General features: G+C 64.4%; 48 protein-coding genes and 2 pseudogenes (1 of these 50 running past the window's edge). 38 read left to right on the top strand and 12 right to left on the bottom strand.

Annotation, left to right across the window (positions count from 1 at the left end; translation table 11 throughout):
* From D2T30_RS17160 to D2T30_RS17140, 5 genes are all read left to right on the top strand, one after another.
* Positions 1-1656 carry the 3' portion of an ABC transporter ATP-binding protein gene (locus tag D2T30_RS17160; protein ID WP_128209881.1) on the top strand. 45 nt of this gene lie to the left of the window's left edge, so only the last 1656 of its 1701 coding nucleotides appear in the window; the start codon falls outside the window, past its left edge; its stop codon occupies positions 1654-1656.
* Between the two features lie 23 nt (positions 1657-1679).
* Positions 1680-2678, top strand: coding sequence for a siderophore-interacting protein (locus D2T30_RS17155; RefSeq protein WP_128209880.1), 999 nt, complete (start codon positions 1680-1682; stop codon positions 2676-2678).
* A gap of 302 nt (positions 2679-2980) precedes the next feature.
* A complete protein-coding gene (locus tag D2T30_RS17150) occupies positions 2981-3415 on the top strand; it encodes an ABC transporter substrate-binding protein (RefSeq protein WP_128209879.1) in 435 nt (144 codons plus the stop codon).
* A 79-nt stretch (positions 3416-3494) separates the two neighbouring features.
* Positions 3495-4163 (top strand): DUF1007 family protein, encoded by a 669-nt coding sequence (locus tag D2T30_RS17145; RefSeq protein WP_128209878.1) that lies wholly within the window; start codon positions 3495-3497, stop codon positions 4161-4163.
* Positions 4145-5023: a nickel/cobalt transporter gene (locus D2T30_RS17140; RefSeq protein ID WP_164884332.1), complete on the top strand. Its 879-nt coding sequence runs from the start codon at positions 4145-4147 to the stop codon at positions 5021-5023. Before D2T30_RS17145 ends, D2T30_RS17140 begins: the two co-directional genes overlap by 19 nt.
* A gap of 274 nt (positions 5024-5297) precedes the next feature.
* Here D2T30_RS17140 and D2T30_RS17135 read toward each other — a convergent pair whose 3' ends face one another.
* Entirely contained in the window at positions 5298-5723 is a 426-nt protein-coding gene (locus D2T30_RS17135) for a Fur family transcriptional regulator (RefSeq protein ID WP_128186378.1), read from the bottom strand.
* 170 nt (positions 5724-5893) lie between these two features.
* Here D2T30_RS17135 and D2T30_RS17130 point away from each other — a divergent pair, with 170 nt between their 5' ends.
* The 4 genes from D2T30_RS17130 to D2T30_RS17115 are packed head-to-tail and all read left to right on the top strand — an operon-like array spanning position 5894 to position 9381.
* Positions 5894-6772 (top strand): metal ABC transporter substrate-binding protein, encoded by an 879-nt coding sequence (locus tag D2T30_RS17130; protein ID WP_277749563.1) that lies wholly within the window; start codon positions 5894-5896, stop codon positions 6770-6772.
* A 40-nt stretch (positions 6773-6812) separates the two neighbouring features.
* Complete coding sequence (locus tag D2T30_RS17125) at positions 6813-7691, top strand: manganese/iron ABC transporter ATP-binding protein (protein ID WP_164884331.1); 879 nt, start codon at positions 6813-6815, stop codon at positions 7689-7691.
* A complete protein-coding gene (locus D2T30_RS17120) occupies positions 7688-8551 on the top strand; it encodes a metal ABC transporter permease (protein WP_128209875.1) in 864 nt (287 codons plus the stop codon). The genes D2T30_RS17125 and D2T30_RS17120 overlap by 4 nt, the downstream gene beginning before the upstream one ends.
* Positions 8548-9381 (top strand): metal ABC transporter permease, encoded by an 834-nt coding sequence (locus tag D2T30_RS17115; RefSeq protein ID WP_128209874.1) that lies wholly within the window; start codon positions 8548-8550, stop codon positions 9379-9381. Before D2T30_RS17120 ends, D2T30_RS17115 begins: the two co-directional genes overlap by 4 nt.
* A 397-nt stretch (positions 9382-9778) precedes the next feature.
* On the opposite strand, the gene D2T30_RS17105 is transcribed toward D2T30_RS17115, so the two are convergent.
* From D2T30_RS17105 to D2T30_RS17090, 4 genes are all read right to left on the bottom strand, one after another.
* Positions 9779-10897: an NAD(P)/FAD-dependent oxidoreductase gene (locus tag D2T30_RS17105; protein ID WP_128209872.1), complete on the bottom strand. Its 1119-nt coding sequence runs from the start codon at positions 10895-10897 to the stop codon at positions 9779-9781.
* Positions 10898-10924: 27 nt separating this feature from the next.
* Positions 10925-11923: a Gfo/Idh/MocA family protein gene (locus D2T30_RS17100; RefSeq protein WP_241651319.1), complete on the bottom strand. Its 999-nt coding sequence runs from the start codon at positions 11921-11923 to the stop codon at positions 10925-10927.
* A gap of 29 nt (positions 11924-11952) precedes the next feature.
* Complete coding sequence (locus D2T30_RS24330; protein ID WP_128209871.1) at positions 11953-13458, bottom strand: amino acid ABC transporter permease/ATP-binding protein; 1506 nt, start codon at positions 13456-13458, stop codon at positions 11953-11955.
* A 122-nt stretch (positions 13459-13580) separates the two neighbouring features.
* Positions 13581-14369 carry an ABC transporter substrate-binding protein gene (locus tag D2T30_RS17090; protein ID WP_164884333.1) on the bottom strand — a complete coding sequence of 263 codons (789 nt, stop codon included), beginning with the start codon at positions 14367-14369 and terminating at the stop codon, positions 13581-13583.
* Between the two features lie 298 nt (positions 14370-14667).
* Between D2T30_RS17090 and D2T30_RS17085 the strand changes: the two genes are divergently transcribed.
* Complete coding sequence (locus tag D2T30_RS17085) at positions 14668-15693, top strand: LacI family DNA-binding transcriptional regulator (protein WP_206612991.1); 1026 nt, start codon at positions 14668-14670, stop codon at positions 15691-15693.
* Between the two features lie 189 nt (positions 15694-15882).
* Here the strand turns inward: D2T30_RS17085 and hydA are convergent.
* Positions 15883-17274 (bottom strand): annotated as a pseudogene (gene hydA / locus D2T30_RS17080) (dihydropyrimidinase); the annotation flags it as partial.
* A gap of 783 nt (positions 17275-18057) precedes the next feature.
* On the opposite strand from hydA, the gene D2T30_RS17075 reads away from it, so the two are divergent.
* On the top strand, positions 18058-18993 hold the full coding sequence (locus D2T30_RS17075; protein WP_128209867.1) for an N-carbamoyl-D-amino-acid hydrolase: 936 nt from the start codon (positions 18058-18060) through the stop codon (positions 18991-18993).
* 13 nt (positions 18994-19006) lie between these two features.
* Complete coding sequence (locus D2T30_RS17070) at positions 19007-19741, top strand: aspartate/glutamate racemase family protein (protein WP_128209866.1); 735 nt, start codon at positions 19007-19009, stop codon at positions 19739-19741.
* A 105-nt stretch (positions 19742-19846) separates the two neighbouring features.
* Here D2T30_RS17070 and D2T30_RS17065 read toward each other — a convergent pair whose 3' ends face one another.
* From D2T30_RS17065 to D2T30_RS23155, 3 genes are all read right to left on the bottom strand, one after another.
* Positions 19847-20998, bottom strand: coding sequence for an ABC transporter substrate-binding protein (locus D2T30_RS17065; protein ID WP_128209865.1), 1152 nt, complete (start codon positions 20996-20998; stop codon positions 19847-19849).
* Positions 20999-21007: 9 nt separating this feature from the next.
* Entirely contained in the window at positions 21008-21994 is a 987-nt protein-coding gene (locus D2T30_RS17060; protein WP_128209864.1) for a GntR family transcriptional regulator, read from the bottom strand.
* A 329-nt stretch (positions 21995-22323) separates the two neighbouring features.
* On the bottom strand, positions 22324-22464 hold the full coding sequence (locus tag D2T30_RS23155) for a hypothetical protein (protein WP_164884330.1): 141 nt from the start codon (positions 22462-22464) through the stop codon (positions 22324-22326).
* Between the two features lie 536 nt (positions 22465-23000).
* Between D2T30_RS23155 and D2T30_RS17055 the strand changes: the two genes are divergently transcribed.
* The 11 genes from D2T30_RS17055 to D2T30_RS17005 all read left to right on the top strand — a co-directional run bounded on the left by D2T30_RS17055 (position 23001) and on the right by D2T30_RS17005 (position 35767).
* Positions 23001-24110, top strand: a complete 1110-nt coding sequence (locus tag D2T30_RS17055) for an ABC transporter ATP-binding protein (RefSeq protein ID WP_241651318.1) — start codon at positions 23001-23003, stop codon at positions 24108-24110.
* Entirely contained in the window at positions 24107-24937 is an 831-nt protein-coding gene (locus D2T30_RS17050) for an ABC transporter permease (RefSeq protein WP_128209863.1), read from the top strand. Before D2T30_RS17055 ends, D2T30_RS17050 begins: the two co-directional genes overlap by 4 nt.
* Entirely contained in the window at positions 24934-25770 is an 837-nt protein-coding gene (locus D2T30_RS17045; RefSeq protein ID WP_128186346.1) for an ABC transporter permease, read from the top strand. The genes D2T30_RS17050 and D2T30_RS17045 overlap by 4 nt, the downstream gene beginning before the upstream one ends.
* Positions 25767-27209: an amidohydrolase family protein gene (locus D2T30_RS17040; protein ID WP_128209862.1), complete on the top strand. Its 1443-nt coding sequence runs from the start codon at positions 25767-25769 to the stop codon at positions 27207-27209. Before D2T30_RS17045 ends, D2T30_RS17040 begins: the two co-directional genes overlap by 4 nt.
* Complete coding sequence (locus tag D2T30_RS17035; protein WP_128209861.1) at positions 27209-27910, top strand: GntR family transcriptional regulator; 702 nt, start codon at positions 27209-27211, stop codon at positions 27908-27910. The genes D2T30_RS17040 and D2T30_RS17035 overlap by 1 nt, the downstream gene beginning before the upstream one ends.
* A 2-nt stretch (positions 27911-27912) precedes the next feature.
* Entirely contained in the window at positions 27913-29379 is a 1467-nt protein-coding gene (locus tag D2T30_RS17030) for an amidohydrolase family protein (protein ID WP_206612990.1), read from the top strand.
* 3 nt (positions 29380-29382) lie between these two features.
* Complete coding sequence (locus D2T30_RS17025; protein ID WP_128209859.1) at positions 29383-30930, top strand: acetolactate synthase large subunit; 1548 nt, start codon at positions 29383-29385, stop codon at positions 30928-30930.
* A 299-nt stretch (positions 30931-31229) separates the two neighbouring features.
* On the top strand, positions 31230-32393 hold the full coding sequence (locus tag D2T30_RS17020; RefSeq protein ID WP_164882416.1) for an ABC transporter substrate-binding protein: 1164 nt from the start codon (positions 31230-31232) through the stop codon (positions 32391-32393).
* 76 nt (positions 32394-32469) lie between these two features.
* Entirely contained in the window at positions 32470-34125 is a 1656-nt protein-coding gene (locus D2T30_RS17015) for an amidohydrolase (RefSeq protein ID WP_128209857.1), read from the top strand.
* A 39-nt stretch (positions 34126-34164) separates the two neighbouring features.
* Complete coding sequence (locus tag D2T30_RS17010) at positions 34165-34398, top strand: hypothetical protein (protein ID WP_128209856.1); 234 nt, start codon at positions 34165-34167, stop codon at positions 34396-34398.
* Positions 34399-34432: 34 nt separating this feature from the next.
* Positions 34433-35767: an FAD-binding oxidoreductase gene (locus D2T30_RS17005; RefSeq protein ID WP_128209855.1), complete on the top strand. Its 1335-nt coding sequence runs from the start codon at positions 34433-34435 to the stop codon at positions 35765-35767.
* A gap of 101 nt (positions 35768-35868) precedes the next feature.
* Here D2T30_RS17005 and D2T30_RS17000 read toward each other — a convergent pair whose 3' ends face one another.
* Both D2T30_RS17000 and D2T30_RS16995 read right to left on the bottom strand, forming a co-directional pair.
* A complete protein-coding gene (locus D2T30_RS17000) occupies positions 35869-37623 on the bottom strand; it encodes a hydantoinase B/oxoprolinase family protein (RefSeq protein WP_128209854.1) in 1755 nt (584 codons plus the stop codon).
* Positions 37620-39698 carry a hydantoinase/oxoprolinase family protein gene (locus tag D2T30_RS16995; protein WP_128209853.1) on the bottom strand — a complete coding sequence of 693 codons (2079 nt, stop codon included), beginning with the start codon at positions 39696-39698 and terminating at the stop codon, positions 37620-37622. Before D2T30_RS16995 ends, D2T30_RS17000 begins: the two co-directional genes overlap by 4 nt.
* Before the next feature lie 797 nt (positions 39699-40495).
* On the opposite strand from D2T30_RS16995, the gene D2T30_RS16990 reads away from it, so the two are divergent.
* The 9 genes from D2T30_RS16990 to D2T30_RS16950 all read left to right on the top strand — a co-directional run bounded on the left by D2T30_RS16990 (position 40496) and on the right by D2T30_RS16950 (position 51270).
* The gene (locus D2T30_RS16990; RefSeq protein ID WP_128209852.1) at positions 40496-41929 is read left to right on the top strand and encodes an amidohydrolase family protein; all 1434 of its coding nucleotides are present in this window, start codon (positions 40496-40498) and stop codon (positions 41927-41929) included.
* A gap of 60 nt (positions 41930-41989) precedes the next feature.
* Positions 41990-43570, top strand: coding sequence for an ABC transporter substrate-binding protein (locus D2T30_RS16985; RefSeq protein WP_128209851.1), 1581 nt, complete (start codon positions 41990-41992; stop codon positions 43568-43570).
* 4 nt (positions 43571-43574) lie between these two features.
* A complete protein-coding gene (locus D2T30_RS16980) occupies positions 43575-44516 on the top strand; it encodes an ABC transporter permease (RefSeq protein WP_128209850.1) in 942 nt (313 codons plus the stop codon).
* Positions 44517-44574: 58 nt separating this feature from the next.
* Positions 44575-45444 (top strand): ABC transporter permease, encoded by an 870-nt coding sequence (locus D2T30_RS16975; protein ID WP_128186320.1) that lies wholly within the window; start codon positions 44575-44577, stop codon positions 45442-45444.
* Positions 45445-45446: 2 nt separating this feature from the next.
* Complete coding sequence (locus tag D2T30_RS16970) at positions 45447-47078, top strand: dipeptide ABC transporter ATP-binding protein (RefSeq protein ID WP_128186318.1); 1632 nt, start codon at positions 45447-45449, stop codon at positions 47076-47078.
* A gap of 467 nt (positions 47079-47545) precedes the next feature.
* Positions 47546-48343: a transporter substrate-binding domain-containing protein gene (locus tag D2T30_RS16965; protein WP_128209849.1), complete on the top strand. Its 798-nt coding sequence runs from the start codon at positions 47546-47548 to the stop codon at positions 48341-48343.
* 63 nt (positions 48344-48406) lie between these two features.
* A complete protein-coding gene (locus D2T30_RS16960) occupies positions 48407-49330 on the top strand; it encodes a dihydrodipicolinate synthase family protein (RefSeq protein WP_128209848.1) in 924 nt (307 codons plus the stop codon).
* Positions 49330-50139 carry a shikimate dehydrogenase family protein gene (locus tag D2T30_RS16955; protein WP_128209847.1) on the top strand — a complete coding sequence of 270 codons (810 nt, stop codon included), beginning with the start codon at positions 49330-49332 and terminating at the stop codon, positions 50137-50139. Before D2T30_RS16960 ends, D2T30_RS16955 begins: the two co-directional genes overlap by 1 nt.
* A 99-nt stretch (positions 50140-50238) precedes the next feature.
* On the top strand, positions 50239-51270 hold the full coding sequence (locus D2T30_RS16950) for a GntR family transcriptional regulator (RefSeq protein WP_128186310.1): 1032 nt from the start codon (positions 50239-50241) through the stop codon (positions 51268-51270).
* 98 nt (positions 51271-51368) lie between these two features.
* Here the strand turns inward: D2T30_RS16950 and D2T30_RS16945 are convergent, their stop codons facing one another.
* Positions 51369-52901: a UxaA family hydrolase gene (locus D2T30_RS16945; RefSeq protein ID WP_128209846.1), complete on the bottom strand. Its 1533-nt coding sequence runs from the start codon at positions 52899-52901 to the stop codon at positions 51369-51371.
* A 130-nt stretch (positions 52902-53031) separates the two neighbouring features.
* Here D2T30_RS16945 and D2T30_RS16940 point away from each other — a divergent pair, with 130 nt between their 5' ends.
* From D2T30_RS16940 to D2T30_RS16915, 6 genes and pseudogenes are all read left to right on the top strand, one after another.
* On the top strand, positions 53032-53712 hold the full coding sequence (locus D2T30_RS16940; protein WP_128209845.1) for an amino acid ABC transporter permease: 681 nt from the start codon (positions 53032-53034) through the stop codon (positions 53710-53712).
* Positions 53713-53722: 10 nt separating this feature from the next.
* Complete coding sequence (locus D2T30_RS16935; protein ID WP_128186304.1) at positions 53723-54373, top strand: amino acid ABC transporter permease; 651 nt, start codon at positions 53723-53725, stop codon at positions 54371-54373.
* A gap of 19 nt (positions 54374-54392) precedes the next feature.
* On the top strand, positions 54393-55121 hold the full coding sequence (locus D2T30_RS16930) for an amino acid ABC transporter ATP-binding protein (protein WP_128209844.1): 729 nt from the start codon (positions 54393-54395) through the stop codon (positions 55119-55121).
* A complete protein-coding gene (locus D2T30_RS16925) occupies positions 55118-56308 on the top strand; it encodes a fumarylacetoacetate hydrolase family protein (RefSeq protein ID WP_338325448.1) in 1191 nt (396 codons plus the stop codon). Before D2T30_RS16930 ends, D2T30_RS16925 begins: the two co-directional genes overlap by 4 nt.
* Before the next feature lie 54 nt (positions 56309-56362).
* Entirely contained in the window at positions 56363-57208 is an 846-nt protein-coding gene (locus D2T30_RS16920; protein WP_128209843.1) for an ureidoglycolate lyase, read from the top strand.
* Positions 57209-57454: 246 nt separating this feature from the next.
* A pseudogene (locus tag D2T30_RS16915) lies at positions 57455-57671 on the top strand (aldehyde dehydrogenase (NADP(+))); the annotation flags it as partial.

Here is a 57671-nt window from a genome sequence, read left to right as displayed (position 1 = left end):
TTCTGGCTGGATTTCGGCTGCGCCATCCTGTCCGGCCTGCTGGAGCTGTCGTTCCCGATCGCGATCACCGTCTTCATCGACCGGCTGCTGCCTCTGGGCGACTGGACGCTGACCATCGCGGCGGCCGGCGGCCTGCTGCTGGTCTATGCGCTGAACACCGCGCTGATGGGGATCGTGATCTACTGGGGCCACAAGCTGGGCATCGAGATCGAGACCGAGATGCGCGCCCGCGCCTTTGCCCATCTGACGCGGCTTGGCTGGGGCTGGTATGACCGCGCCCGCACCGGCAAGCTGGTGGCGCGCGTGACCCGCGACCTCGAGGAGATCGGCGAGGTCGCCCACCACGGCCCCGAGGATCTGGTGATCGCGATCATGACCTTTGCCGGGGCCTTCGTACTGATGCTGAACCTGCATGTGACGCTGGCGCTGATCACCGCGCTGATCGTGCCGGTGACGGTCTGGCTGGTGGTGGTCTACGGCGGCCGCATGACCCGCACCTGGCAGGAGATCTACGCCCGCGTCGGCCAGTTCAACGTGCGTCTGGAAGAGGCGATCGGCGGCATCCGCGTCGTGCAGGCCTTTGCCAACGAGACGCATGAACGCCGCCTGTTCGCGCGCGACAACGCCGCCTATCGCGGCACCAAGCTGGAAGCCTACCGCGTCATGGCGGTCTCGACCGCCATCCATTACATGGGGCTGCGCTTCGTTCAGGTGGTGGTGATGGTGGTGGGTGCGGGCTTCGTGCTGGCGGGCAGCATGAGCACCGGGGCCTTCGTCGGCTTCCTGCTGCTGGTCGGCGTGTTCTTCCGCCCGCTGGAAAAGATCGCCGCGGTGATCGAGACCTATCCGCGCGGCATCGCCGGTTTCCGCCGCTTTCAGGAATTGCTGGAGACCGAGCCCGACGTGCGCGACCGCCCCGATGCGATCCCTGCGCCGCCTCTGGCGGGCGATATCCGGTTCGAGGATGTCTCCTTCAGCTATGACGGGCACCGCGCCATCCTGAACCACGTCTCGCTGTCCGTGACGGCGGGGGAGACGGTGGCCTTTGTCGGCGCCTCGGGCGCGGGGAAGACCACGCTGCTGGCGCTGCTGCCGCGGTTCTACGAACCGACCTCGGGCCGGATCCGCATCGACGGGCTGGACCTTGCGCAGATGACGCTCGAAAGCCTGCGGCGGCAGATCGGCATCGTCTCGCAGGACGTGTTCCTGTTCGGCGCCAGCCTGCGCGAGAACATCGCCTATGGCCGCCTTGGCGCCAGCGAGGAAGAGATCATCGCCGCCGCCGAAAAGGCGCAGCTTTCCGGGCTGATCGCCGGCCTGTCCGAGGGGCTGGACACCGAGGTCGGCGAACGCGGGGTGATGCTGTCCGGCGGGCAAAAACAGCGCGTGGCGATCGCCCGCGCCTTCCTGAAGAACCCGCCGATCCTCGTGCTGGACGAGGCGACATCGGCGCTGGATACCGAAACCGAGCGCGAGATTCAGGCGGCGCTGGAGGCGCTGGCCGTCGGGCGCACGACGCTGGTGATCGCGCACCGGCTGGGCACGATCCGCAACGCCGACCGGATCGTGGTGATGGAACATGGACAGATCCGCGAGATCGGCAGCCATGCCGAATTGCTGGCCCGCGACGGGCTTTATGCCCGGCTCGCCGCCTGAGCCGGGAGCCGAAAGGACATGGGATGACCCACAAGATCCTGTCGCATGGGGCGATCGCCTTGCCCTTCACGGTGGTCCGGGACTGGGCGAAGACCTCACCCCAATACGAGGATCATGGCCGGGTCGAGCCGGACGGATCGCTGGTGCTGGCCTTCGGCGCGGGCGAGGTCGGCATTACCCCGGACGGCGCGGAAACCCGCCTGTGGATCGGCGCGCAGGACGCCGCCGGGGCGCAGGTGTTGCGCGATTTCATCAACCAGACGGCCGCCGAGGCCGGCGTTGCGATCCGCTGGCGGGAACGGTTCACCCCGGGCCGGCCTGTGAACCTGAGCCTTGGCCGCGTCACCGCGATCCGGCGGATCAGCCCGGCCTTCCGACGGGTCGAGGTCGAGGGGCCGGACATCGCGCGGCTTCTGGGTGGCGGGCTGCATTTCCGCCTGCTGATGGGCCCACAGGGGGCAGGCTGGCCGACGATAGATACCGCCGGCCTGACGCAATGGGAGGGTGGCATCGCTGCCTGGCATCGCCCGGTTTACACGATCCGCACCATCTCGGAGACAGGCGGGATCGGTTTCGACATCTTCCTGCACGAAGGTGGCCGCGTCAGCCAGTGGTCCGAGGCCCTGCATATCGGCGATGAGGTCGCGCTGATGGGGCCTTCGGGTGGCGATATTCCCGCCGATCCCGGCTGGATCGGCCTGTTTGGCGATGAAACCGCGCTGCCGGCACTGGCGCGTATTCTCGCGGCGCTGCCAGCCGGAGCACGGGGGCAGGCGGATATTCTGGTGCCCGAGGCCGCCGATATCCAGCCCTTGCCGCATCCGGCGGGGGTGCGTCTGAACTGGCTCTTGCGCAGCGATGGCGGCGATCTGCTGGCGGCGCTTGCCGAGATGACCCCACCCGGGGCCGGCCGATTCGTCTTTTTCGCTGCAGGCAAGACGGAAACCACCGCGGCCCGCCGTATTCTGGAAGGGCGGGGTTTCGGCAAGAAGGAATTCTGGGCGATGGCCTACTGGCAATAGGCCGAGGCCTATTACCTTGCAATGGTTATCGATTTCCATTCCCGGCGTGTGATCGGCCGGTTTCGAGGTCATGGCCCGGCTTGGCGGCGGCGGGGGGCCCGGCGTCGAACGGTGCTGCAGAGGAAGGGCTTTCATCCCACTTCGGCCGTGGGACGGGTGGGTGCGGCAACGGTGGCCGTGGTCCCGCGCGGACTGGATGCGGCGCAGGCGCGCAACGCGCTGTCCAACGCGGCGACGGGGGCGGGCGGGCTGATGGGCCCCTTTGGCGCTCATGGCAAGCCGTTCATTCCGGTAAGGCTGCGATGGCCGGAATCCTCGCCGCCGACCTCGCGCAGGAGGTGCCGCTTCATGCCGCCAGGGGATTGCTCGGAGTGCCGCGCACGCTGCTGCTCAAGGTCAATGCGGGGCATCCGGCCCTGTCGGATCCGCGCGCCCGTCAGGCGCTGAGCATGGTGATCGACCGTGAGGGGCTGGCCGAGGCGATCCTGCGCTTTCCGGCAGGCGGCACGCAGCTTTTCCCGCCCTCGCTCGGCGAATGGCATGCCGAAGGGGTCGCGCCGCTGGCCTGTGACCCTGAAAAGGCCCGGGCGCTGCTGGCGGAGCTAGGCTGGCAGCCGGGGCCGGATGGCATCCTGACCCGGAACGGCGAGCGTTTCAGCCTGACGCTGACGACCTTCCCCGACCGGCCGGAATTGCCGCTCTCGGCGGCGGTGCTGCAACAGATGGCATCGGCATGATCTTGCCGGAACGGATGGCGCGGTCCGCCTTTGCGCCGGCGCTCTGGCTACCCGGCGGAAGGTTGGTTATCGTCGCGTCATGCGCCGCGGCATTTGTCTTATCGCTTTGATCGTGCCCCTGAGCTTCGGGGCAGCGCGGGGATATGCCCATCCACATGAGTTCATCGATACCGGCATAACCTTCCGGTTCGACGCGCAGGCGCGGCTGGACTCGATCGGCGTCGTCTGGGTCTGGGACGAGCTGACATCGATGCTGATCGTCGCGGACATGGGCATGGATGCGGATGGCGATGGCAGGCTGACGGACGGGGAACTGGACCGGCTGCGCGATCATTTCAGCGACTGGCCCGAGGGGTTCGACGGGGATCTTCATGTCCGTCAGGATGGCGGCGCGGTCGCATTGAGCGGCCCCGTCGACACGCGCGCCGAATATCGGGACGGCCGGCTGGTCGTCAGCCATGTTCGGGTGCTGCCGGACCGCATTTCCCCCGAAACCGGCCCGGTCATCCTGCAGGCCTACGATCCCGGCTATTATGCCTTCTACGATCTGGCGGGCGCCCCCGCGATCCTCGGGCGCGAGGATTGCCGCGTCGACATCCGCAAGGCCGACATTACGGCCGCGCAGAAGCTTTACGATCAGTTGCTGGGACAATTGACCGAAGAGGAAATCATGGAAGAAGGCAGGTATCCCGAGGTTGGGGGTGCCTTTGCCGATGAGGTCAGGCTGGAATGCGACAGGCGGCGGTGATCGCAATCCTCATGGCGATCGTCGGATTGTCCTTCGCCCTTGGGCCGCAGGACTGGTTCGCCCGTCATGTGATCTCTTTGCAGCGGGAGGCGCAGAACGCGCTTGCGGGGGCGCTGCGCGCGCTCCGGGCGGGTCAGCCGGGGGCGGTTTCCGCCTTTCTCCTGCTTTGCTTCTCGCACGGGTTCCTGCATGCGCTCGGCCCCGGTCACGGGAAGGCCGTGCTCGCCGCATATGGCGCCGCGTCGCCGACCTCGTTGCGCCGGCTGATGGTGGTGGCGGCACTGTCAAGTCTGGCGCAGGCGGCAATGGCGGTGGCTCTGGTCTATGCCGCGGTCTGGCTGCTTGACGGCGCGCGTGGCCGGATCGAGGGGCTTGCCGCGATGATCGAGCCGCTTTCGTTCACGCTGGTCGGAGTCCTTGGCCTGTTGCTCGTCAAGCGGGGCGCAGGGCGTCTGGCCGAAGTCCGGAGGGGAGGGGCGGATCCTCACGATCACCCGCCCGGCTGCGGCTGCGGCCACGCGCATGCTCCGCTCACGCTTTCCGCGACGCGCGACCGGTGGGAAGCCACGGCACTGATCCTCGGCATCGCGCTGCGCCCCTGCAGCAGCGCGCTTTTCCTGCTGATCCTGACATGGCGGTTCGATCTGGATCTTCTGGGCATCCTCGGTGTTCTGGTCATGGGGCTGGGGACGGTGATGGTCACGGCGTCGGCAGGACTGATCGCCCAGTTGATGCGGCGGGGGATGTTTCTGGCCCTGCCCGCGGGGCGGTCCCTGGTGCCCGCAATGGCGGTATCGGAAATCACGCTTGGCGCGGCAATCGCGGTTCTGGCCGGTGTGACGGTTTTCCGCCTGATCTGACATGCCCGGTGTGTCCGGGCTCCGGAGACAACGGACTGTGCCGCCACTTCGGCGCTGGCAGCCGATATCCATCCGGGAAAACCGGTCGTGACGGTGTCCCCCGCAAAGGGCAGCATCGGGCCGGGGTTGGGTCAAATGCCGGTTCTGGCAATGCCCCGGAGAATGTCGTTCTCCACAATGGCGCCTGCGCCCACATGAATGCGCGGAGATGGCATGACAGTGGATGAGAGCATTTCACTTTACGCCCTTGTCGCAAAGGCCATAGCTGGCCCGCTCAGGAAACGGCGGGCTTCTTCCTTGCGCGGATGAAGGAATGCAGGCTGACGATTTCATATCCCAGCCGGTCTGCCAGATCCTGCCGTATCCGGTTCAGCTCTTCGCTTGGCAGTTCGATCACCTCGCCGCTGTCGACATCGACAAGGTGGTCATGCTGCGACGCGGGGGTGATTTCAAAGCGGGCGGGTTCGTTCTCGAAGGTCAGCCGCTGTACGAGGCCCGCCTCCTCCAGCGTCGAGAGCGTGCGGTAGACCGTGGCGAGCGAGACGGAATCGTCTAACGCCCGCACCCGCACGAAGATTTCCTCGGCATTCGGATGGTCGGTCGATTCCATCAGGGTCGCCAGCAGCGCGACGCGCTGCTGCGTCACCTTCAGCCCCGCTTCCCGCAGGGCCTGAACGAATTCGCTGCTGTCGTTCGGCATGACGGCTCCTGTTTCGGGGTTCCTACTCTTTGGGCCACGGCTTCGCAATCTTTATGCGTAAATGCGATTGCTTCTCATTATCTGTTGACTTGTGCGAATGGTTCGCATTTACATGTAGGGGCTGACCAAACCGAAGGGGACATGGCATGACTTCCGCACTGACACGGCTCATGGGCGCAACGGCGATCATGATGCTTTGCGCGACCGGCGCGTCTGCGGAGGGCAAGATGAAGGTGGTGACGACCTTCACGGTGATCGCCGACATGGCGCGGAACGTGGCGGGCGACGCGGCCGAGGTGGTTTCGATCACCAAGCCGGGGGCCGAGATCCACGGCTATGAACCGACGCCGCAGGATATCGTCCGGGCGCAGGATGCCGATCTGATCCTGTGGAATGGGCTGAACCTCGAACTGTGGTTCGGGCAGTTCCTGTCGAACCTGAAGGACGTGCCCGCCGTGACCGTGACCGAGGGAATCGAACCGATCGCCATCGACGGCGGCGACTACGACGGCAAACCGAACCCGCACGCATGGATGGGGTTGTCGAGCGCGGACATCTACATCGACAATATCGAAAAGGCGCTTGCCGAATACGATCCGGCGAATGCGGACATCTACAGGACCAATGCCGAAGCCTACAGGATCAGGCTGGCCGAGACGATTGCGCCCCTGAAGGCCGATATCGCCGCGCTCCCCGAGGATCGGCGCTGGCTGGTCAGTTGCGAGGGCGCGTTCAGCTATCTTGCCCGCGATTTCGGCCTGCGGGAGCTTTACCTCTGGCCGATCAACGCCGACCAGATGGGCACGCCGCAACAGGTGCGCCGCGTCATCGACGGGGTGCGGAAGAACCGCATCCCCGCCGTCTTCTGCGAAAGCACGGTGAATACCGCCCCCGCCCGGCAGGTGGCGCGGGAAACCGGGGCGCATTATGGCGGCGTCCTCTATGTCGACAGCCTGTCGGAACCCGATGGCCCGGTGCCGACCTATCTCGATCTGCTGCGGGTCACGTCGGAAACCTTGGCCAGGGGGCTGGCCGACGGGATGGATTAAGGGCGGCCGCCCCTTTCGACAGACAAAGGACATGCAGGACATGGAACAGAAGATCGCTGCAGGCGACCCGGCGGGCGGCATCATGGCAAGCGATGTCACCGTAACCTATCGCAACGGCCACACCGCGCTCCGTGATGCGCGTTTCGAGACCCCGCGCGGCACGATAACCGCGCTGGTCGGCGTGAATGGCGCGGGCAAATCCACGTTGTTCAAGGCGATCATGGGGTTCGTTCCGCTGGCGAAGGGGCAGATCCGTCTGCTCGGCCTGCCGGTGAAGGAGGCGCTGAAAAGGAACCTTGTCGCCTATGTGCCGCAGTCCGAGGAGGTGGACTGGTCCTTCCCGGTGCTGGTCGAGGATGTGGTGATGATGGGGCGCTTCGGCCACATGGGGTTCCTGCGCCGCCCGGCAAAGGCCGACTACGAGGCCGTCGCGGCGGCGCTGGCCCGGGTCGGCATGTCCGATTTCCGCAAGCGCCAGATCGGTGAGCTTTCGGGCGGCCAGAAGAAGCGCGTCTTCCTTGCCCGCGCGCTGGCGCAGGACGGACAGCTGATCCTGCTGGACGAGCCCTTCACCGGCGTCGACGTCAAGACCGAGGAGCAGATCATCGCGCTTTTGCGCGAATTGCGCGACGAGGGCCGGGTGATGCTGGTCTCGACGCACAACCTCGGCTCGGTGCCGGAATTCTGCGATCGCTGCGTCTTGGTGAAGGGCACAGTGCTGAGCTACGGCCCGACGGGGGCCACTTTCACCCGCGAAAACCTCGAGGCCGCCTTCGGGGGCGTGCTGCGGCAGTTCACGCTTGGCGGAGCGGCATTGCATGACGATGACGACGCGCGCCATGTCTCGATCCTGACGGATGATGAACGCCCGCTGGTGCAATACGGCGATCGGACCCGCCGCGCGGGGGAGGTGAAATGACCACCCTCCTCGAACCCTTCAGCTACGGCTTCATGGTGAATGCGATGTGGGTTTCCGCGCTTGTGGGCGGGGTCTGCGCCTTCCTGTCGGCCTATCTGACGCTCAAGGGCTGGTCGCTGATCGGCGACGCGCTTTCGCATTCGGTCGTGCCGGGGGTGGCCGGCGCCTATATGCTGGGCCTGCCCTTCGCGCTTGGCGCCTTCATCGCCGGAGGTCTGGCGGCGGCGGCGATGCTGTTCCTGTCGGATCGGTCGGGGTTGAAGATCGACGTGGTGATCGGGCTGATCTTCACCGCGTTCTTCGGGCTCGGGCTGTTCATGGTGTCGGTCAACCCGATGGCGATTTCGGTCCAGACGATCACCATGGGCAATATTCTGGCGATCACGCCCGGCGATACGCTGCAACTGGCGATCATCGGTTTCGTGTCGCTGGCGGTGCTGCTGGCGAAATGGAAGGACCTGATGGTGGTGTTCTTCGACGAAAGCCATGCGCGCACCGTGGGGTTGAACCCGGGGCTCCTGAAGGCGGTCTTCTTCATCCTCCTGTCGGCCTGCGTGGTGGCGGCGATGCAGACGGTGGGGGCGTTTCTGGTGATCGCCATGGTGGTGACGCCGGGGGCCACGGCCTATCTGCTGTGCGATCGCTTCCCGCGGCTGATCGCGACCTCGGTGCTGATCGGCACGGTGACGAGCTTCCTTGGCGCCTATGCCAGCTATTTCCTCGACGGGGCGACAGGGGGCATCATCGTTTGCCTGCAAACGCTGATCTTCCTGACGGCCTTTGTCTTCGCGCCGAAACACGGCCTTCTGGCCGCGCGCCGCAAGGCGGCCCGAAGCCCCGGCATGGAGACCGCGCGATGATCGAGACGCTGTTGTCCCCCTTTCAGTTCGGCTTCATGCAAAACGCCTTCTGGATCGCCGCGATGGTGGCGGTGCCCACGGCGCTGCTGTCCTGTTTCCTCGTGCTGAAGGGCTGGGCGCTGATGGGCGATGCGGTCAGCCACGCCGTCCTGCCGGGTATCGTGCTGGCCTATATCACCGGCATTCCCCTGATCGTCGGGGCCTTCGGTGCGGGCATGGTGACGGCGCTGGCGACCGGCTATCTGGCCGACAACAGCCGGGTCAAGCGCGACACGGTGATGGGTGTCGTCTATTCCGGCATGTTCGGCGCGGGCGTGGTGCTTTACACCTCGGTCACCTCGGAGGCGCATCTGGACCATATCCTGTTCGGCAACATGCTTGGGGTGGGGTCGGAGGATCTGTGGACGGCGGGGATCATCGCGCTGTTCGTGACGGTGGCGTTGGCGCTGAAATGGAAGGACCTGATGCTGCATGCCTTCGATCCTGCGCAGGCGCGGGTCTCTGGCCTGCCGGTCGGGTTGTTGCATTACGGGCTTCTGGCGATCCTGTCGCTGACGGTGGTGGCGACGCTTTCCGCGACGGGGCTGATCCTTGCCGTGGGGCTCTTGATCGCGCCGGGGGCGATCGCCTTTCTGATCACGCGCAGCTTCGGCCGGATGCTGGTCGTGGCCTCGGTGGTCTGCCTGATCGCGATGCTGTCCGGGGTCTATGCCAGCTTCTTCCTCGACAGCGCGCCCGCCCCCACGATCATTCTGATCCTGACCGGCATCTTTGTCGCGGTCTTTATCCGGAAATCGTATCCCTTGCGCCAGACCGAGGCGACGAACTGAAGCTCCGGCTTCATTGCACAAGCCGGGGGTCGTGCGCCAGGGTCAGGAAGCCCGCGATATCGTCGATCGCTTCCTCGCCCCGGCGCGCCGACATGAAGGCCCTTGTCGATCCCTTAGCCCAGCCGGACGGCCCGGATCGGCAGGCCGGTGCCCTCTTCGCGCAGGATCCAGTCGGGCATCGCACTGACTTCGGTCATGTGAACGACCTGCTGGCGGTGCTGCGCTTCGCGCAGAACCCGCGAGACCGCTTGGCCGGGTTCCGCGTGCTACACTTGGTGCCCGGCGTCGGCCCCGGCACGGCGGGCATCGAGATCCAAGTGCCCGTTTCAGCCGGCCGGTTCGGGGAGGGATGGGCGCGGCCTCCGAAGGGAAAGTGCGGAAGCCACGCCTTTTCCTTTCAGGCGAAGCGTTCGGGGCGGAAGGTCGCCAGCATCGGATGGCGTACGCCTGTCACGATCTCGTAGGCGGCCATTTCCCCGACGATCAGGCCGAGCGTCGCGCCCGAATGGCTGAACGCCACATAAAGCCCCGGCAGCGTCGTGACGGCGCCGATCACCGGTTCGCCATCGCCCGGAATGGGCTTGCGCCCGGCACCCCAACGATCCGCCTTCAGACGTGGATGGCCTTCGAGCACCTGCGACGCCTCGGCCAAGAGGTCTTCGACCACGGCGGGATCCACCAGATAGGCACCATCCTTCGCCGCGACGCCTTCGACTGCGGCCCAGTCGGCGTCGAGCGAGAACCGATTGCCTGGCGCCGGGCGGATTGCGACGCGGGGCGTGTTCAGGACGGCCCTGAGCGGATGCTCTACGGGTTCTGTGACGATCAGCAGCGCCAGAGGCGTGCCATCATCGATCCGCACGCCGACCTTTGCCGCCATCGCCGGCACCGAGGGGCCCGTCGCCAGCATCACCACATCTGCCAGATGGAGGGCGTTGCCCGTCCGTGCGCCGATGGCCCGGCCATCTTCGGCTATCACTTCGGCCGCCCCTTCATCGGTGATCAGCGTCCCGCCCAGTGCCGCGAACTCCGTCAGCAGGTGCGCGATCAGCGACGGCAGGTCCACCCAGCCTTCGCCGGGGTTGAAGATCGCGCCCTCGGGCGTAACGGCGGCGGTATCGGTTCCGGGCGTCCAGTCGGCGATCTCGTCGGCGTTCAGATGCACGGCGTCATAACCCAGGGAGACTTCGTGGGCGAAGGCGGCGGCGATGCCGTTGCTCTCATCGTCGGCGTCCCATGTCAGCCCGCCGTCGAAACGCAGCCAGTCCACCCGCCCGAGCCGGGCGGAGAGTGTGCGGTAACGGTCCATCCCGGCCATGCGCAGATCATGGTATTCGCGCGATCGCCTCCGCGAAGAATTGAGCCAGGAAAGCGAGCGCCCCGAGGCTCCGTTCGCCACCGGCCCATCATTGATGAGTGTGACCGCGACGCCGCGGCGGGCCAGCTGCACCGCCGTGGATACGCCGAAAATGCCGGCGCCGATGATCACCGTGCTTGTGGGAGTTGCGAAAGTCATGTTCCCGTCGTCCTTCGTCTGCATGTTTCAGAGGGTTTCCCATCGGCCCGTCGCGGCCGAGCGTAAAAGCGCGTCGAGCACGCGCATGTTCGAGATGGAGGACGCGATATCCTCGAGCGCCGCCGCCTGTCCCATCACCGTGTCGGCGAAGGCCTCGGCCAACAGCCGATACTGGTCGGCCGGCGGAAGAGTGATGACCTCGCGTCCCGTGCCGATCAGATCGCGGCAATCATCGAAAACGATGGTCGCGGCCATGTCGGGTGGCGGATTGAAGGCAACGGGAATGTGCAGCCGTCCCTTCGTGCCGATGATCAGCGCCTCCTGCGTCAGGGCCGCCTGGGTCGCGCAGGTGAAGGCGAGGCGAGCGCCCCCGGGGAATGAGACGAGGCCGCTCGTCAGCCGGTCGGTGCCGAATGCGGGGTCGCGCTCGAACAGGCCGATGGCCGCCTCGGGTTCTGCCTCCAGTAGAAAGCGCGCTGTGTTGATGGCATAGCAGCCCACGTCGTAGAGCCCGCCGCCGCCCAGTTCCGGCCGGTTGCGGACGTTGTCCGGATCAGCGTTGAAATAGGTGAAGACGGTGTGGATCGCGCGCAATTCGCCCAGCCGGCCCGAACGCACCAGATCGCGTGCGGCCTGCCACTGCGGATGGAAGCGCACCATGAAGGCTTCGGCCACCGGCAGGCCGAATCGTCGCTGCGCCGCTTGAAGCAATTGCACCTCTGCCGCGCTCAGACCCAGCGGCTTTTCGCATAGAACGGGTTTGCCCGCCGCAAGCGCAGCAATGGTCATCGGCACGTGCAAATGGTTCGGCAGCGGGTTGTAGATCACGTCGACGGAGGGATCGCGCAGCAGTTCGTCGTAGCTGCCGCAGGCCTGTGCGATCCTCAACTCGTCGGCGAAGGCGCGCGCCTTCACGGCATCGCGCGAGGCGACAGCCGCCACGCGGCCGTTGCGGCTGCCGGTTATGGCCGGGATCATCGCCTTGCGCGCGATCCCCGCGCAGCCGAGTATGCCCCAGTTGAGCAATCGTCCCGTCATCGCATCCTCTTCCTTCATCACAGCACCTCGGCCAGGAAATTCCGCAGGCGCTGGCTGCGCGGGTTGCCGAAGATCTCCTCCGGCGAGCCCGACTCGACCACCTTGCCCTCATCCATGAACACCACCTGATCGGCGACGCTGCGCGCGAAATTCATCTCATGCGTGACGATGACCATCGTCATCCCGCGCCGGCCCAGATCTTCCATGAGGTTCAGCACCCCTTTGACCAGTTCGGGGTCCAGCGCGCTGGTCACCTCGTCGAACAGGATCACCTCGGGCGACATCGCCAGCGCGCGGGCGATCGCGACCCGCTGCTGCTGCCCGCCCGAAAGCCCCGCGGGGCGATGATCGGCGCGCGAGGCAAGGCCCACTTCGGCGAGACGGGCGCGGGCGATCGCCGTGGCTTCATCGTGCGACAGGCCCTTGATGCGCTGCGGCGCCAGCGCGACATTGCCGAGCGCTGTATGATCCGGAAACAGGTTGAATTGCTGGAATACCATGCCGACACGCGCGCGCAGAAGTTCGGGCCGGATCGAGAAGACGCTTTGCCCGTCGAGCAACACATCGCCCGCGCGCGGCTCAACCAGACGGTTGATGCATCGTAGCAGCGTAGACTTGCCCGATCCGGAAGGGCCGATGATGCAGGTGACTGATCCCGCCGGCACCTTCAGGTCGATGCCCTTCAGCACCTCAAGCGAACCGTAGGCCATATGCAGGTCCCGCACCTCAAGCGTGCCGCCCGTGTATTCCTGTGCCGCTGCGGCGTTCGCCCCTTTCAGTTCGCTGACCTCTTCAAGGCCGCTGGTGATTGTCGAGGGGCGGCGTCCGCTGCGCAGGTAGTGATCGATGTAATTGACCAAATGGGTCAGCGGCACGGTGATGAGCAGATAGAATATCCCCGCCAGCAACAAGGGCGACAGGTTGCCCGTCACCACCGCCTGGTCTTGCCCGACGCGGAAGATCTCGCGCTCGGACGCCAGCAGGCCCAGAAAATACACGAGGCTCGAATCCTTGACGTTGCCGATGAACTGGTTGACCAGGGCCGGCAGGACCCTGCGCACACCCTGCGGAATGACGATCAGGCGCATTCCCTGTAAGTAGCTCATGGAAAGGGCGCGGCAGGCTTCGAGCTGACCTTTCTCGACGCTCTGGATGCCAGCGCGGAAAATCTCGCCGATATAGGCGCCTGCGATCAGGCTGAGCGCGAGGATACCCATCGGATAGGGCGAAGGTCCGAAGATCTCGCGCCCGATGCGGGCGAAGCCCTGCCCGACGAGAAGGATGGTGACGATCGCGGGCAGGCCACGGAAGACGTCGGTGTAGATCCGCGCCGGTATCCGTAGCCAGGCCGATCGCGATATCCCCATGACCGCGAGGATCATGCCGATGATCACGCCCAGGACGGTCGAGGCGGCGGCGAGGATCAGCGTGTTCTTCAGGCCCACCGTCAGCATGGTGGGCAACACTTCAGCCATCGCGTTCCAGTCGAGGAAGCTGCGCTGGATATTGTCGAGCCAGGTCATGGGGAGTCTTTCAATAGCGGAGTGCCCGCCTGCCGTGATCCACGAAAGATGCGGGCAAGCCCTGTGAAATGGCAGGGCTGCGCCCGACACCGCGGGCGCAACGGGAAATCAGCGGCCAGGGATCACTTGGGGAGATATTCGGTTGGCATTGGCGAGCCGGGGAACCATTTCTCGTAAAGCGTCTTCCACGTTCCATCCTGCATGGCGGCGTGAAGAGCGGTATTCAGCGCCTCGCGCAGCCCGTCATTGCCCTTGCGGATCACGAAACCGGCCGGGGCGTCGAAGCTCGGGATATTCTGTGCAAGCTTCAGGTCCGGATAGCGGATGGCATAATCCTTGGCCGCCTCGTAATCGAGGAAATGCGCGTCGATCGAGCCGTTGTTCAGCCCGAGAATGGCGGTGTTGTTGTCTGGAAACTTCACCAGCGAGGCATCAGCGAAGTTTTTCTCGGCGTAGATTTCCTGAAGCGTGCCCTGCACCACGCCAAGCCGTTTGCCCTTCAGCGCTTCGGCGGAGACGAGGCTTGCGTCTGGGGTCAGGACGGTCAGATAGCCGGCGAGATAGCCATCCGAGAAATCCACAGTCTTCTTGCGTGCCTCGGTGGTGCCAATGGCGGCCACCGCCACGTCGAAACGTCCGTTTGCGACCGACGGCATGAGCGCGGCAAATTCCTGCCCGGTGAAGATGATGTGATCGGCATCGAACCCCATGCGCGCTGCCAGATTGAGGAACAGCTCGATGTCGAAGCCGGTGAAGTTTCCGTCCGCGGTGGTGAAGGTGTAGGGCTTGGCGTCGCCCATCGTGCCAACGCTGATCATCGTTGGATCGATCAGGCCGTAGGGGTTGTCGCTGGCGCCGGCTGGCATGGCCACGCAGGTCACCAGTCCGGCGGCAACGGCGATGTGCCGCATGCTGCCCAGTATCCTTTGAAAGGTCGAGGTCATCTGGTTCTCCATGTTGGGGACAGCCTTCGGTCTTGCGCGACAGCCCCGCCGCGCAAGGACAGGGACCGGCACGCCGGCCGAAGGTCAGTGTTTATCATTGCCATGTGGGAGACCGGTTTCCCACAAAAAGAGACCGGTCTCTTTCATGTATCCCGACCATATGTTTCACCTTTGAATCCGTCAACGACTTTCATTGACCAGTCCCTGATCAGGCGTTACGGCTCACAGAATGGCAGAAAGCATGAGACCTCCATCGGTATCCGACGTGGCACGCCGGGCGGGCGTATCGAAAGCTACGGCTGCACGTGTGCTCGGCGGATACGGGCGTGTCAGCGCGGCGATCCACGCCGCGGTGAGCGCTGCGGCCGCCGAGATCGGTTATCGCCCGAACGAACTCGCCCGGAGCATGACGACCGGCAGGTCCGACACGATCGGCATCGTCGTGGGCGACATCGCCAATCCGTTTTTTGCCGTCGCCGTCCACGCCATGAGCCAGGTCCTGCGCGCCGAGGGTTTTGGAGTGCTCCTGGCCAATTCCGCCGAGTCGCTCGCCGAAGAGAAGGCTGCGATCGATACGCTCTTGGGGCGGCGGGTGGACGGGATGATTGTCTCGCCCGCCGACATGCGCGAAAGCAGCCATTTGCGCGCGATCGTGGATAGCGGAGTTCCGCTGGTGCAATTCGACCGCTGTGCCGCGGGGCTGGCCGTGGCCGGGGTGACCGCTGACGATCGCGATGTCGCGGCCGAGGTTACGCATATGCTGATCCGGCGGGGGCATCGACGGATTGCCTATTTCACCGCCTGCGAAACCGATTCGGGTCGATTCTCCGACCTTGAGGAGATCGGTACCGGTTCGGTCCGTGAGCGGATCGCGGGGTTTCTTGCCGCGGGGGAAGGGCTCGAGGATACTGCGCTCGAAGTCGTGGTGGGCGCGGTCGGGGCCAAGCGCGCTCAAAGTCTTGCGACCGAGGTTCTGTCGCGCGGTGCCGAGGCTCCGACGGCGATGATCGCCTCCGACAGCACCATCGGTCTCGGGCTCTACACTGCCGCGCGCGCAGCCGGTATCGCCATTCCGCAGGCGCTCTCGCTGGTGACGTTCCATGACGCCGACTGGACGGCCATCGCCCATCCGGGGATCACCGTGATCAGCCAACCGGCGCGTCGGCTTGGCGAGGAGGCCGCGCGGATGCTGATCCGCCAGATCCAGACAGGCGACGGCACCTGCGCGCACCGTGTGGTTCCCTGCCGGATTATCCCGCGCGGCTCCGTCGGAGATGGGCCCGTATCTTAGTTGAGCAGAGTGGCGTGGGCAGCCACACGGCGGTTTGCACGGCCCCGGAAAACTGGTGACGGTACATGTCCGCACCCGACAGCGCGCGAAACTGATCCACAAACCCTCTCGCGCATGGGGCGGTTAGGGCCCGCCTCCGCCGCGCGGTCATTGCAGCTCAGACTGCACCCGTTCGGAGGGGGATTCACCTCAGTCCCGGTTGCGGGCGGCGAAGCGGTCACGCCGAAGAAAAGTCCCTTCGCCGGGCGTGCCGATGTAGTTGCGGTCTTCGACAATGAGCTTGCCGCGCAGCAGGACTGAGCGGGGCATTCCCTTTACCTTGCGCCCTTCATAGGAAGAATAATCCATCGCATTGTGCATGTCCCGCTGTGCGATGACGCATTCCGCTTCCGGGTCCCAGAGCACCAGATCCGCATCGGCACCCACAGAGATCGTGCCCTTGCGCGGGAACATGCCGAAAAGCCGTGCGGGACGGGTGGCCACCAGATCGACGAAATCGCACAGGGTGATACGGCCTTCGTTCACGCCCTGATAGATCATCATAAGACGTTCCTCGACGCCGGGAGCGCCATTCGGGATCTTGCGGAAATCATCGCGCCCGCGGCTCTTGTGGTCCTTGAAGCTCCATGAGCAATGGTCGGAAGAAATCGCGTCGAGCGTGCGATTGGCAAGCGCATCCCACAGGATCCGGTGGTCGGCCTCGGTGCGGGCGGGTGGGGTGAAAACGAACTTGGCGCCCTCGAAGTCGGGACGGGCGAGATCTTCCCGGGTCAGATAGAGATACTGGGTACAGGTTTCCGCATAGGCGCGCACGCCCCGCCTTTTGGCGCGGATCAGTTCGTCCAGCGCCTCACCGCAGGTCAGATGAACGATGTAGATCGGCGTATCGACGATTTCGGCCAGCGCCAGCGCGCGGGCGGTGGCCTCGGCTTCGACCCGGGGCGGACGGCTGAGCGCATGATAGTAGGGCGTCGTCTTGCCCTCGGCCGCGAACCTGTCGCGCAGATAGTCGGCGGCGTCGCCATTCTCGGCATGGACCATCACCAGCGCGTCGCTGCGCCGGGCCTGATCGAGGGCGCGCAGCAGCGTCACGTCATCGATCATGTTGGTGCCGCGATAGGCCATGAACAGCTTGAACGAGGTGATGCCGCGTTCGGGTAAGCCGGCGAGCTCCTCGAAGACCGACTCGTTCATGTCGGTGACGATGATGTGGTAGCCGTAGTCCACCGCTGCGGCGCCTTCGGCCTTGCTGTCCCAGAAGGCGATGGCATCGGACAGGCTCTGGCCATGGGCCTGGGCGCAGAAATCGACCACGGTGGTGGTGCCTCCGCAGGCTGCGGCGATCGTGCCCGTGCGGAAATCGTCGGCCGAATGGACACCCGCGTCGGCGGCGTCCAGATGGGTATGCACATCGACACCGCCGGGCATGACATAGAGGCCGCTTGCGTCAAGGGCGGGAAGGCCGGCGTCGAAGGTCCCGCCGATCTGCGCGATCTTGCCTTCGGCAATGCCGATATCCGCCGCATAGGTTCCCCCGGCAGTGACGACCGTGCCGTTGCGTATGACCAGATCCATGTTCTGTTCCTCTCTGTGGCCGCCGGATTTTCATGCGATCTGGAGCCGGAATCTGTTCCTGCATTTCATGCGTTGTGTATACATGCATATGTTGTTCCCGAGGATGCACGGGTGAGGAAACATCCGTCAATAGCATCCATGAAGGGAGGGCGTCCGGATGGCGCAACTGCCGGTTCTTTCAGCGAACGCCTGATTTCTTCGTTCAGGCGCTGCGTATCGGTCAGGATCGGTGGCTTCACCGCATGCGCAAGAATCGGATTCCTTTTTGTGACGGCGCCGGATGACCGGAGTTCCGCCGGCATCTTCTCTTTCGGTATAAGAATTATGTGGACATAGTGCATGATATTTTGGCGATGGCAGAGGATTCCGTCCAGATTGCGAGCGATCCGGGACGGCGCCGAGGGTTCCTGTTGACAGCGCTTTTCCGGCGGCCTCACCATGACGCATATCCACGATGCTCCCGCAAGCGGGACAGATGGATGGCGGGCTTTTCCCAAGGGGCAAGGATATGGTTTCGACGGCTCGTCTCATGCCGCTCAGGATCGTTGGTGTATCCGCGTTGACCGGAATGATCGGGGCGCCCACCACCTTCCATGCGCAGGGAGCCATGCCGCAGACGACGGGGCAACCGGGTGTGATGACACGGCCGCGGCGGCGCAAGAAAGCTCCCGTTGTTCGGACCGATCTTTCCGTTCCTGCGGCCCCCTGCGGGAACCTCTGCTTTGACGGGCGCGGGGTATCCGGGCGCTCAATATGGCGGCTGAGCCGCTGACTCTGAAAGGACCGAAAATGACACGCAAGATCAACCTCGCCGTCGCCCAGTTGGGCCCGATCGCGCGCGCCGAAACGCGCGAGCAGGTCGTCGTGCGGCTGATGGAGATGATGAAGGATGCGGCCGGGCGGGGCGCGCACTTTATCGTGTTTCCCGAACTCGCGCTTACGACATTCTTCCCGCGCTGGTATTTCGAGGATCAGGCCGAGATCGACATCTGGTTCGAGACCGAAATGCCGAATGCGGCGACCCGGCCGCTGTTCGATCTGGCGGCAAAGCTGGGGGTCGGGTTCAATCTGGGCTATGCCGAACTGATCGCCGAGAATGGGGTGACCCATCACTACAACACCTCGATCGCCGTGGACAGCACGGGCAGGATCATCGGCAAGTATCGCAAGGTCCATCTGCCCGGCCATAAGGAATATGAGGCGTATCGTCCCTGGCAACACCTTGAGAAACGCTATTTCGAGCCGGGCAATCTGGGCTTTCCGGTCTATCAGGTGGATGACGCCAGGGTGGGCATGTTCATCTGCAACGACCGCCGCTGGCCCGAGACCTGGCGCGTCATGGGGCTGCGGGGGGCGGAAATCGTCTGCGGCGGGTTCAACACGCCGACCCATACCCCGCCGGTCCCACAGCACGACCATCTCAGTTCCTTCCATCACCTGTTGTCGATGCAGGCGGGTTGCTACCAGAACGGTGTCTGGGGTGCGGCGGCGGCGAAGGCGGGCATGGAGGAAGGCTCGATGCTGCTGGCGAATTCCTGCATCGTCGCGCCGACGGGCGAGATCGTCGCGCTGTCTTCCACGCTGGAGGATGAAGTTCTCACCTATGTCTGCGATCTGGACGCCTGCCAGGATCTGCGCGACCACATCTTCAATTTCGCCATGCATCGCCAGCCGCAGCACTATGGCATCATCGCCGAGATGGATCCGGGGTCGGAAAGGTCGTGACGCGGGGCGCGACATGAGGATCAAGGTCATCAATCCGAACACCACCTGGTCGATGACCGAAAAGATCGGCGAGGCTGCCCGCAGGGCCGCCTCGCCCGGGGTCGAGATCCTGGCCGTGTCGCCACGGATGGGGCCGGTTTCCATCGAAGGCAGCTACGACGAGGCTTTCGCCGCGGTTGGTGTCATCGATGAGGTGCTGCGCGGCGAGGCCGAGGGGTGCGACGGCTATGTGATCGCCTGTTTCGGCGATCCCGGACTGGCCGCCGCGCGCGAGGTTGCCCGCGGTCCGGTGGTAGGTATCGCCGAGGCGGCGATGCATGCGGCGAGCCTGATCGGCACCGGGTTTTCGATCGTATCCATGCTCGAACGTTCGCGCATGACGATGGAGCATCTCGTTCATGCCTATGGGATGGAGCGTCGGTGCCGTTCGATCCGGATGACCGATATTCCTGTTCTGGATCTGGAGATCGAAGGCTCGGATGCGCAGGCGCGGATCATCGCCGAATGCCGGTGCGCGATCTCCGAGGATCACGCGGATTGCGTTTTGCTGGGCTGTGGAGGCATGTCCGATCTGATGGCGCGCGTCAGCGCCGAGATCGGCGCGCCGGCGATCGATGGCGTATCCGCCGGTGTGCGGTTGGTCGAGGCGCTCGCCGGACTCGGACTTGGCACGAGCAAGCGGCAGGGCTATGCCGCGCCGCTGGCCAAGGCGTATGAGGGTGAATTCGGGCGATTTGCACCGCGTTGAGACAGGCTTGCGAAGGTGACGCGCAGCACACCGGCGCACGCCACCGGCTCCCGCCCCGGGGACGTGCGCCGGGCGCCCTGCGGGCACGGAGGGAGAGGCCGCGGTTCAGGCGGACAGGAACTCCTGCCAGCGCCGGGTGACATGCGTGTGTTCATCCATGAATGTGTTCCATACCCGCGCGCTGGCCATGCGTGCCCGATACGAGCCACCTTCGCGGCGATGTCCTTCGCGGATCGTGACCTCGCCACTGGGGCCGCAAAGCGGCTCGGAAGCCGGCTGCCCATCATACCAGTAATCCCATTCGGCAGCACTCAGATGCGGCCGAGCAAGTTCCGGAAAGATGAAATAATAGCCCTGCCGCGACAGGCAGGCGCCCGCCCAGCCGTTCTGCCACCAGTTCAGATAGGCGTAAGCGGCGTCGACCCGCTCGCCCTCGGCGGCGGCTGAGATGCACAGGTCGGAATGCCAGCCGCGGCTGCCCTCTGCCGGGTCGGCGACGGCAAGCTGCATCCCCTCCGCCCGAAGCTGCGAGACCGCCGGCGAGAACAGGCTCTGGATGGTGACGGAACCGCGTCGCATCAGCCGCACCGCCTCCGCCTGCGAGGTCCAGGTGTCCTTGAAGTGGCCGATCTTTTTCTTGTGGATCAGGTAATCGGCAATGGTATCCACCTCGTCGATGGTCAGGTTGCCGATGTCCCCGAAAGGTTGTCCAAGCTGCGCCTCGGTGGCAAGCGCCGCCTCGATGATGCCGAGGACGGGATCGGCGATCAGCCCGACGTGGCCAGCCCATCGGGGGTCCAGCAGCCAGCCCCAGCTTTCACGTTCGCCCGGCCGCAGGGCGGGGGCGTGCGAGGGCCGCCAGACGAAGCCATCCACGCCGTGCAATGCCGGCAGGACGGCGATCGTATCACCCGGTTCTGGACCGAGGCTGCCGTCATCCTGCACGAACAGCCGGTCAAAGACGGTATGCGTCACGCCCGAGCGTGCCCGGGCCGCGGCCTTCAGCAGATTGCCGGTGTCGATCCGGCGCAGGTCGATCCCCTGGATGCAACGCGCGGTCCAGATCAGGTCCGAAGTGTGCCATTGGTGATAGACATCAAAGCTCTCGGGTTCGGTCATCACCTGCTGCAGGCTGCGGGTGCTGTCGAGCACGATGAACTCGATGTCGAAATCGAGATCGCGTGCCAGCCGCGCGCGGATCTGCGGGGGGACGAATTCTCCGCGCGAAATGACCCGAAGCCGGAGTGGTTCCGTCATGGTTTCTCCTCAGACGATACGCATCAGATAGGGCACGACCTTGGCATCCGGTTCGCCGAAGACCGACAGCACCTTGAGCCTGGCACGGGCGCGGTCATGATCCGCATCAAGATGAAAGCGCAACGCCGTCGCCGCGCCCTCCGCATCGCCTGCGATCAGGTGGTCAAGGACCAGCCTGTGTTCCAGCAGCAGCGCGCTTTCGTGATGCCGCGCCACGTGAAGCGAGAACTGCCGGTTCACCACCAGCGACAGACGCAATTCGGGCAGGGCCGCCGCCAGCCGCTGGTTCGGCTGCGGTGCGACGCAGGTCCGGTGCAGGTCGTCCTCGATGCGGTCGAAATCCTCTATCGCGGGTTGATGCGGCGCGGCAAGCGCCGCTTCGACCCGCTCGCGCATCTCGATCAGCGTCATCCGCCCAAGATGCGGCGCCGCGCGGCGCAGGGCAAGCGGCTCCAGAAGGCGGCGCATGTCGTGCAACTCACCCAGCATCTGTGCCGACAACGGACCCGCGATCCAGTGCGAGGCGCGGTTCTTGGTGACGAGGCCGCGTTCGTGCAGGCGGGTCAGAACCTCGCGCGTGACAGTGCGGCTGACACCGAAATGGCTGCAAAGTTCGGTCTCCGAAATCTTCCAGATCCCGAAAGGGATACAGTCGACCACCTCGTCCGCGACGGTCTGCAGAATACGTTCCCATCCCGGCTTGACCGGCGTCGCCGAGCCGCTGTCAGGCAGCTCGAGTTCGAAAAGGTGCAGGTTGGGCCGCACATCGGAGGCAGGTTCATCGCCGACCAGCCAACCCTGCGCCTCGTTGCGGCGCAACAGCCCGTCTTCCTCGAGAAGCTCGAGGGCACGTTTTACCGGTGATCTGCTGACCCCAAGACGATCGGCCAGGGCCGCCACGTAAAGACGCGTTCCCCCCGGCAGAGCACCCGTGCGGATATTGTCCTCAAGCACCCGCCGCACGACTTCGTAATAGGCTTCCGGTGCCGTCACCATCCGCGGCCCTCCGGCCCGACATACAAGTCGCCCGCCTGCGCGGAACGCCGTTCTTCCTGCACCCGGCACCTCCAGCCGACCGATGCGATCCCAAGGGTGGCCCCGCACGCATCCATTCCGGTTCAAGCCTAGAACCTAACCGCACGGGAGCACAAGGGACAGAGTTCCGGAGGAGTTCCGCCACCTGCCGGGGTAACCGCATATCAGGGCCGCGTCCGTCGAATATCTTCGTGCCGATGCGGCACACAATGCGGTTGTTCAAGGAATGAGAAACGTGGATCTGCGCCGGATGGAAACCTTTTACTGGCCAGCCTGGTCAAGGCGGCGCGTCATCTGAATACGACGACTTCGGCGCCTTCATCGAACCGCACATCGAGCAGGGTCCGGTCCTCGAACAGGCGGGTTTTCCGGTGGCGGTGGCAACCGGCATCCGCCCCTACCCGGCGACGCTGCATGGGGTCGAAAATCATGCCGGTGCCATCCCATGGACATCCGCCGCGATGCGATGGCGGGATTTTGCGAGATCGCCTCGACTGCGATCGACACCGCGCATCGCAGGGGGCGTCCCGCTGACTCCGATAGGACGGGTCGCCGAGGCTGACAGCGGCGATTCCCTCGAAGGTGGTCTTTCACGCGACGCGCGACACACCGGTCCGGTGCAGAGCAGGGACGGGGGCAGCCACGCCCGCCGAATTCTCTTCGATCCCGATATCGTTGAGGGGATCCGGGCTCGGGCGTGGGACGGCGCTGGAGTTGAAGCCGCTTCGGTAGCCTCGCGCCAGCGTGCCGGGCAGAGCGATTCCGCGTGTGCTGTCGTTGCCATTCTTTCACCACGCAGGCATGGCAATAAGGCTGCTGGTGTCATCATTGGCCGATGATTTGCGATATGCCGCCGGGAACCGCTCAAAGAACCGGCATATCGTATATGAAAATTGGATTATGGCATACGCGTAATTGCAATCATGCCGCGCCCGGTTCAGATTGAGCGGTAACGTCGGCAGATGGAATGAAGATGGGCGCAGGTGATATCGGCACGACCCGGTCCAGGGCAGGCAGCCCGGTGCGCTTCGCCGGCGTCAGCAAGTCCTTTGGCAGCTTCGTCGCGGTGCATCCGCTTGTGCTCGATGTGAAGGAGGGCGAGTTCATGTCCTTCCTGGGGCCGTCGGGATCAGGAAAGACAACCACGTTGATGATGCTCGCGGGGTTCGAGGAGCCGACGGACGGGCGCATCTATATCGGTCATCAGGACATTACCGCCGTGCCGCCGGCACGACGCAATGTCGGCATGGTGTTCCAGAGCTACGCCCTGTTTCCCCACATGACGGTGGAGCAGAACATCGCCTTCCCGTTGCGCATGCGTGGCCTGTCGAAGGCCGAGCAGATGCGCGAGGTCGGGCGGGTGCTTGAAATCGTCGGGCTCGAACGGTTCGGCCGGCGCTTCCCCGGGCAGCTCTCGGGCGGACAGCAGCAGCGCGTGGCGCTTGCCCGCGCCATCGTGTTCCAGCCGCCGGTCCTGTTGATGGACGAGCCGCTTTCGGCGCTGGACAAATACCTGCGCAGCCATCTGCAATCGGAGATTCGCCGCATCCACCGCGACCTCGGGATCACCGTCGTCTATGTCACCCACGATCAGGACGAGGCGATGACCATGTCCGACCGCATCTGCGTGATGCGCGACGGACGCATCGCCCAGGTCGACGCGCCCGAGGCACTTTACAGTCGGCCGCAGGATGAATTCGTTGCGGGATTTCTGGGTGAATCGAATATGCTTGATGCCGTTGTCGCATTCTCTGCGGAGAGGACACTGCAGCTGGAGATCGGCGGCGACCGGATCGTGCTGCCCGTCGCCCGACAGCCTGCCGGTGGGCAGGTGAGACTGTCGGTGCGACCCGAACATGTTGCTTTCCACCCCGATCCCGCAGGCGGCGCTACGGTCGCGGACGTTACCTACGTCGGCGATCATCGCCGTTATGACCTGCGCCTTGCGGACGGGGGTATGCTGATCGTCAAGGCCCAGTCGACCGGTGCCGAGCCCGTCCCGCCCGGTGCGCGCGTGACGGTGGATTGGCCGGCGGCGCAGATTCGCGCATTTTCCGAAGGCACGGCGCTGCAATGAATCGGCTTTTGCGCGATCCGGCTTTTCTGGTCCTGCCCTTGGCGCTGTTCCTGCTGGTGTTCTACCTGCTGCCGGTGGTGCAGATGCTGCTGCGCAGCACGGGGGCGGACTGGTCTTTCAGGCCTTTCGTCGACGCATTCTCCAGCGAGGTTACGCTGAAGGTCTTCTGGCTGACGGCCCGGATCGCGGTGATCGTCACGGTGCTGACGCTCGCCCTGGCCTATCCTCTGGCCTATTTCATCGCCACCACGGGCGAAAGAACGGCGATGGTTCTGCTGGCCCTCGTGCTGGTGCCATTCTGGACGTCGATCCTGATCCGGTCCTATGCCTGGATGGTGCTTCTGGGTCAGAACGGGGTGGTGAACGGCTTTTTGCGATGGACAGGCGTCATCGATGCGCCGGTGCGGATGCTGAACACGACCTTCGCGGTCTATGTCGGCATGGTGCATGTGCTGCTGCCATTCATGGTCTTGCCCATCCTGTCGTCACTGAAGGCGATTGACGGCAGGCTGGTCGCCGCAGCCGAGAATCTTGGCGCCGGGCCCGGTGCGGTCTTTCGCCATGTGATCGTGCCGCTGTCGATGCCCGGCGTTCTTGCCGGATCGGTCCTCGTCTTCGTGCTCAGCCTTGGGTTCTATATCACGCCGGCTCTGGTGGGCGGGCCCTCGGACATGACCGTTTCGATGCTCATCGCGGGTGAGGTCGACCTCTACCGATGGGACGTGGCCTCGGCGATCGCGACCGCGTTGCTGATCGTCACGCTGGTGACGCTGGCGCTGTTCGGGCGCGTCGTCAGCCTGGAGCGCATCTTCGGAGGAGCGCGATGAACCGGCGCAACATCCGGGTCTCGGGTCCGCTGACCCAGGCGGTTCTGGGAGCCGTGGCCTTGCTGGTCGCGGCGTTCCTGATCCTGCCGGTGCTGATCATCGTGCCGGTATCGTTCACGGCGGACAGCTTTCTCAGCTTTCCGCCGCCCGGCTTTTCCACGCAGTGGTACGCAAGGGTCTTTTCGCGCGCCGACTGGCTCAACTCGGCCTGGCTAAGCATCTGGATCGCGGTGGTGGTGACGGTGGTCTCGACGGTGCTGGGAACCCTCGGCGCGCTCGGACTGGTGCGGGGACGGTTCATCGGGCAGAGGCTGCTGCTGGCATTCATCATGTCGCCCCTGATCGTGCCCGGCGTGATCGTGGCGATTGCGATCTACTTCTTCTACGCCAGACTGAAGTTCGTTGGCTCGCCGCTGGCCATCGCGGTGGCGCATACCACGCTCGCGGTGCCCTTCGTCGTCGTGAATGTCTCGGCGGCGCTGCACGGATTTGACCGGCGGCTGGAAATGGCGGCGGCGAACCTCGGGGCAGGGCGGTTTGCCACCTTCTTCCACGTCACCCTGCCGATCATCCGGCCGGGTATCGCGGCCGGTGCGCTTTTTGCCTTCATCTCGTCCTTCGATGAGCTGATAGTGGCCATGTTCATCGCGGGGCCGACGCAGGTGACATTGCCGTTGCGCATGTGGGAGAGCATGAAATCCTCGCTCGATCCGTCGATCGCCGCGGTTTCGGTGCTGGCCATCGCGATCTCTGTCGCGCTGTTCCTCAGCTCGGCGCTGCTGCAAAGAAGAGCCCGACGCCGCAGCGGGGCGGCAAGTGGAGATCCGCAATGACATCGTCGCATCGCATCCTTGTCACCGCGGGGCAGGTCATTGCCTATCGCGACGGAGCGCACAGGTTGCTGCGCAATGGCTCCGTCATCATCGAGGGGGACATTATCGTCGCGGTGACCGGAGCCGCGGTGACCGGCACGTTCGACGAGCGTATCGACCTGCCGGACGCGCTGCTGACGCCGGGCCTGATCGACATGCACGCCCATATCACGTCCGCTCCTTATGACAGGTCCTATGTCGAGGATGTGGGTCGGCCGGGGTTCTACTTTTCGGGCCTTCCCGAACTGCTTCCGGCAATGGGTGCGGCGATGGACCATGCCGCGCAGGAGGCGGCGGTGGATTTTTCCCTGGCCGAACTGACGCGCTCGGGCACGACCACCGTTTTCGAGATCGGCTGGCTGGGCGACTATACCGCCGAAGCCGTCGACAGGGCGGGGCTGCGCGCCTATGTCGGCGAAGGATACGGTTCCGCCAGATGGCGCACCCGCGATGGCCGCCGGATGAGCTACGACTGGAAATCCGACGACGGGCAGGAGGGGTTCGAGGCGGCGCTCGCCTTTGTCGACCGGCTCGAGGCGCGGGGCTGCAGCCGTGTCCGCGGTCTGCTGACGCCGATGCAGGTGGCCATGGTCACGCCGGGGCTGCTGGCACGCACCCGCGCCGCCGCGGCCGAGCGGAACCTGCCCGTGACACTGCATGCCGCCGAGGCGGTCTTCGAGTTTCAGGAAATGCTCCAGCGCGAGGGCATGTCCCCCGTCGAATGGCTGGAAACGCAGGATTTCCTGTGGCCGGGGATGATCCTCGGTCACGGCATCTTCACCTCGGGCAATTCCTGGATCGACTATCCCGGCCGGGGCGACATCGACATCCTTGCGCGGACGGGCGCCTCGGTCGCGCATTGCGCCTGGGTATTCGCGCGGCGTGGCATCATCATGGAATCCTTTGCCCGTTACCGTGATGCGGGGGTGAACATGTGCATCGGCACCGATACCGCCCCGCAATCCATGCTGAAGTCGATGCGCGCGGCCGCGATCCTGTCCAAGGTCGCCGATCGCGATGCCCGCGTCGCCTCGGCGCGGGAGGTATTCGATGCCGCCACACTCGCCCCGGCCCGTGTGCTTGGCCGCGAGGATCTGGGCCGGATCAGCCCCGGCGCCAGGGCGGACCTGCTCTTGTGGGACACCACGGGATTCTCTCTCGCCCCGATGCGGGATCCGCTGCGCAACCTCGTCTACTATGCTGAATCCGAGGATCTGCATCACGTCATGGTCGACGGCAACTGGTTGATGCGCGACGGTGCATTGCTGCGTGTGGACGAAAAGACGGCCCGCACCGGCCTTCAGGCCGCGGCGCGGCGGGTCTGGGATGGTATCGGTCCCGGCGACTGGGCCGGCCGGCGCATCGACCAGATCTCCCCTTGTGAACTCGAGGAATACTGATGCACTTCCCCCTGCCCGAGGCGCTCGAGCCCGAAAAAACCGAGAACCAGGTCGAGACGGCCTACCAGCAGATCGAGGATCTGATCGTCTCGATGGAACTGGAGCCCGGCGCGCGCGTGTCGGAGGTGTCGCTGATGACCCGGCTGGGCATCGGTCGAACGCCGATCCGTGAGGCCTTGCTGCGGCTTGCCGCGGACCAGCTGCTGATTTCGCAGCCCCGGCGCGGCATGGTGGTGCGCGATACCGACTTTCCGATGCAGATGAAGGTGCTCGAAACGCGCAAGGCGCTGGAGGGGGTGCTGGTCCCCGCCGCGGCACGACGGCGCAACCGCGAAGAGGCGGCGATCATGGCCGAGGTGGTGAGCGGTTTTCGTGACCTGATCGGGCGGGGGGAGAATCTGCAGCTTCTGCGTCTCGACCGGCGGTTCGTCAGCCTTCTGGTCGATTTCGCCCGCAACCCGTTTCTGGCGCAGATCCTGCCGCTCTATTCACTGTCGCGCCGGTTCTGGCTGGCGCATCGGGAGCTTTACCTGCGCCGTTTCCGCGACGAGACGCTGACCGAATTCCACATCCTGATCGGCGAGGCTGTGGCGGCGGGTGACGAGAGGCTCGCCCATGACCGCGTGACCGAGTTTCTCGCCTATGTCGAGGAATACACGATCTTTCTGGGAACGGAACTGTCCGAACCCGCAAGGAGATGAGCATGACAAGATACGAACCCGCAAGCTCCGTCCAGGCGACGGTGATCCGCAATATCGGTTGGCTGGTTGCCTATGATCAGGCCACCGATCGTCAGGTCTACCGCCGTGGCGCGGACATCGCCTTCGTGGGCGGGCAATTCGTCGATCCGACGACCCTGGCACCCGGGGATATCGGCGAGACCATCGACGGCAGCGATCTGATGGTGGTGCCGGGATTTATCGACCTGCACGCCCATCCCGGATTCGAGACCATGCTGAAGGGGGTGACGGAGGAGGTCGGCAGCCGGCAGTTCTGGATGAGTTCGCTCTATGAATATCTCTATCTGTTCGACACCACGCACGAAGGCATGGTCGCCTCGACCAAGGTGGCGCTTTCCGAACTGATGCAGAGCGGGGTGACGACGATCGTCGATATTTCCACCCCGCATGAAGGCTGGGTGGAAACGCTTGCCGCCTCGGGCATGCGGGCCTATGCGGCGCCGATGTTCCGGGACGCCTACTGGTTCACCGACAATGGCCGCGAGGTGAAATACGACTTCGATGAGGCCAAGGGGAAACTGCGGATGGATGCGGCGCTGGCCGCGGTGGATGCCGCCATCGCCGATCCTGGCGGGCGGTTGTCCGGGATGGTCGTGCCCGCGCAGATCGACACCTGCAGCGAGGGGATGTTCCGGGCCTCGCTGGCCGAGGCGCGGGCGCGCGATATCCCGATCCAGGTGCATGCCTCGCAGGCGGTGGTGGAATTTCAGGAGATACAGCATCGCACCGGCATGAGCCCGGTGGGCTGGCTTGGGTCGATGGACCTGCTGGGGCCTGACATGACCATCGGTCATGGCATCTTCCTCGACCATCACAGCTGGCTACACTGGCCCGAGCGAAACGATCTGGCGCTGCTGGCCGAAACGGGCACCTCGGTCGCGCATTGCCCGACGGTCTTCGTTCGGCGCGGCATCACGATGCAACACGCCGGCCTCTATCTCGAACGCGGCGTGAACCTTGCACTGGGCACCGACACCTACCCCCACAACTTCATCGAGGAGATGCGCAATGGCATCTATGCCGCGCGGATCACGGCGGCGGATGTCGCGGCACTGGATGCCAGCCGGATGCTGCACATGGCGACACTGGGGGGCGCAAAGGCTTTGGGTCGCACAGACATCGGTCGCATTGCGCCCGGGGCGCGGGCCGATTTCTTCACTGTCGATCTGCGTCATCCGTCGATGCGGCCGGTCTACGATCCGATCCGCAGCCTGATCTTCACCGCCGGCGAACGTCCGGTGCGGGATGTCTATGTGGACGGCTCCCGGATCGTTCGCGACGGGGTTCCCGCAGCCTTTGATCTGGACGCGGCGCGCGATACGCTGGAACAGGCGCAGGCATCGGCGACGCGCGACGTGGCGCGCTACGACTGGGCACATCGTCCGGCGGAGGTGCTGATGCCCCGGACCCTGACCGGCGGCGAGGTCTGAACGATGAATGGTGCCGACCGACTTTGCGATGCCCTTCTGGTCAACGGCATCGACGTGTGCTTTGCCAATCCCGGTACGTCCGAGATGCATTTCGTTGCGGCGCTCGATCACAAGCCCGAGCTGCGCTGCATTCTCGGTCTTCAGGAGAATGTGGTGACGGGCGCGGCCGACGGCTATGCGCGCATGGCGGATCGTCCGGCCGCGACGCTCTTGCACCTCGGGCCGGGACTGGCCAACGGTCTGGCGAATATCCACAACGCCCGCCGGGCCCGGACGCCGATGGTCAACATCGTCGGGAACCACGCCACCTATCACCGCAAATACGAGGCGCCGCTCAGTTCGGATGTCGAGGGCGTGGCCCGCCCGATGTCGGACTGGGTGGCCAGTCTAGAGAGCGCGGCGGAGATTTCGGCAGGGGTGAATGCGGCGGTGGCTGCGGCCGCCTCGATGCCGGGGGTCGCCACGTTGATCCTGCCGGCGGATACCGCCTGGGAGGAGGTGGCCCCGGCCGATCCGGTTCCGGCGACCATTCCCGCGCCTCCGGGTGGCGATCCCGCTGCCATTTCCGGGATCTTGGAGGCCATTGAAGATGGGCTGAAGGTGGCGCTGCTGCTTGACGGTGCAGCGCTGCGGGCCGGTCCTCTGGAAACCGCGGGGCGGATCGCGGCGCATTGCGGGGTGAGGCTGCTGACGCCAACCTCGGTGGCCCGCATCGAACGCGGGGCCGGTCGTGTCGCGCCCGATCGGATCCCCTACCGTATCGAGGCCGCCGAAGAGGCGATGAAGGAGGTCGATGTCCTGGTTCTGGTGGGCGCGCAGGCGCCTGTGGCCTTTTTTGCCTATCCGGGACGGCCGAGCGTACCGACCCGGCCCGATACCCGAATTGTCCCCTATGCCGCACCGGGGGCGGATGCCGCCTCTGCGCTGACCGTGTTGGCCGATGCGCTTGGTGCTGCGTCAGTTCCGGCGCCGGTCTGCGTCGCCGGTCTGCCGCCGCGGCCCGGGGATGGAGCTCTCACCGGGCCGGCTGTAACCGCCATGGTGGCCCGGGCATTGCCCGAGAATGCGATCGTCGTCGATGAATCCATCACTCAGGGCTATATGTTCGAAAGCCAGTCGCGCGGCTGTCCGCACCATGACATGCTGGATCTGACCGGAGGTGCGATCGGTATCGGCCTGCCTCTGTCGATTGGCGCGGCGGTCGCCTGCCCGGACAGGAAAGTGATCTGCCTGCAGGCGGATGGCAGCGGTCTTTACACCGTGCAGGCCCTCTGGACACAGGCGCGCGAGGGGCTGGATATCCTGACGGTGGTGTTCTCGAACGGCACCTACGCCACCTTGCACGGCGAAATGAAGCGTGTCGGAGTCGATGCCTTCGGCGTCAATGCAGGGCGGATGCTGAACCTCGATGCGCCGCGGGTCGATTGGGTCACGCTGGCGCGGTCTTTCGGCGTCGACGCCGCCAGAGCGACGACGGTGGCCGAACTCGAGCCGCTGCTTGAAACGGCGCTGATGCGGCCCGGCCCGTTTCTCATCGAGGCTTGCATCTGACGGATGTCCCGGCGGCAGCCGGAGCTTGACTCCCGGCGGGCGGCCTTCCCTGATGGACAGTCGGGGCGGATCCGACATTGCCGCCTGCGCCGAATCGGATTGTCCGTGGTGCTGTCGGGAACCTCTCGCACGTCGCATATGCCGCCGACAATTTGTGCAGCCGCGTTATGCGATATGCCATAAATAATATACGAAGAAAGTCACACCGCATATTTGATTGCGTGCCAGATACCGTGGGCACAGGATGTGACGAAGGTCGGGAACAGGCCATGAGAACAACAGGGATTCAGGAGACTCACATGACAGACAAGCATGACGCCGACCGTATCCGCCGACTGCGGGAGTCGGTGATGGTGCCGCCGACGGCGCGGCGGGATTTCCTCAAGCTGTTCGGCGGCGCCGCCGCATTGGCGATGGCCGGTCCGATGTTCCCGCATGCCGCGCGCGCGCAGGATATCGCGTTGCCCGAATTCGACACCATTCCCGACGCATGGAAGGGAACGGGCGAGGTCGTGGTGGTCACCTGGGGCGGCATCGGCACCGAAATGCAGCGCAAGGCATGGTTCGAACCGTTCGAAAAACTGTGCGGCATCAAGGTGATCGAGGCGATCGGCCCGGATCCGGCAAAGCTCAAGGCGATGGTGGATACCGGCACTGTCGGCTGGGACGTATGCCAGATCGGCCGCGGCACGATGATCGAGCTGTTGCGTCAGGGCGACTATCTGGAACCCATCGACTATTCGCTGGTCGAGCCGGGTGTCACCGAAGACTCCCGCGCGAGCCACGGGCTGGACATTGTGCCTTACTCGCAGATGATCGCCTATCGCACCGATGTGTTCCCGGAAGGACCGAAAGGTTTCAAGGATTTCTGGGATACCGAGAAGTTCAGGGGCGGACGCTCCATGCCGATCGCCACCAAGGGCAATGTCCCTGAACTGGTCGGTGCACTGATCGCCGACGGCGTCGATCCCGCAAGCGCCTATCCGATCGACATCGACCGGGCCATCGCCAAGTTCTACGAAATCAGGCCGAGCGTGGTGAAGTGGTGGGAGACGGGCGCCCAACACATGCAGCTGCTTCTCGATAACGAGGCCCCGCTGGTCACGGCGTGGAACGGCCGTATCGATGCGGCGCAAAAGGAAGGCAAGCCTGTGGAGCTGGTCTGGGACGGAGGAATGCTGGTCAAGAATGCCTGGCTGATCCCGAAAGGCGCTCCGAACCTGTCGAATGCCCAGAAGTTCGCGGCCTTCTCGTCCTCGGCCATCGCGCAGGCGCGCTACTCGATTCTGTTGCCCTATGGTTTCACCAACGCCGACTCCGCGAAGTATATCCCGGCCGATGTGCTGGCCAAGCTGCCCACCGCACCCGAAAACCTCGCCCTGCAGGTTCCGTATCAATATCAGTGGTGGGCCGACAACCGCCCCGAAGTCATCGAGAAGTTCAACAAGATGATGCTGTCCTGACCGGCGTTCCCCGACGCCTTTCCCGGTGGGCAGGTGCCCGCCGGGCTTTCCCATTCTGCTGCAAGGCCGGGAGAAGATGCTTGATCTCGTTCCGATCGACACGGTTATCGTCAATGGTCGGCTGTTCACCATGGACGCCCCCGGCCACATGGTCGAGGCTCTTGCCATCGCCGGGGGGCGCATCATCGCGATGGGCTCCACCGCCGAGATCCTTGCGCTGAGCAATGGCCGTTCGCCCGCGCCGCGTATCATCGATGCCGGGGGGCGCGTTGGTCTGCCGGGGCTGATAGACAGTCATTGCCATCCTGACATGACCGGGGTGCGCATCGGTCGCTGGCACGATTTTTCGGACGGCGCGACATCTTCGCGCGATGCTGTGCTGGATCTGATCCGGCGTGAACTCGAGGGCAAGCCCGCAGGGCACTGGTTTCTGGGCTATCGCTATGACGATACCCGTGAAGGCGGTTATCCGAGCCGCGAAGAACTGGATGCCGCCTCGGGCGGACGGCCGGTGTTCCTCTACCGGCGCTGTTCGCAGATGGGTGTGGCGAATTCGGCGGCGCTGGCCGAAGTGGGTTTCGCCGCCGAGAGCCCCGATCCGCCTTTTGGCGGGATCGGGCGGATCGCGGGTTCGCGCGTGCCCTCCGGGATGTTGTTCGCCCGGGCCGCGCATATCCTGATCGAGCATGTCCAGGCCAGCTACACGCCCGACGATTTCCGGCAGGGCCTGATCCGGGTGTTCGGCGAATACCTGTCCTTCGGGTTGAGTTCGATCCACAACAGCCTCGTGCAGACTCAGGCGATCCGCGCCTGTCAGGACATGCGTGACCGGGGCGAACTGAATCTGCGTGTCGGGCTGATGATCACCGGCCGGGATGAAGAGCTGATGGCGGCGGTGCTGCGCTCGGGCCTGCGCACCGGCTTTGGCGACGAATGGCTCCGGCTGGTGGGGGTGGAATGGGTGGGGGATGGGTCCACCTCCGGGCGCACGGCGGCCTATACCACACCCTACGTTGGCACGCCGCTCGCGGGCGAGCCCGCGGAATACCGCGGCACGTTGTTGCTTGATCCGATGGTGCATCGGCGCCGGGTGAAGGACGCGCTCGATCACGGCATGATCGTATGCACGGATGCCATGGGTGACGCCGCCATAGCGCAGATCATCGAGATCTACGAGAATGTGCTGAAGGATGGGGCGTATCCCGATCACCGGCTCCGGATCGAACATTGCTGTGCCGTTACGCCGCCCAATCTGGCGGGGCTGCTGCGCAACGGGATCATCTGCTCTTCGGCGGCGGGGTTCGCATGGGATCTGGGCGATGCGCATATCGCCAACCGCGGAGCGGCGGCGATGGTGGATTTCTGGCCCCATCGCGCGATGATCGATGCAGGCGTGGTCGCGCCGGCACATTCCGATGCCCCGGTCTGCACCGCAAATCCGTTCTGTGCCATGTCCTCGCTGGTCAACCGGCGCACGCGAAGCGGCCGGTCGCTGGGGCCTTCTCAGGGAATTTCGGTCTACGAGGCGGTTCAGGCCTATACGGTTCACGCTGCCTATGCCGGGCGCGAGGAAAACCTGAAGGGCCGCTTGCGGCCCGGGATGCTGGGCGATGTGGTGTTGCTGGACCGCGATCCCTTTGCCGAACCGAAGGAGGCCCTGCACGAAACCCGCGTTGACGCGACCATCGTGGGCGGCGCGGTGAAATTCGACCGTCTGGGGGCATGGACATGACACCCGCCGACAGGATCCTTTCCGGAGAATGCATCTTCCGTGCTCGGGGGAACGTTCGTCGAGGCGCTGGCTGTCCTTGTCGGGCGGATGCTGGCAAAAGGGCGTATGGCCGGGGGCGGCGCATCGGTCAGCGATGGTTTGGCCGGGGGTATGACAGCGGCGATGTCGCGCCCTTATCGTTCGGGCGACAACCGTGGCATGCTGCGCTTTGAACCCGGATCGCCACGCCATTACCTGCATCGGGATAGCTCGCTCGACGGAGACCGCGTATGAGGCATGATATGCGGCCGGGGCCAGGAGATCGGATATGACCGATCCCATCCGGGAACTGGCGGGCGTTCTTGGCCCGCAGGGCTGCCTGACAGGGTCGCGGGTGACCGAAACGCGTATCTGGGACGCGAGCGGGGCGCCATGGCAACCGCCACTGGCGCTGCTACGGCCTGCCTCGGTCGCGGAGTTTTCTGCGGCGCTGGCGATCTGCCATCGTCATGGCCTGCCGGTGGTTCCGCAGGGCGGACTGACAGGGCTTGCCGGCGGCGCGATGCCGCGTGCGGAGGGCGTGGCATTGTCACTTTCACGCTTCGCCGGTGTCGAGGAGATCGACGCCGATGCCGGCGTCATGGTGGTGCGCGCGGGCACCGTGCTGGCCACCGCGCAGAAAGCCGCCGGGGATGCGGGCTTCCTGCTTCCCATCGACCTTGGCGCGCGAGGCAGTTGTCAGATCGGTGGGATCGTTTCGACCAATGCCGGGGGAGTGCGGGTGATCCGTCAGGGAACCACGCGCGACAACGTTCTGGGGCTGGAGGCGGTTCTGGCGGATGGAAAGGTGCTTTCGCATCTGATGCGCGTGATGAAGGACAATACCGGCTACGATCTGCGCAATCTCATCATCGGCTCTGAAGGCACGCTGGCCGTGGTGACCCGGGCGGTGTTGCGGCTGCGTCCCCTGCCGCCGGCTTCCGAGACCGCGCTATGCGCACTGGCCGATTATGCCGCGGTGCTGCGGCTGCTGGCGATGGCGCGCGGCCGGGTCGTCCTGTCGGCTTTCGAAGCGATGTGGCGCGATCATTTCATCATGTCGGGCGGGCTTGGGATGTTCTCAGGGCCGCCGTCCTTTGCGGTTCTGATCGAGGTCGAAGGGCCCGGCCTTGAGACTCTGCTCGAAACCGCTTTCGAGGCGGGGCTGATCACGGATGCTCTCGTCGCACGGTCGGGTGCGGATGCGCGACGGTTCTGGGACGTGCGCGAGAGCGAAAGGGCGACCCGCTCCCTCAAGGGATTGCACAACCTCGACGTTTCGTTGCCGGTGGCACGGATGGACGAATTCGCCACGGCCTGCGCGAGGGCGGTGCGCAGGCTGGATCCGGGGGCTGAATGCTATTTCTTCGGCCACATAGGAGATTCGAACCTGCATGCGATGATCGACCTGCCGAACCACGGCAATGCGGGGGACAGGCTCGATCGTATCGCCTATGATCTGGTGCAGGCTATGGGCGGGTCGATCTCGGCCGAACACGGGATCGGGACACTGAAGCGATCTTGGCTGAACCGTTCACGCAGCGCGGACGAGATCGCCGCGATGCGGGCGATCAAATCGGCTCTCGACCCGAAGGGCATCCTGAACGCGGGCAAGGTGATCTGACGCTGCCATCGGGGCCGGCCGGAGACCACGGGCGCCAGATGGCATTCGTGAACCGTGGAGGTGCGTGGAAAATCTCCGCGCTCCTCCTCGCCACGGAATATTCAGGCCGCGCGGGTGCGTCGCGTCGCTTCGGCATCCACCGTGCCGTCGCGGATCACCACGCCATAATCCGCCAGCGCCATTTCGGGTGTCAGCAACCCGTCCAGCACATCCTCAAGCACCGCCTCGGGCGCGCGCTCATGCGGGTTGCCATAGCCGCCGCCGCAAGGCCCCTCGCAGATCAGGCGCTCGCCCGCGCGGACCTTGAAATATGGCACCTTGGAAGGCAGGGCGTCGGTGGTGCCATTCCTGTGGGCGAGCGTCATCGACGCCGCGATCCCCTCGGCGCCGCCGTCGAAGCCCCAGGGGCGGATGTCGTGCCCTTCTCCCTCGACCGAGAAGCCGGCATCCGAGAGGAAGGTGAATTCGCGCACCGCACCGACGCCGCCGCGCCACTTGCCGGGGGCGCAGCGTTCGTCGAGCAGTTCGTATCGGTCGCAGCGCACCGGGATATGGCTCTCGATGTCCTCGATCGGGTTGTTGCGGGTATTGGCATAGAGCGTGTCGACCGCATCCATGCCGTCCTTGCCGAAGCGGCCGCCATAGGCCCCTTCCATGATTTCCATGTGGACCCAGTGCTGTTCGTCCCGCAGCCCCGAAAGCGCGACGATCCGCAAGTTGCCGATCCCGGCCGATACTTTTTCAGGCACGATCGGCGAGAGTGCCTTCATCACTGTATCGGCCAGTTGGTTGCCGGGGCAGAACCGCGCGATCACCGGCGCGGGGAAGGTGGGGTTGGCAAGGCATCCCCTGGGCGCCACGATCTTGATCGCGCGGGTGAGACCGGCGTTTTGCGGGATCGCGCCGAACTCGACGGAATCGAGCAGGATCGAGCGCACCGTCAGCCAGACCGCGCAATCCGTCGTGCCGGTGAACGGCATGTTGATCGGCCGGTCGTCGACCTGCTTCGCCGTGCCCGTCAGATCGACGACCATGCTGTCGCCCCGGATCCTGACCGTGGCGCAGATCGGCAGGTGGTGGCGCGCGGGATCCGGATCATCGAGATAGCCGTCGATCATCGTCGTTGCGCTGTAATCGCCATCGGGCAGCGCCGCGATTGCATCGCGCATCAGCCGCTCGGAATAATCCATCAGATCTTCGCAGGCGGCCCGGAAAGTCACTTCGCCATATTGATCGATCAGTGCCTTGTAGCGCTCGGCGCCGATGCGGGCGGACTTGATCTGTGCCTCCATGTCCCCCACGACCAGACGCGGCGCACGTATGTTGCCGTTCAGAATATGCCAGACCGCATCGTTGCGACGGCCTGCGTCATAGACCTTGATGGCCTTGAACTGGAGCCCCTCGGAATAGGTATCCACTGCCTCGACGATGCCGCAACTGCCGGGGGTCTGGGCGCCGATGTCCAGATGGTGCGCCGTGGTGGCGGAAAATCCGACCAGCCGCCCATCCATGAACACAGGGATCACGAAGGCAACGTCCGGCCCGTGCGAGGCGCCGCCGTAGGGATCATTGTGCATGATGACGTCGCCTTCGCGCAGCGAATCACCGCGTTCGGCCGTGACCTTGAGGATGTTGCGGATATAGCCGGGGATCGGGCCCGACTGCAGCGGTGTCGAGAAGGTGCATTCACACAGCTGGCGGCCGGTTTCGTCGGTCAGCGCCGCGCCGAAATCCTCGGATTCGCGGATGATCGAGGAATAGGACATGCGCATCAGCTTGTGTCCCATCTCGGTGGCGATGTTGTCGAGCGCGCCCTGGATGACCGAAGCGGTGACGGGATCGATGCGCTGGCTCATTTCAGGTCTCCCAAAGTGATGAGCAGGCTGCCCGAGGGCAGCTGGCGGAAGCTGGCGCCGGGCGGCACGACGGTGGTGCTGTCCTTCTGGGTGACGATGGCGGGGCCCGGGATATCCTCGCCCACCGGCAAGGCGGCCCGGCGATAGACCGAGGTCTTGAAACTCTCGAGCCCGCTGCCGACGCGGAAGACCGTCTCGACGGTGCGTTCGAAGGCGGCGGCGCGGCTGCCGCCTTCGGCTGCGGCAAGCGCGCCGAGCTTGGGCAGTTCCGCCCGCGCGATGCTGCGCAGGTTGACGATCTCGATCGGGTTGCCCGGGAAGGCGTGGCCGTATTCTCTCTCGTGCGCGGAATGGAAATGAGCCCAGAGCACGTCCAGCGCCGCAGCATCGAGAACGCCCGCGGGGACTGGCACGTTCAGTTCGTAGCCCTGTCCCTGATAGCGCATGTCCGCCATCCGGCTGAAGCCGATCGCCTCCTCGGGGATGTGATCCTCGGCGAACTGGCGTATCAGGGTCGTCTCCATGCTGGCGAGGTCCGCGTTGATGCGATCCAGGTCGACCCTGGTCGAAAGCTGGAACTGGGTGCGCGCGAGATCATATTTCAGGTCGGTGGTCAGCAGCCCCATTGCAGAGGTAATGCCGGGAGAGGGCGGCACCAGAATCTCGGGGATCGAGAGCATCCGCGCCACTTCGGCCCCATGAAGAGGCCCCGCGCCGCCCATGGCGACAAGCGCGAATCCACGCGGATCGATCCCCTTCTGCACCGTCCGCGACCGGATCGCATTGGCCATGTTGGCGTTCAGGATGGTCAGTATGCCCTCGGCCGCCTCTTCCGAACTCATGGCCAGACGCCTGGCCAGCGCGTCGATCACCTGTCGCGCGGCAGCGACGTCGAGGCCCATCTCGCCGCCGAGAAAATCCTGCGGGGCAAGCCGTCCGAGCACGACATTCGCATCTGTCACGGTGGGCAGGGTTCCCCCCCGGCCGTAGGCGGCCGGCCCGGGTTCGGCGCCGGCGCTCTGCGGGCCGACGCGGAAGGCGCCGCCACGGTCCTGCCAGGCGATCGAGCCTCCGCCTGCACCGATGGTGTGAATGTCGAGCATCGGCATCAGTAACGGGAAGCCCGCAATCGACGTCGATCGGGCATCGGTTTCGGTCACGTGGCCATCGACGATGATGCCGATATCGGCCGACGTTCCGCCGATATCGAGCGTGATCAGCCTGTCGCGGCCATCCTGAGCGCCGATCCATGCGCCGCCCAGCACCCCCGCAGCCAGTCCGGACTGCAATGTCAGGGCGGGTTTCTCGACCACCATCTTTGGTGTGGCGACGCCGCCGTTCGAGGCCATGATCCGCAACTCGGCCGTCATGCCCAGATCGCGCAGGGCGGAATCCAGATGTGCAATGTAGCGGTCGACCTTGGGGCCGATGAACGCGGCAAGACCGGCCGTGGTGAAACGCTCGAATTCCCGGAACTGTGGCGAGATGAAGGAAGAGGTGGTGACGAACGCTTCGGGCATCTCTTCCTGAACAAGCTCCTTCGCGCGATTCTCATGCGCCGGGTTGAGGAAGGAGAAGAGAAAGCAGATGGCGACCGAATTGACGCCTTCGGCATGCAGCTCACGCGCTGCGCGGCGCACGGCTTCCTCGTCGAGGGGCACCAGCTCCTCGCCGGTAGGCGGCACGATGCGACCGGGCACTGTCTTGCGGAAGCGGCGCCTGACGAGGGGGCGGGCCTGCCAGGGGATGTCCTGACGGATCGAGTAATGCTCCGGGCGCTGATGGCGGCCGATGTGGATGATGTCGCGGAACCCATCGTTTGTGATCATGCCGCAGGTGGCGCCCTTGCCTTCAAGCACGGCGTTCGTCGCGGTGGTGGTGCCATGCAGGACGTAGGAGATCTCGGAGGGATCGACCCCGTTTCTTTCGCACAGCTCCACGATGCCTTGCATGACCCCGCGGGATGGGTCCGACGGTGTGGTCGAGACCTTGTGGATGGCGAGCGAGCCCCGGTCCATATCGCTGTAGACGAAATCGGTGAACGTCCCGCCGACATCGACGCCGATCATTTTCATGTCGATCTCTTTCTATGATTATGCGTCATGAATCCATAGATCATAAATATTCCAGATCTATAGGGACGATCGTATTGTGGTGAATTGTGATGTGTTTGCTCAATATTTGATCTGAATTGCTGACGGAATGCCCGGTGTGCGGGCAGCTCATCCCTTTTCATCGATCATGGCCGTGGGGGAGGCGCGGGTGCGCCGCGAAGTGGATCCTGGTCCCGACGATAGCCTGTTGCTTGGCGGGGCGGGGCGCTTTCTGCTGTGCGAAGTCCCTGCTGATCCCGAGCCCGATGATCTTCGTCGATGTGCGGGGTGCATGATGGGGAGGGGGAAGTCTTGTCCAATGATAGACGTCGCCATTGGTCAGCAATAATTGAGCTTTCCGGGCTTTGCGGTCGCTGCGGGCGGGGGTGATAGGTGTGCGTTGTCTGCTCGGCCTGTTTGGTGTGAGGTGGACGACACAGCCGGATTGAGTGGGGCCAGGGTGTGGGGCGGATGTTCCGCCATGGTGGCTTCTGTCCGGGAGGGCCGTGGTCGGCCACGGCGAGGCGATGTTCTGGGCGCTTGAATGGAACATTTCGAAATTGCTGCTGTTGCGGTGGTGCTCCATCGGGTCATGCCCCCGGTGAGATGGCGGAATACATGCGTATCACTTGTGCATTAGCTTAATATTCGGCCTGTTCCCTCACGTTTCCGGGCAGAAATTTGCATCGGGGAATTTTTAAATTGCCGCATATTGGATTCAGTAGTCACCTAAATTTTGAAAGTGACGGATGATTCGTCATCAGCGAAAGGAAATCAACGTGGTCAGAACTGTCATTCGGGCCGGGCACGTGATCGCCTGGCAGGATGGAGGGCATCGCCATCTGCGGGACGGGGTCATCGTCGTCGAGGATGATCGCATCACGCATGTCGGCGGCAGCTTCGAGGGGGACGCCGACGAGATCGTCGATGCATCGGACAAGATCGTAACGCCGGGGTTCATCAACACCCACGCGCATCTGAGCGAATCGCCGCTCGACCGTTCGTTCGTCGAGGACGTGGGGCCGCGCAATTTCTATCTCTCGGGGCTGTTCGAATTTCTCAGCGCCCGCGACGGCGCCATCACCGATGCGGCGCGGCGCGCCTCGGTGGCGATCTCGATGCCGGAACTGATCCGCACCGGCACCACGACCATCGTCGAGATGGGCTGGCACGGTGACTATGTGGCCGATCAATGCGAGATGGCGGGTCTGCGCGCCTATATCGGGCAGGCCTACCGCTCGGGCCGCTGGTTCACCAACGATGGCCGCAGCGTCCAATATGAATGGTATGAGGACGATGGCTTCGGCGCCATGCAGAAGGCGGTCGATTTCATTGAAGCGATCGAGGGGCGGGCGAACGGCCGGCTCAAGGGCTTCCTGACCCCGTTGCAGATCGACACCTGCTCCGAGGCGCTTCTGCGGCGTTCGAAGGCGATCTCGGATGAAATGAACGTGCCGATCGCGCTGCATACCTCGCAGTCGGTGCCCGAGTTCCAGGAGATCATCCGCCGTTACGGATGTTCACCGGTGGAATGGCTCCGCAGCATCGACTTTCTTGGCTCCAACGTTCTGCTTGGGCATGTGATCATGCCGGGCGGGTCGAGTTGGGCGAATTATTACGCAGACGACATCGGCATCCTTGCCGATACGGGCACCAATGTCGCGCATGCGGTCTGGGTGTTTGCCCGCCGCGGCATTGCGATGGAAAGCTACGCGCGGTTCCTGGAACGCGGCGTCAACATGACGCTTGCGACCGACACCTGCCCGCAGAGCATGATCGACGCGCTTCGCTGGACGGCGGTCATCAGCAAGATCATGGACCGGCGCACGGATGTGGCCACCGCCGCCGACGTGTTCAACTCGGCCACGATCGGCGGCGCCAAGGCGCTTGGCCGCGATGATCTGGGCCGGGTCGCCGCAGGGGCCAAAGCCGACCTGCTGTTCTGGGAAGGCGCCAGTCTGTTCATGACGCCGATGCGCGACCCGGTCCGCAATATCGTTTATTCGGCTCAGGCCGAGGATCTGAATTCCAGCATGGTGGATGGTCAGTTCATCATGCGCGATCGCAAGCTGCCGAAGTTCGACATTCCCGCGCTGACCTCAAATCTGCAGGAAGGGGCGGAACATATGTGGGCGAACATGCACCGGCAGGACTGGGGCCACCGCGACATCAACCAGCTGTCGCCCGAAAGCTTCCCCGAATTCCGCCGCTAAGGCCTCCGGTCTCGCGCGGTTCGCGCGGGATCCAAACATACAACCGACAGGGAAACTGACATGCGCTACTTCAATTTCCGGGCCGCCGGACTCTCCGCCGCACTGTTCGGTGCGGCGATGTTCGCTCCGCCCGCTCTCGCGAACGAACTCAGGGTGGTCATGGAAAGCCGCCTTGGGAACCTCGACCCGATCATGAGCGCCTCGCACCAGACGCGCGACCACGGCTATCTGATCTATGACACGCTGTTCGGTCTCGACGCCGATCAGAAGGTGCAGCCGCAGATGGTGGACAGCTACACCGTTTCGGATGACGGTCTGGTCTACACCTTCACGCTGCGCGACGGGCTGGCCTGGACCGACGGGACCCCGGTCACCACCGAGGACGTCATCGCCTCGATCAAACGCTGGGGACAGCGCGACCGCATGGGCATCGCGCTGATGTCGATCACCGACTCGCTCGAGGCGAAGGACGCGAAGACATTCGTGCTGACGCTGACCAGTCCCTCGGGCGTGGTGCTCGAAGCCTTTGCCAAGCCGAGCGGTGTGCCCCTGTTCATCATGCCGAAAGAAGCGGCCGCAACGCCGTTCACCGAACAGATCACCGACTATCGCGGCTCGGGTCCGTTCAGGTTCCTGCCGGAGGCATACGAGCCGGGCGTCAAGTCCGTCTATGTGAAGAACGAGGCCTATGTGCCGCGCAGTGAGCCGCCGAGCTGGTTCGCCGGGGCGAAGATCGCCAAGGTCGACCGCATCGAGCGTATCGAGATGCCCGACCCGCTGACCGCGGTGAACGCGCTCAACAGCGGCGAGATCGACTATCTGCAGACCATTCCGCCCGACCTGCTGCCGCTTGTCCAGACCGACGTGATCAAGACCGACAAGCTCGATCAGCTGGGCTATCAGATCAGCATCCGGATGAACTTCCTTCAGCCGCCGTTCGACAACAAGCTGGTGCGTCAGGCTGCGCTTGCCGCGCTTGGGCAGGAAGAGATCATGCAGGCGCAGTTCGGCGATCCCGAGAGCTACCAGATCTGTGGTGCCGCCTTCGGCTGCGGGTTGCCCTACGAAAGTGACGTGATGGCCGAGGAGGTGGTCAAGCCCGATCCGGAAAAGGCCAAGGCGCTGCTCAAGGAAGCGGGCTACAACGGCGAACCGGTGGTGATTTTCCACGTTTCGGACATCTCGACGATGTCGGCGCTGGCACCGACCATTGCCCAGCAGCTGCGGGAAGCGGGTTTCAACGTGGAACTCGCGACAACCGACTTCATGACCATGTTGTCGCGGCGCGCAAATCAGGGGCCGACCTCGGAAGGTGGCTGGAGCATCTTCGTGACCAGCTGGCACAACACCGAGATCGAGGATCCGCTGCGCAACTACATGATCACCGCGGAAGGCCGCGAAGGATATGCCGGCTGGGCCGACGTTCCGGAGATCGGCGAGAAGATCCACGATTTCCTGCTCGCATCCGACTATGACGCCCGCAAGAAGATCGCGGATGACATTCAGGGCGTTGTCTACGACGAGGTCGTCTTCGTTCCGATCGGCGGCTTCGCACGGGTGACCGGCTATTCCAGCAAGGTCGAGGGTGTCCTGCCCGCGCCGGCCAACATCTTCTGGAACATCTCGAAGAGCGAGAACTGAGCCGATGCTGGGCTACATCGTCCGGCGGTTGCTGTCGACCATCCCCGTTCTGGGGGTGGTCGCACTGATCGTCTTCCTGTTGCTTCATTTCGCGCCGGGCGATCCTGCGGCGATCATGGCAGGAGATTCCGCGACACCCGCCCAGCTTGCCGAAATCCGGCAGCGGCTCGGGCTGGACAAGCCGGTCTTCGTGCAGTTCTTCTACTGGCTCGATCAGTTGCGCCAGGGCAATTTCGGAACGTCGCTGCATTCCAACAAGCCCGTCGCCGAGATGATCGCGGCGCGTGTGGGGCCGACGCTTTCGCTGGCGGTCACGACCATGACCTTCTCGATTCTCGTGGCCATTCCGCTCGGGGTCTACGCCGCCTGGGCGCGGGGGCGTCTGAGCGACCGGCTGGTGATGACGCTGGCGGTGCTGGGTTTCTCCACCCCGGTCTTCGTCACGGGCTACATGCTGATCTACCTGCTGTCGCTCAAGGCGGGCTGGTTCCCGGTGCAGGGGTTCGCCTCTCTGGCAAGTGATCCGATCCGGTTTGCGCGCACCATCACGCTTCCGACGCTGGCTTTGTCGACGGTCTATATCGCGCTGATCGCGCGGATCTCGCGTTCGAGCGTCCTTGAGATTCTCGGCGAGGATTTCATCCGCACCGCGCGCGCCAAGGGTGTGCCGGAACGCAGTGTGTTCCTGCGCCACGCGCTGCGCAATGCGGCGGTGCCGATCATCACGGTCATCGGGTCGGGGGCGGCTTTCCTGATCGGCGGCGTCGTCGTCGCGGAAAGCGTGTTCAACATCCCCGGGCTCGGCCGTCTGGTCGTGGAATCCGTCCTCGCCCGGGATTATCCGCTGATCCAGAGCCTGATCCTGCTGCTCTCCGTCATCTATATCGGGATCAATCTGGTCATCGACCTCCTTTATACCCTGTTCGACCCGCGCATCCGATATTGAACGCGGAAACGAACGTGCCTGCGGCCACGAATGCCGAAGCCACGCCGAAAGGTTCCAAATGCAAAAGGTCCAAGATCTTCCGGGCAAGGCGCCCGCTGCCGCCCGCTCCCGGCCCCGGTCGCGGGACTGGCCGGTGCGCGTCGCCTGTGCCTTCCTCGTCTTCATCCTGATCGTGGCGGTGGTGGGGCCGTTCCTGACATCGGGCGATCCGCTTCATATCAACGCCGCCAACCGCATCAAGCCGCCCTCGGCCGAACACCTGTTCGGCACCGACGCGATGGGCCGTGATGTCTTTGCGCGGGTGATCTACGGCGCGCGCACGTCCATCATCGTCGGTTTTGTCGCCGCGCTGGCGTCGCTGCTTCTTGGCCTCGCGGTGGGGCTGCTCGCGGGATATTTCCCGCTGGCCGATGCCACGATCATGCGGGTGATGGACGGTATCATGTCGATTCCGTCGATCGTGCTGGCGGTGGCGCTGGTCGCCATCACCGGGGCGAATCTGGGAACCGTGCTGATCGCCATCATCGTGCCGGAGTTTCCGCGTGTCGTGCGGCTGGTGCGGGGGGTGATCCTGAGCCTGCGCTCGGAGCCCTATGTCGAGGCGGCAATTTCCCTCGCCACGCCGACCTGGCGTATCCTGTTTCGCCACATGCTGCCCAACACGCTGGCACCGCTGATCGTGCAGGGCAGCTTCGTTCTTGCCTCGGCGATCCTGACCGAGGCGGCGCTGAGCTTTCTGGGTGTCGGGCTTCCGCCCGAAATCCCGTCCTGGGGCAATATCATGGCCGAGGGACGGACCTACTTTCAGTTGCGTCCGGGGCTGATTTTCTTTCCCGGCATATTCCTGGCGCTGACGGTGCTGAGCATCAACCTGATCGGAGACGCGCTGCGCGACAGGTTCGACCCGAAACTCGAGAAGAGACACTGATCATGGAGACCGCGAAAACCAAGGAAATCCTCCGGATCGACAATCTTGACGTATCGCTCGTCGAAAGCGGCAAGACGCTGATCCGCGATATTTCGTTCACGCTGCATGCGGGCGAGACGCTGTGTCTGGTGGGCGAATCCGGGTCCGGGAAATCGCTGACATCGCTGGCGGTGATGGGGCTGCTTGATCCCGGGGCACTGCGGGTCTCTGCCGGGCGGATCCTGGTGGAGGGGATCGATGTTCTTGCGGCTTCGGCCGAGGAATTGCGGCAGATGCGCGCCACGCGAATGTCGATGGTCTTTCAGGAACCGATGACCGCGCTGAACCCGACCGAGACCGTGGGGGCGCAGGTCGAGGAGGTGCTGCGCGTGCATGGCGAGGGCAATGCCGTGACCCGCCGCGAGCGTGTGCTCAAGATGTTCGAGGCCGTGCATCTGCCAGCGCCCGAGCGTATCCACGCCTCGTATCCCTATCAGCTTTCGGGCGGGCAGAGGCAGCGCATCGTGATCTCGATGGCGTTGATCCTGAACCCACGCCTGCTGATTGCCGATGAACCGACGACCGCGCTTGACGTGACGACGCAACGGCAGATCCTGGCGTTGATCGAGGAGATGCAGCAGAAGTTCGGAACGGCGGTGCTGTTCATCACGCATGACTTCGGCGTCGTGTCCGATATTGCCGACCGGATCGTGGTGATGAACCGCGGCGATCTGGTCGAAACCGGAACCCGGGACGAGATTCTGGCGCGGCCACGGCAGGATTATACGCGGATGCTGGTCTCGTCTGTGCCGAGCCTTGTGCCGCCGGGGCGCATGCCGGTCACGGGGGCGCAGATCCTCGAGGTGGCCAATCTGAACAAGGTCTATACGCAGGGCAGCTTTCTGTCCGGGCGTCGCCGGGTCGATGCGCTCAAGCCCACCGGGCTGACGCTGGCAACGGGCGAGATCCTGGGGATCGTCGGAGAATCCGGTTCCGGCAAGACGACGCTCGCACGGTGCCTGACGCGGCTCATTGAGCCGACAGGCGGGGCGATCCGCCTTGGCGACACCGACATATCCGCCATGTCGCAACGCCAGCTGCGTCCCTACAGGCGTCGCTTTCAGGTGGTGTTTCAGGATCCGTTCCGTTCCCTGAACGCGCGGCTCCGGGTGCGCGACATCGTCGCCGAAGGGATGCTGAACTTCGGCACACCGAGGGAAGAGGCCTATGCGCGCGTCGGTGATCTGCTGGAACGGGTGGGACTTTCCGTCGAGATGATGGACAGGTATCCGCACCAGTTTTCAGGCGGGCAGAGGCAGCGCATCTGCATTGCGCGGGCACTGGCATTGCGCCCCGAGGTGCTGATCGCCGACGAGTCGGTGTCAGCGCTGGATGTTTCGGTGCAAAAGCAGGTGCTGGAGCTTTTGCGCGAGATCTGCGACGAAACCGGCGTCGGTATCATCTTCATCACGCATGACCTGCGTGTGGCGGCGCGGATCTGCGATCGCGTCCTGGTGATGCAGCGGGGCGAAGTGGTCGAATCCGGCTCGGTGGACGAGGTGCTTACCCGACCGGCGCAGGCCTATACCCGTGAACTGATCGGCGCGGCCCCCGGGAGGAACTGGGACTTTGAACACTTCCGGCCCTTCGCCTGACGCGCGCAGCGGTGGAAACAAAGAGGCTTCCGGCAGGAGAACTCCGACAGGCATCGTTGCGCTACCGGGGGGCTGATGCAGGTTCCCCCTTACCCGATGTGGTTCATGCAACACGTTCGATCTCGGCGCCGAGAGCATTGAAGCGGTTCATGACCGAGCAGGTGAACGCCACGGGGTCGAGAGAACGTTCCGCAAGTGCGGGAAACAAGGCCCAAAGCCTCGGGCTTTAAGCGCTCGGGTCAGCCCGGCCGGCAGGTAGGCGATCATGGCACTCGGCACAGCCGAGATCATCCGTATGCACTGACGTCGAAAGGAAAGGAGCGTCTCGGCCCTTGCCCGAATGGCGCGACACGGCCCTGTGGCGCAGTTGCGTCATAAAATGTCCTTTGCACGCAAAAGACTTTATGATAGCGTCTGATCATTCGCCCGCGGCTTTGTCGCGGGCCGGGTGTCAGGGAGGAGAGGATATGGGAGTCAGCAAGTTCGCGGCGACGGCCGTCGGCATCGGTCTGTCGGTATTCGCCATCGCGGCCAGCGCCGCTACACCGGAAGAAATCAGAGAACGCGGAAAGATCCTTGTCGCGATCGACGTGGGCCATGCGCCCTATGGCATGCTCGATTCGAATGCGCGGCAGACCGGCTCGGATGTCGAGACGGCGCAACTCCTGGCAAAGGATCTGGGAGTCGCGCTCGAGGTCGTGCCGGTCAGCGGGGCCAATCGTGTGCCTTACCTGATGACAGGCAAGGTGGACGTGGTCATCGCATCCTTCTCGATCACCGAGGAACGTCAGAAGGTCATCGATTTTTCGCGCCCCTACGGTGTCATTCCGGTGGTGGTGTCCGCGCCCGCGACGATGGACATCGCTTCTCCCGCAGACCTTGCGGGCAAGGAAATCGCGGTCGCCCGCGGCACGACGGCGGATATCGAGGTGACGAAGCTGCTCAGGACCGAGAACGTAAAGGCCAACATCATACGCTATGAGGATGAGGCCACGTCGATCAGTGCGATTTCCACCGGACAGCAGGATCTGCTGGCCGCGGCTCTGTCGACGGCAAACGAAGTGGCCGAGCAGAACCCGAACAAGAAGCTGGAAGTGAAGGTGGAGATGGCGGCTTATCCGATGGCCGTCGGCCTGCGCAAATCCGACGCCGAACTGACCGACTGGGTCAACGAATGGGTCACGGAAAACCTGCGCAACGGCGAACTGAACGGGATCTACAAGAAGTATTTCCATCACGATCTGCCGGAGTCGCTTCTGGAATAAGCAAGGCCGCAGCGGCGCGATGCCGCTGCGATCCCTTCCGGACCACTGGACCTTGGAACACATATGACGACCCAACAGAAACCCTACCGGGGCCTATTTCCCGTCGCACCCACCGTATTCCATGAAGACGGCAGTCTGGACCTTGAAGGCCAGCGTCGCGTCATGGATTGCATGATCGATCAGGGCGTGGATGGCATATGCATCCTCGCGAACTATTCCGAACAGTTCCTCGTCACCGATGAGGAGCGCAGGGTCCTGACGGAAACCTGCCTTGAACAGGTGGCCGGACGGGTGCCCGTGATGGTGACCTGCAGCCATTTCTCGACCGACATCGCCGTGAGCCGGGCGAAGCATGCGGCCGGGCATGGCGCCGCGCTTCTGATGCTGATGCCGCCCTATCATGGCACCGGCATGCGCATCGGCGACACGGAGATTTTCGAGCATTTCGAGCGTGTCTCCGAGGCGGGCATTCCGGTGATGATCCAGGACGCGCCGCTCAGCAGCACGGCGATGCCGGTGCCGCTGCTGGTCGAGATCGCGCGCAGGCTGCCGCTCGTGCGGTATTTCAAGATCGAGGTTCCCGGCACCGCGGCCAAGCTGCGGGCGCTGATCGCCGAGGGCGGGGATGCGATCGAGGGGCCGTTCGACGGCGAGGAAGGGATCACCCTGATGGCCGACCTCGACGCCGGGGCCACCGGCACGATGGTCAGCGCGATGATCCCCGATCTGGTGAAGCCGGTTCTGGAACATCACTTCGCCGGTCGCCGGTCCGAGGCGCTGGCCGCCTATGCCCGGATCCTGCCGGTCATCAATTACGAGAACCGCCAATGCGGCCTGCGCGCAGCCAAGGCGGTGATGCGCGCCGGCGGCGTCATCCGTTCGGACCGGGTGCGCCATCCGTTGACCCCGCTGCATCCGGAGACCCGCAAGGGTCTGCTGGAACTTGCCGGCGAACTGCAGCCCCTTGCACTGAGCTGGGGGAAGTGATGGCTGCCGAGGAAAATCCGGCAACGATCACCGGCAGGACCCGGGTTCTGGGTATTTTCGCCGATCCGGTCGGGCATGTGAAAGCGCCGCCGCTGATCAACGAAATCGCGCGCCGGCGCGGGCAGGATGCGGTCATGGTGCCGTTCCATATTGCTCCCGAAGACCTTTCCGCGATCTTCGATACGCTTCGGAAGGTCAAAAGCTTTGACGGGGGGATCGTGACGGTCCCGCACAAGAACGCCGCGCTTGACCTGTGCGACAGGATCAGCGACCGCGCGCGTCTCGTGGGCGCGGTCAACGTCATCCGGCGCATGCCGGACGGGCGCATCCATGGCGATGCGCTGGATGGCATCGGATTTCTCGCGGGACTGAAGGCGGCGGGGCATGAGGTCGCGGGCAGGCGCGTCTATCTGGCCGGTGCGGGCGGAGCGGCGAAGGCCATCGCCGAGGCGTTCGCCGCCGAAGGCGTGGCGCAACTGACGATCTACAATCGCACGATGGAACGCGCGGCGGAGCTTTGTGACAGGCTTGCGTCGGTCTATCCTTCTGTCGACTTCAGGGTCGGCACCGAGAATCCCGAAAACCATGATATCGCCGTCAACGGCACCTCTCTTGGTCTGCGCGATGGCGATGCTCTGCCGTTCGATGTATCGGGACTGTCCACCGGCATGGTGGTGGCCGAGGTGGTGATGGAGCCGGAAATCACCCCTTTGCTGGCGGCGGCGCGCGGGATCGGCTGCGCTATCCACCCCGGCAAACCGATGCTTGAGTATCAGACCGAGTTGATGTCGGATTTCTTCGGTCTATAGCTTGGAACGGCGGCGCGGGATGTCGATCACCGCGTCGTCTGTATTCGAAAGAGAAATTCGCCCGGTCCGCCGGGCAGCGCAGTTTGTGGAGAGTGTCAGGTGGAACCCGGTCAGGAAGACGACCCGAACTCCGGGGGGCCGCAGGGTGGACCGCCGGGCGCGCATGTCCGCAAGCTCAGCCTTTACGAAAGCCTCGCCGACAGCCTGAAGGATGAAATCCGCGGCCAGCGCGTCCCGACGGGGGCGGTGCTTCTGGAGGGGCCGCTGGCCGAGCTGTTCGGCACCAGCCGGGCGCCGGTGCGTCAGGCTTTGCGAATTTTGGCCGATGAAGGGCTGATCAGCCGCTTCGATGGCCGGGGCTTCGTTGTCGGCCCGTCGGGCACGGCACCGATCCGCGCCAATCTTGCGGAGATTCTGGTCGACCTTGCCGCCCAGCAGGAGGAACGCCCCAGCTTTGCCTGGCAGACGATCTACGAAGAGGTCGAAAGCCAGGTGGTCTATCGCTCGTTCTTCGGGCGTCTGCGGGTCAACGAGCTGGAGCTTGCCCGCCACTACGGGGTTGGGCGGACGGTGGCGCGGGACGTGATGTTGCGGCTTGAAACCCTCGGGCTGATCGAGAAGGACGATGCCTCCCGCTGGTCGATCGTGCCACTGGACAACCGCAGGCTAAGCGATCTTTACGAGGTGCGCGAGCATCTGGAACCGCTGGCGCTTGGCGGTGCGCTGGAACGGCTGAGCGACGCCGAGATCGGGGCGATGCTGGATCGCCATCTTGAGGCGCTGGCGCAATATCCGAATGTGACGGCGGCGACGATGTATGATCTTGAACTGGATCTGCATGTGCGCTGTGTCCAGCGATCGCCGAACCAGGAACTGGTGAAGATCCTTCAGCGGACCCATTGCGTGCTGACGTTGTCGAAACATACCGTCGGGATACGGGTGGCGATGCCCGATCACGAACCCTTCATGGGGGAGCACATCTCGGCCTTCCGGACGATGCTGCGGCGCGACCGGGAGGGGCTGCAACTGGTGATGCGCAGCCATATCCACGGATCGCTTGCCAAGGTGATGGAGCGTGCCGAAACCGTGCGTCATGGCCCGCCGCCCGCAAGGCTCAGCTATTTCACCTGAACGCGGCGAACCGCCCGCTCAGCATCCCGGATCATCGGCTGCGTCTTCCGGACGGTCGCGGGTCGTTCCGTGAGGGATGCGACCGTCCGGAGGGCGGGTCAGGTGACCGCGCCGACCTGCCACGGGACGAATTCATTGTCCCCGTAGTCGTAGCTTTCGCTCAGGCTCTTTTCGCCCGAGGCCACGGCGATGATGTGCTCAAAGATGCGCGCGCCCACCTGTTCGATGCTCTCGTCGCCGGTGGCGATCGTGCCGGCGTTGATATCCATGTCCTCCTGCATGTGGTCATACATGTCGGTGTTCGTGGCGATCTTGATGCAGGGCGCGGGTTTGTATCCTGAAACAGAGCCGCGCCCTGTGGTGAAGCACACGACATTGCAGCCGCCGGCGATCTGCCCGGTCACGGCAACGGGATCATAGCCCGGCGTATCCATGAAGACGAAGCCGCGCTCGCGGATGATCTCTGCATATTCGTAGACCGCGCGCAGCGGCATCGAACCGCCCTTCGCGACCGCGCCGAGCGATTTTTCCAGGATGGTCGTCAGCCCGCCCGCCTTGTTGCCGTGGCTCGGATTGTTGTTCAGCTCGGCGCCGTTCCGGGCGGTATAGTCGCGCCACCAGTCGATGCGCCCGAGCAGCTTTTCGGCCACTTCGGGGGTGGTCGCGCGGCGGGTCAGCAGGTGTTCCGCGCCATAGATCTCGGGCGTTTCGGCAAGGCAGGACGTGCCGCCGTTGCGCACGATCAGATCCGAGGCATGGCCAAGCGCGGGGTTCGCGGTGATCCCCGAATAGCCATCCGATCCGCCGCATTCCAGCGCGACCTTCAGCCCGGACAGCGGCTGTCGGGTGCGTTTCACCGCGTTGACCGACGGCAGCATCTCGCGGATCATCTCCGAAGCCGCCTCGATCGTCTTGCGCGTGCCGCCCAGTTGCTGGATCGTCATGGTGCGGAAGCGGTTGCTTTCCTCAAGCTTGTAATGTTCCAGAATCGGGGCGATCTGGTTCGTTTCGCAGCCCAGCCCGATCATCAGGATGCCGCCGAAATTCGGATGGCGGGCATAGCCCTGAATGACCCGGGTCAGGTAAAGATAGCCCTCGGTCTTCATGCTGATCGCGCAGCCGCCGCCGTGGGTCAGGGCGACGACGCCGTCCACATTGTCGAAACCATCAAGCCCGCCGGACCGGTTGAAGTGGTCGGCGATGTATTTCGACACCGTGGCCGAACAGTTCACCGTGGTCAGGATGCCGATGAAGTTGCGGGTGCCGATACCGCCCGCGCCGCGGTCGTATCCCATGAAGGTGCGGCAGTCCTCGGGCGGGATCATGCCTTTCGCCTCGATGTCGACCGAGAACTGATGTTCGTGCTGCGATTCGACCACGGCGAGGTTTTGCAGATGGACATGCTGACCGGGCAGGATGTCCTGCGTGGCGCGGCCGATCACCTGACCGAACTTGCGCACCTCGCCACCGGCGGGGATCGCCCGCAAGGCGACCTTGTGCCCGCGCGGGATGATTTCGCAGGCGATGATGTCATCGATTCCCGTAAATTCGCCCGGCCGGATCTTGCGGCGGGCTGCGGCGACGTCGTCGATCGGATTGAGCAGGATCGCCGGGCTGTCGAGGCTGGCCATGTATTGCCTCCAAAATGTATATTGCACGCATAGTTCAAACATGCTATCCGGTCTGCGTCAAGTCTCAATAAGGGGCCGGCGCAAGGAGGGCGGCAGACGGGGAGGTCTGCCGGAACCTGGGAGGGGCAGCTTGAGCTACCAATTCGACTTCAGTTTTCTGTATGACTATTGGCCGGACCTGCTTGCGGGGATGCGGCTGACCATCGGCCTGTCGGTGCTGAGCATCCTGTTCGGCTTCATCTTCGGATCCGCCTGCGCGATCGCGCGGGTGCATGGCGGCAAGACCCTGCGCACCATTGTCGGCTGCTATGTCGATCTGGTGCGCAACACGCCGCTGGTGGTGCAGGCCTTCTGGCTGTTCTTCGGCATGGCCTCGATGGGGCTGAAGATCGGCGCATTCTGGGCCGCGATCATCACGCTGGTGATCAATGTCGGCGCCTATACCACCGAAATCATCCGCGCCGGGCTTGAATCCATCCCGCGCGGCCAGAAGGAGGCGGCCGATTGCCTCGCGCTGCGCAGGTGGCAGGTCATTCTGTATATCGAACTGCCGCAGGCGGTCGAGCGGGTCTATCCGGCACTTGTCAGCCAGTTCATCCTGATGATGCTCGCCACGTCGATCATGTCCCAGATCTCGGTCGAGGAGCTGACCGGCGCGGCCTATGGCATCCAGTCGATGACCTTCCGCGGCTTCGAGGTCTATGTCGTCGTCGCCGTGATCTATCTGGTGCTGTCGTGGCTCACCCGGACGATGTTCGAGGTCATCGCCCGGATAGCCTTCACCCGCCGCCGTCTGCGCACCCCGTTGTGAGGAAAGCCACATGACTTTTGCAGGGCTTACACCCAACCAGCTTCTGTTCATCCTCCAGGGCGCGGGGTGGACCGTCATCCTGTCGCTTCTGGGTTTTGTCGGCGGATCGGTCATCGGCCTGCCCGCGGCCGTCGGGCGGATCTCGAAGAACCGGCTGCTGCGGTTCGGCATCGCCGGCTACATCAACCTGATCCAGGGCATCCCGCTGCCGATCATCATGTTCCTGTGCTATTTCGGCATGTCGATCGCGGGGTTCAGCGTGCCGGCGCTGGTCGCGGCAGCGGTGGCGATGACGGCCTATTGCTCGGCCTATCTGGCCGAGATATGGCGCGGTGCGCTGATGTCGGTGCCCAAGGCGCAGTGGGAGGCGGCGGAATGCCTTGCTCTCAAGCCGTTCCAGCGCCTGACCCATGTGATCCTGCCGCAGGCGGTGCGGATATCGATCGCGCCCACGGTCGGCTTTCTTGTCCAGATCGTGAAGAACAGCTCCTATGCCGTCGTCATCGGTTTCGCCGAACTGACCTATACCGCGCGGCTTCTGAACAACTCGACCTTCAGGCCGTTCGTGATCTTCAGCATCGCCGCCCTGCTTTACTTCGCCATCTGTTATCCGCTCTCGCTTTACAGCCGCCGTCTCGAACGGCGCCTGAAGCGTGGCTGATCCATCCGGAGATCTGTCCATGACCGCACTTGTCACCTTCAAGGATGTCCATAAATCCTACGGCACCCTCCCGGTTCTCAAAGGGGTTTCGCTGACCGTTCCGGAAGGCCGCGTCGTCGCGCTGATCGGGCGCTCGGGATCCGGGAAATCCACCGCGCTGCGCTGTATCAACGGGCTTGAGACGATCCAGTCCGGTACGCTCGAGGTCTGCGGGCGCAAGCTGCATGAGGCGAACTGCGACCTGCGCCATCTGCGTATGGAGGTCGGCATCGTGTTCCAGAGCTACAACCTCTTTCCGCATCTGACGGTCGAGCAGAACGTCACCCTCGCCCCCCGGCTGACCGGCAAGGCCTCGCAGGCCGAGGCGCATGAGATCGCGCGCAAGGTTCTTGAACAGGTCGGGCTTGCCGAAAAGGCGAAGGCCTATCCCGAGCAGCTTTCGGGTGGCCAGCAACAGCGCGTCGCGATCGCGCGCAGCCTGGCGATGCAGCCCCGCGTGATCCTGTTCGACGAGGTGACGTCCGCGCTCGACCCCGAACTGACGGCGGAGGTTCTCAAGACGATCGAACAGCTTGCGCAATCCGGCATGACAATGGTCCTTGTGACGCATGAGATGAGTTTCGCCCGCCGCGTCGCCGACGAAATCATCTTCATGCATCAGGGCGTCGTCTGGGAAACCGGCGACGGTTCGATGTTCGACAATCCGCAGACCCCCGAGTTGCGCCAGTTCGTCGGGAGCGGGCTGTGAGCTCCGCTGCGCTGACGGGGCTCGATCCCGCGCGGACGATGCCCGAGGACAGGGAGGCGGCGACCCTTGCCGCGCGCCTCTGGCTGCCGGGGGAAGGGCCCGCGATCTGCGCGCTGCGCGGCGAACGTCTCATTGACGTGACGCGGGCTTTCCCGACGATGAGCGCGCTTTGCGCCGAGGCAGACCCGGCGGCGGCCCTGACCGCGACCGAGGGACGCGATGTCGCCGGGCTCGCGGAGGTTCTGGCGAACAGCCGTCCCGAAGGGCGCGATGCGCGTTTGCCCTATCTGCTGGCCCCGGTCGATCTGCAGGCGGTGAAGGCCGCAGGCGTGACCTTCGCGGTCTCGCTGCTCGAACGCCTGCTTGAAGAGCGCGCCAAGGGCGACCCGGTCGCGGCTGAAGCCTTGCGCGCGGAGGTCGGCGATCTGGTCGCGGGCGATCTTTCGGGCCTCAGGCCCGGCAGTCCCGAAGCCGAAAAGGTCAGGTCGGTCCTTCTGGCCCGTGGGCTCTGGAGCCAGTATCTGGAGGTCGGCATCGGTCCCGACGCAGAGATTTTCACCAAGGCCCAGCCCCTGTCCGCGGTCGGGACGGGAATGGATTGCGGGGTTCTGGCAAGCTCGCAGTGGAACAACCCCGAACCGGAGGTGGTGCTGATCGTCGCGCCCGACGGGCGCGTAGTCGGCGCGACGCTTGGCAATGACGTCAATCTGCGGGACGTCGAGGGGCGCTCTGCGCTGCTTCTTGGCCGGGCCAAGGACAACAACGCATCCTGTGCGATCGGCCCTTTCCTGCGGTTTTTCGATGCGGGTTTCGGGCTGGATGACATCCGGCGGGCCGAGGTCACGCTGCATGTGCAAGGCCCCGACGGCTATGCGCTTGAGGCGCTTTCCTCCATGCGCCAGATCAGCCGCGATCCGCTTGACCTCGTCTCACAGATGATCGGTCCGCATCATCAATATCCGGATGGCGCGGTGCTGTTCCTTGGCACGATGTTCGCCCCGACCGAGGAACGTGACGGGCAGGGGTTCACCCACAGGGATGGCGATATCGTCAGCGTCTCGACCCCGAAGCTTGGTGCGCTGGTGAACCGCGTGGCCCGCGCCGAGGCTTGCCCGTCATGGGAATTCGGCGCCGGTGCGCTGATGCGCAATCTTGCCGGACGTGGTTTGCTGGGGGTGTTCCGTTGAAACCCGCGACCGGTTCGGGTCGCGGCACCACTTGCGAGGAATGAGGATCACACAATGAAGCTTTTGCGTTACGGACCGCCGGGACAGGAGAAACCCGGCCTTCTCGATCCGGAGGGAGGCATCCGCGATCTGTCCGGCCATGTGGCAGACATCGCGGGCGACGTGCTGCTACCCGATGGGCTTGCCCGGCTCGCCGCGCTCGATCTTGCGGATCTGCCCCGGGTCGGGGGCGAACCACGGCTCGGCCCCTGCGTCGGGCGCGTCGGGAAATTCGTCTGCATCGGGCTGAATTACGCCGACCATGCCGCCGAGACGGGCGCACCGATCCCCAGGGAGCCCGTCGTGTTCAACAAATGGATTTCGGCCCTGTCCGGCCCGAATGACGATATCGAGATTCCGCGCGGTTCCGAAAAGACCGACTGGGAGGTGGAGCTGGGCGTCGTGATCGGCCAGGGTGGCAAGTACATTCCGCCTCAAGAGGCCCTGTCTCATGTGGCGGGCTATTGCGTCGTCAACGACGTTTCCGAACGAAGCTGGCAGATGGATCGTGGCGGCACCTGGGACAAGGGCAAGGGCTTCGACACCTTCGGCCCGATCGGCCCCTGGCTGGTGACGCCCGACGAAGCTGGCGATGTCGGCAACCTGTCGATCTGGCTGGAGGTCGACGGCCATCGCTACCAGAACGGCACGACCGGAACGATGATCTTTGACGTTGCAACGATCATTTCCTACCTGTCGCAATGCATGTCGCTGCAGCCCGGAGATGTGATCTCGACCGGGACGCCGCCGGGAGTCGGGCTTGGCCAGAAGCCGCCCGTCTTCTTGCGGGGTGGGGAGGTGTTGCGCCTCGGGATTGATGGGCTTGGTGTGCAATCACAAAGGGTCGTGCGGGCCGTCTGAGGTGCCGCATATTGGGAACGGGTTTCCGGACCGGGATCGTGGCGTGTGCGGATGGGGCGCAGGGGGCGCTGCCCCCTCGCCCGTTCCGGGCTCACCCCCGGGATATTTATGGAAACACGACAGGGAAAGGGAGCGCCCGGGGGTTCTGGAATGCGCTTCGGGGCGCGCGGTGCCTTGGGGCGATGATTTCCCCGGTCCCTTCAGAGCGGCCAGTTCCACAAAGACAGATATGAGGAGGAAGACATCATGACATTCACCCCGCATGGCAGGCATCTGATCGCAGGCGACTGGGTCGGCGGCGAGGATTTCTTTGAGAACGAGCCGGCGTTCGGTCCGGCGCATCGGTTCTCGATGGGGACGGTGGAGTTGGTCGAGCGGGCGGCGGAGGCGGCGGAGGAGGCGTTCTGGTCCTATGGCTACGCGAGCCGGGCCGAGCGCGCCGCTTTCCTCACCGCCATCGCCG

This window comes from Paenirhodobacter populi (assembly GCF_004022215.1).
Lineage (GTDB): Bacteria > Pseudomonadota > Alphaproteobacteria > Rhodobacterales > Rhodobacteraceae > Rhodobacter > Rhodobacter populi.
The sequence above is the reverse complement of the archived record's forward strand: the minus strand, read 5'-3'. Positions and strand labels throughout refer to the sequence as shown.

What these genes read in the sequence shown, in the direction of transcription:
- D2T30_RS17020 (WP_164882416.1), top strand. Translation starts at nt 31,230, where the DNA reads ATGACAGACAAGCATGACGCCGACCGTATCCGCCGACTGCGGGAGTCG.
- D2T30_RS17070 (WP_128209866.1), top strand. Translation starts at nt 19,007, where the DNA reads ATGAGGATCAAGGTCATCAATCCGAACACCACCTGGTCGATGACCGAA.
- D2T30_RS16975 (WP_128186320.1), top strand. Translation starts at nt 44,575, where the DNA reads ATGCAAAAGGTCCAAGATCTTCCGGGCAAGGCGCCCGCTGCCGCCCGC.
- D2T30_RS16955 (WP_128209847.1), top strand. Translation starts at nt 49,330, where the DNA reads ATGGCTGCCGAGGAAAATCCGGCAACGATCACCGGCAGGACCCGGGTT.
- D2T30_RS24330 (WP_128209871.1), bottom strand. Translation starts at nt 13,458, where the DNA reads ATGACCTGGCTCGACAATATCCAGCGCAGCTTCCTCGACTGGAACGCG.
- D2T30_RS17155 (WP_128209880.1), top strand. Translation starts at nt 1,680, where the DNA reads ATGACCCACAAGATCCTGTCGCATGGGGCGATCGCCTTGCCCTTCACG.
- D2T30_RS17145 (WP_128209878.1), top strand. Translation starts at nt 3,495, where the DNA reads ATGCGCCGCGGCATTTGTCTTATCGCTTTGATCGTGCCCCTGAGCTTC.
- D2T30_RS17035 (WP_128209861.1), top strand. Translation starts at nt 27,209, where the DNA reads ATGCACTTCCCCCTGCCCGAGGCGCTCGAGCCCGAAAAAACCGAGAAC.
- D2T30_RS17125 (WP_164884331.1), top strand. Translation starts at nt 6,813, where the DNA reads ATGGAACAGAAGATCGCTGCAGGCGACCCGGCGGGCGGCATCATGGCA.
- D2T30_RS17075 (WP_128209867.1), top strand. Translation starts at nt 18,058, where the DNA reads ATGACACGCAAGATCAACCTCGCCGTCGCCCAGTTGGGCCCGATCGCG.
- D2T30_RS17050 (WP_128209863.1), top strand. Translation starts at nt 24,107, where the DNA reads ATGAATCGGCTTTTGCGCGATCCGGCTTTTCTGGTCCTGCCCTTGGCG.
- D2T30_RS17065 (WP_128209865.1), bottom strand. Translation starts at nt 20,998, where the DNA reads ATGACGGAACCACTCCGGCTTCGGGTCATTTCGCGCGGAGAATTCGTC.
- D2T30_RS17090 (WP_164884333.1), bottom strand. Translation starts at nt 14,369, where the DNA reads ATGCGGCACATCGCCGTTGCCGCCGGACTGGTGACCTGCGTGGCCATG.
- D2T30_RS17045 (WP_128186346.1), top strand. Translation starts at nt 24,934, where the DNA reads ATGAACCGGCGCAACATCCGGGTCTCGGGTCCGCTGACCCAGGCGGTT.
- D2T30_RS17005 (WP_128209855.1), top strand. Translation starts at nt 34,433, where the DNA reads ATGACCGATCCCATCCGGGAACTGGCGGGCGTTCTTGGCCCGCAGGGC.
- D2T30_RS16995 (WP_128209853.1), bottom strand. Translation starts at nt 39,698, where the DNA reads ATGAAAATGATCGGCGTCGATGTCGGCGGGACGTTCACCGATTTCGTC.
- D2T30_RS16960 (WP_128209848.1), top strand. Translation starts at nt 48,407, where the DNA reads ATGACGACCCAACAGAAACCCTACCGGGGCCTATTTCCCGTCGCACCC.
- D2T30_RS16945 (WP_128209846.1), bottom strand. Translation starts at nt 52,901, where the DNA reads ATGGCCAGCCTCGACAGCCCGGCGATCCTGCTCAATCCGATCGACGAC.
- D2T30_RS17140 (WP_164884332.1), top strand. Translation starts at nt 4,145, where the DNA reads ATGCGACAGGCGGCGGTGATCGCAATCCTCATGGCGATCGTCGGATTG.
- D2T30_RS16920 (WP_128209843.1), top strand. Translation starts at nt 56,363, where the DNA reads ATGAAGCTTTTGCGTTACGGACCGCCGGGACAGGAGAAACCCGGCCTT.
- D2T30_RS16935 (WP_128186304.1), top strand. Translation starts at nt 53,723, where the DNA reads ATGACTTTTGCAGGGCTTACACCCAACCAGCTTCTGTTCATCCTCCAG.
- D2T30_RS16970 (WP_128186318.1), top strand. Translation starts at nt 45,447, where the DNA reads ATGGAGACCGCGAAAACCAAGGAAATCCTCCGGATCGACAATCTTGAC.
- D2T30_RS17030 (WP_206612990.1), top strand. Translation starts at nt 27,913, where the DNA reads ATGACAAGATACGAACCCGCAAGCTCCGTCCAGGCGACGGTGATCCGC.
- D2T30_RS17150 (WP_128209879.1), top strand. Translation starts at nt 2,981, where the DNA reads ATGGCCGGAATCCTCGCCGCCGACCTCGCGCAGGAGGTGCCGCTTCAT.
- D2T30_RS17040 (WP_128209862.1), top strand. Translation starts at nt 25,767, where the DNA reads ATGACATCGTCGCATCGCATCCTTGTCACCGCGGGGCAGGTCATTGCC.
- D2T30_RS17055 (WP_241651318.1), top strand. Translation starts at nt 23,001, where the DNA reads ATGAAGATGGGCGCAGGTGATATCGGCACGACCCGGTCCAGGGCAGGC.
- D2T30_RS16980 (WP_128209850.1), top strand. Translation starts at nt 43,575, where the DNA reads ATGCTGGGCTACATCGTCCGGCGGTTGCTGTCGACCATCCCCGTTCTG.
- D2T30_RS17115 (WP_128209874.1), top strand. Translation starts at nt 8,548, where the DNA reads ATGATCGAGACGCTGTTGTCCCCCTTTCAGTTCGGCTTCATGCAAAAC.
- D2T30_RS17015 (WP_128209857.1), top strand. Translation starts at nt 32,470, where the DNA reads ATGCTTGATCTCGTTCCGATCGACACGGTTATCGTCAATGGTCGGCTG.
- D2T30_RS17060 (WP_128209864.1), bottom strand. Translation starts at nt 21,994, where the DNA reads ATGGTGACGGCACCGGAAGCCTATTACGAAGTCGTGCGGCGGGTGCTT.
- D2T30_RS17135 (WP_128186378.1), bottom strand. Translation starts at nt 5,723, where the DNA reads ATGCCGAACGACAGCAGCGAATTCGTTCAGGCCCTGCGGGAAGCGGGG.
- D2T30_RS17130 (WP_277749563.1), top strand. Translation starts at nt 5,894, where the DNA reads ATGGGCGCAACGGCGATCATGATGCTTTGCGCGACCGGCGCGTCTGCG.
- D2T30_RS16985 (WP_128209851.1), top strand. Translation starts at nt 41,990, where the DNA reads ATGCGCTACTTCAATTTCCGGGCCGCCGGACTCTCCGCCGCACTGTTC.
- D2T30_RS17025 (WP_128209859.1), top strand. Translation starts at nt 29,383, where the DNA reads ATGAATGGTGCCGACCGACTTTGCGATGCCCTTCTGGTCAACGGCATC.
- D2T30_RS17120 (WP_128209875.1), top strand. Translation starts at nt 7,688, where the DNA reads ATGACCACCCTCCTCGAACCCTTCAGCTACGGCTTCATGGTGAATGCG.
- D2T30_RS23155 (WP_164884330.1), bottom strand. Translation starts at nt 22,464, where the DNA reads ATGATTTTCGACCCCATGCAGCGTCGCCGGGTAGGGGCGGATGCCGGT.
- D2T30_RS16930 (WP_128209844.1), top strand. Translation starts at nt 54,393, where the DNA reads ATGACCGCACTTGTCACCTTCAAGGATGTCCATAAATCCTACGGCACC.
- D2T30_RS16965 (WP_128209849.1), top strand. Translation starts at nt 47,546, where the DNA reads ATGGGAGTCAGCAAGTTCGCGGCGACGGCCGTCGGCATCGGTCTGTCG.
- D2T30_RS17105 (WP_128209872.1), bottom strand. Translation starts at nt 10,897, where the DNA reads ATGACTTTCGCAACTCCCACAAGCACGGTGATCATCGGCGCCGGCATT.
- D2T30_RS17000 (WP_128209854.1), bottom strand. Translation starts at nt 37,623, where the DNA reads ATGAGCCAGCGCATCGATCCCGTCACCGCTTCGGTCATCCAGGGCGCG.